We start from the raw sequence: 56,585 nt of genomic DNA, 5'->3' as shown, positions 1-56,585 counted from the left end.
CGTTCCGGGCATGCTGGCGGGAGGCATGCTCTATGAGGATCTCGTTCCCGAATATTTCGAGCGCCTGCGCGTTCTGCCGGGCGTGACGGGGCTCGCGCAGGTCAATGGCCTGCGGGGGAGCACCGAAGATCCAGCCTTGGCAATAGCCCGCGTCAGCGACGACCTCGCCTATATCGAGCACTGGTCGCTGATGCTCGACATCAAGATCATTCTCAAAACCGCGCAATGCGAGTTTCTCTCCGGCAGCGGGCTTTGACGCCTCGCCGGATCGCCTGTCACTGTCCCGAGATCGCCTTGCGCCGCTTAGACGCAAGCGCGGCACGGAACTTCGCGGTGGCGTGCCTGTTTGATGGCCAGCGGCAGTCCCTGAGGAGGACGCTATGGCCTTTTCTCTTCGCATTCCGGCTCTTGGTCTTGCGATACTGGCAATCGGCGTTGCCGCGCCGATGGGCGAGGCCGAGGCACAACATGGTCACTTTTTCCACCCCGGCGGCATGGGTGGATTTCATGGTGGCGGTTTCCACGGCGGTGGATTTCGTGGCGGCGGATTTCGTGGCGGGGGATTTCCCGGTGGCGGATTTCACGGTGGTGGGTTCCGTGCCGGCGGATTTCGCGGCGGGGGATTTCACGGCGGCGGGTTCCACGGTGCCCCGTTCGCGACCGGCAGTATCGGGCGCGTCCACGCGGCTCCAGGCTTCGGTTATCGCCCTGGCATCGGCGGTTATTATGGCCGCCCCTATCGGTGGGGTGGATATTACGGGCGCTACTACGGCTATCGCCCCTATTACGCTTATCGTTACCGCTATCCCTACGCCTACAGCTACGGCTACCCGTATTACGGCTACTATGGGTATCCCTATGATTATTACTATGACGATAGCGGCGCGATCGCGGCGGGCCTGATCGGCGGGCTGGCGCTGGGCGCCATCGCAAGCGCGAACCACCCTGCCTATTACTACCCTTACGGTTGTCACTATGAACGCCTGAGGGTCGTGAATGCCTACCACCACGTCGTGGTTCGCAGGGTCCGGGTCTGTTCCTGAGTGGAAAGGGTGCCGATTGAAGAACGGCGTGTGCGGCGACGCACGAAATCGGATTCACTTTTCCGGTTCATGCTCTAGCTGTTGATGCTGGCGGGCGGACAGGGTAGAGGCCCTTGTTCGGCAAAGCTTGGATTCTTCAATGACAACGCGCTTCCACCGTGGCGATCTGCCTGCGGACTATCAGCCCGGCCCGGCCATCGCGATCGATACCGAGACGCTCGGCCTCAATCCCCACCGGGACAGGCTGTGCGTGGTGCAGATCTCAAAGGGCGACGGCTCCGCCGATGTGGTGCAGATCCTGAAAGATGGCCCTGTCCCACACAATCTGGTGCGGGTGCTCGGGGACGAGGGCGTTCTCAAGATCTTCCACTTTGCCCGCTTCGATCTCGCAGTGCTGTTCCACGCCTTCGGCGTGATGCCGCGCCCGGCCTATTGCACCAAGATTGCCTCGCGCCTCACGCGCACCTACACGGACCGCCATGGTCTCAAGGACCTGGTGCGCGAACTGCTCGGGGTAGAGATCTCCAAGCAACAGCAATCCTCCGACTGGGGCGCGGACACGTTGAGCCAGGCGCAGCTCGATTACGCGGCGTCCGACGTGCTCTATCTCCACGCTCTCAAGGAAAAGCTCGACCGCGTGCTGGCGCGGGAGAACCGCACCGGAATCGCGCAGCATTGTTTCGATTTCCTTCCCACGCGGGCGCAGCTCGACCTGATGGGCTGGCCGGAGACGGACATTTTTTCCCATAGCTGATAGCTTGTATTTAAGCTTTTCGGCATAAATGGCCGAAGATGAGGCGAAGACACGCACCCGGCGGGCCACAACTTCGCCACGGCAACCCGGCATGGCCCCGCGCGTGAGGTAAGGAAAACTTTGGTGACGGAACTGAGAGGCATGGCGGTCGAGGGCGGTCGGGGGTCGATCCCGGCGGCGCGCTCGCGCGCCTTTCAGAAGGCACGCCGCCATTCGCGCTGGGTCCGCATTGCCAAATGGGCGATCCCCCTCGGGGCTGTCGGAGGCCTGGCGGCGGTGATCCTCGTCGTCGTGTTCGATCCGTTCCGCAACATCCAGGGCCTGAGCCTCGGCGCGCTCTCGGTTTCGGGAACGCAGGTGACAATGGAGAGCCCCCGGCTCACGGGCTACCGCAATGATACCCGCCCCTATGAGGTGACGGCCACCGCCGCGACGCAGGATGTGCGCCAGCCGCATCTCGTGGAATTGCAGAACATGCGGGCGCGCCTCGTCACCGACGACAAGGGCGGCACGACCCGGCTCGAGGCCCTGAAAGGTGTGCTCGACACGCAAAAAGAGCAGATGCAGCTCAAGACCGATATCCGCGTCTACACCGACGCGGGGCAGGAGGTGAAACTCCATTCGGCCTTTATCGACTTCAAGGCAGGCACCGTGGTATCCAACGAGCCTGTAACAGTTTCTCTCGGCAACGGCACCATCGAAGCGCAAGGCATGAGCGTGACCGACAACGGCAAGGTCATCCAGTTCACGGGACGGGTTCGCACCGTCTTCGAAAACCCGAATGCTTCAAACCCGGCTGCCGGTGCCACGGCCCCGGCCCAACCCTCCAATCCGCGTCCATAGCCATGTTCAAATATGCAAGCCTCGTTGCAGGCGCCCTTCTCGTCTCCCTTCCGGCCTCGGCGCAGACGCCCCCGGCCGCCCAGAAGGAGCGCGCCGCCGGTTTCGGCAATTTCGGTTCGAGCAAGGAGCCGATCAAGATCGACGCGGACAAGCTCGACGTGTTCGACAAGGAAGGCCGCGCGGTCTTCTCCGGCAACGTCGTCGCCGTGCAGGGCGAGAGCACCATGAATTGCTCGATCATGACGGTGCTCTACGAGCAGAAGAAGGACGACAACGGCAAGAAGCCGGCGGTGCCGAGCACCCAGGGCACCGATGACAGCTCGATCAAGAAGATCGACTGCAAGGGCCCGGTGACCATCGTCTCCAGGACGCAGGTCGCCACCGGCAACGACGCCATTTTCGACCGCGAGAACAATAAGATCTATCTCGTCGGCAATGCCGCCCTGAGCGACGGCCCCAACATCACCCGCGGCGAGCGGGTCGTTTACGACCTCAACAGCGGCATCGCCAATGTCGAGACGAAGCCCGGCGGGCGCGTGAAGGCCCTGTTCGTTCCCGGCAGCAACTCCGAGGTCGAGAAGGGCAAGGACGCCGCCAAGGACAAGGCCAAGCCGGCCTCCCGCTGACGGAGCGCCCGTTCCGCGTTTTTCAGGGACTTATTCGTGAAACCCTTTTTCAGCCGCACCTCGCAAGCCGCCAAAGCGCCGGTCAGTGCACCGGCGCTCGCCGTGTCCAAGAACTCGAGCCTCGAGGCGGCAGCCAATGCCATCGCGCGCCAGACCGCTAACCTTTCCGGCGCGGCGGCCTTCGGCGGCCCCGGCATTCTGGCAGTCAAGGGATTGCAGAAAAGCTATCGCGGCCGGACCGTGGTGCACGAGGCGGCGCTGAACGTGCGCGCCGGCGAGGCGGTCGGCCTGCTCGGCCCCAACGGCGCGGGCAAGACCACCATTTTCTACATGATTACCGGCCTCGTCTCGGCGGATCGCGGCGTCATCAGCCTCGACGGGCACGAGGTCACGACGCTTCCGATGTACCGCCGCGCGCGCCTTGGCATCGGCTACCTGCCGCAGGAAGCCTCGATCTTTCGCGGCCTCAACGTGGAAGACAACATCCGCGCGGTGCTCGAAGTGGTGGAGCCGAGCCGCAAGGAGCGCGACCGCAAGCTCGATGCGCTCCTCGACGAGTTCAACATCACGCGCCTGCGCAAGTCGCCCTCCATCGCCCTGTCAGGCGGTGAGCGGCGGCGCTGCGAGATCGCCCGCGCGCTCGCGGGCGAGCCGACCTTCATGCTGCTCGACGAGCCTTTCGCGGGCATCGACCCCATCGCGGTCGGCGACATCCAGAACCTGGTGCGCCACCTCACCCGGCGCGGCATCGGCGTTCTGATCACCGACCACAATGTGCGCGAGACACTGGGCCTTATCGACCGCGCCTACATCATCCATTCAGGCCGTGTGCTGACGGAGGGCCACCCCGACGCCATTGTGGCGAACGAGGACGTGCGCCGACTCTATCTCGGCGAGGACTTCCGCCTTTAAGCACATCGCCGCGCCGCGATTGCCAGACTAAGCCAAAAGGCGACCATGCGCCGCCCCGCCGGCTTTTGACGGCGGGGAACGCCTGTGTAAAACTCCAGGCATGCAAAAAGCATGCCGACTGGCTTTCGGGGCGCCCTGATGCCCCCGATGCAAAGATTGGAGCTACGCCAGGCCCAAAGCCTGGTCATGACGCCGCAGCTTCTGCAGGCGATCAAGCTGCTGCAGCTCTCGCACCAGGAATTGCAGGCCTATGTGGAGGCCGAGCTCGAGCGCAATCCCCTGCTCAATCAGGAGATCGCGCCCGACGCGCCCGATGGCGAGACAGGCGAAGCCGCCGCCGACGATACGGTTGCCGGAGCGGACAAGGACGCCGAGCCCGAGGCGCTCATCACGTCATTGCCATCCCGCGAAACCCCGTCCCTGCCCCGCACGGCGGGAGAGGCCGCACGGCCTGGCGAAAACGCCCTCGATTTCGCCGCAACGATTGCCGCGCAGACAACCCTGGCCGACCATCTCGAACGCCAGCTCGAACTCGCCACCAGCGATCTCCATGAGCGCGCCATCGGCCAATACCTGATCCATTCCCTCGACGAAGCCGGCTATCTGAGGGACGACCTCGCCGTCATCGCCGTGCGCCTCGGCGCTCCGCGCGAGGAGGTGGAGGCCGCGGTCGCGCTGATCCAGACCTTCGACCCGCCAGGGGTGGGCGCGCGGGACCTCGCCGAATGCCTGGCGATCCAGCTTAAAGAACTCGATCGTTACGACCCCGCCATGCAGGCCCTGCTCACGCGGCTCGACCTTGTCGCGAAGCGCGACTTTGCGGCCCTCAAGCGCCTGTGTGGGGTCGATGACGAGGACCTCGCCGAAATGCTGGCGGAGATCCGGCTTCTGGAGCCCAAGCCCGGCCATGCCTTCGCAGCCCCGTCCTCGGAATTCGCCGCGCCCGACGTGCTCATCAGGGAAGGCCCGGATGGCGCATGGGTCATCGAACTCAACCCCGACACGCTGCCTCGCATCCTTGTCGATCAATCCTACCATGCGCGCGTTTCCAAGGCGGCGCGAAGCGATGAGGAGCGGGCCTTTCTCAACGAGTGCCTGCAAAGCGCCAACTGGCTCAAGCGCAGCCTCGACCAGCGGGCGAAGACCATTCTGAAAGTGGCGAGCGAAATCGTGCGCCGGCAGGACGGGTTTTTCCGTCACGGCGTTTCGCACCTGCGGCCTTTGACCCTCAAGGCCGTGGCGGACGAAATCGGCATGCACGAATCCACCATTTCCCGCGTGACCGCGAACAAGTCCTTCAGCACCGGCAGGGGCTTGTTCGAGATGAAGTACTTCTTCTCGGTGGCCATCAACAATGCGTCCGGGGCCGAGGCCCATTCAGCCGAGGCGGTCCGCCACCGGATCAAGCAGATGATCGAGGGCGAGCCGGCGAACGATGTGCTCTCGGACGATGCAATTGCCCAAAAATTGAAGGGTGAAGGCATCGACATCGCGCGCCGCACCGTTGCGAAGTACAGGGAATCGCTGCGCATCCCCTCCTCGGCGGACCGGCGCAGGCTGAAGAAAGTTTGAGCGCGGCCTGAACGCCCTTCGCGAATCGCATGCCGCCGGAATCACCGACGAACGACAGGCATGAGCGTGCGGCAGGCTTGGCTTTCTTGTGGATGCCGCCCTGTCTTCACCACATCGGGATCAGCAAAAGTAGCAGCGCACCCCGTTCGGCCCGTCCACGGTTGAGGGCCGTTGCTCGTCCCGATCTAAATTGTCGCGTCAAGACTTGTTTTGCACCGGGGAAGAAGCATCATCTAACCATAGTCGCAGGTCGGCGGCGCACGTCGGCTGCACGGGAGGACGATGATGGCGTTGAGGGTATCCGGGAAGAGTCTCGATATCGGTGAATCCCTTCGGAATCAGATTACGGAACGAATGGCCGGCGCTCTCCAGAAATTCTACGACGGAAGCTATTCAGGGCATGTCACGGTAACCAAGGACGGGATCGGTTTTCGCACCGATGCCGTGCTTCACCTCGCCTCCGGCGCGACCATCGAAGCCACCGGCCAGGCTCAGGACGCCTATGCGAGCTTCGACCAGACGGCGGAGCGAATCGAAAAGCGCCTGAAACGCTACACGAAGCGCCTGAAGGCGCGGGCTCCCTCGGCTGCCAGCCGCGCCTCGGGCCGCGAAATCAGCTATTCCGTGTTCGAAGCGCCGACGGAGGAATCCGCCGAGGCGGAAACCTACCATCCGGCCATCATCGCCGAGCTGACGAAGCCCTTGCACCGCTTCTCGGTCAGCGATGCGGTTCTCGATCTCGATGCCACGGGGGCCACCGCCCTCGTTTTTATCCACGCTGGCACCGGCCGCGTTAACGTCGTATACCGCCGGAGCGACGGGGCGATCGGCTGGATCGACCCGCCGTCGGGGCAGGCCTGAGATCTCGTCACAGGGGGATTCGACTTGGCCCAGGACTTGCTTTTGAACAAAGCGCGGGGCCGAAACGGCTTCACCACCAATGCGGCTTTAGCGATGCCTTTGCTCGACTTTCTAGATCCCCAGGCTGTTCTTCCAGCCTTGCGGGCCACCGGTAAGAAACAGGCTTTGCAGGAGCTTTCCGCCCATGCGGCGCGGCTCACTGGCCTCGATCAAGACCTCGTTTTCGAGACGCTGCTGCAACGGGAGCGCCTCGGCTCGACCGGGATCGGCGAGGGGATCGCCATTCCCCACGGCAAGCTGCCCGGCCTCACCCGCATTTTCGGGCTCGCCGCGCGGCTGGAAAAGCCCATCGACTTCGAGGCCCTCGACGGCCAGCCCGTGGATATCCTGTTCCTGCTGCTGGCTCCCGAAGGCGCGGGCGCGGATCACCTGAAGGCGCTCGCCCGTGTCGCCCGCGTCCTGCGCGAGCCGGGAATCGTCGAGCGCGTGCGCGCCACCCGCGAGCGGGAAGCGCTTTATTCGGTGCTCACCGAACTCTCCGCGCCCCGCGCGGCGTAACCGATAAGCGTCATCCCGGACGCCGCAGGCGATCCGGGATCGGCAGAGAGCCGCTTATCGAAAAACGATCCCGGGACTCCGCTGTCGCGGCCCCGGGATGACGATCATCAGCCGTTATTTCGGCGCGATTTCCCACACCATCTGTACATTGGCGTCGTAGCGCAGGGTTGCCGGGGGGACGATCGGGATCGCCTCACCAGCCTCCTTCATCATGGGAGCGGCCCGCATCCTGAAGCTGTCCTCAGGGGCGCCATAGGGACGCGCCGCGCCATCCTCGATTTCGAGAATCTTCACCAGCGTCACGCCCGCCGCCGCCGCATAAAGCTCGGCTTTCCGCTTGGCATCGCGCACCGCCGCCTCGCGGGCCTTGTCCTCGCCCTCCTCCTGCCGGTCGAGGCCGAAGGAGACCGATTCGAAGAGCATGTCGGGGCTTGCCAGAATCTCACCCGCAAGCTTGCCGACGCCGTCGAGATCGCGGGTCGTGATGCGCAATTCGTGATTGGCGGTGAACTTCGGCACGCGGATCTCCTTACCGTCCGGCCCGACGCGGGGCGGGGTCTGGAAAACCTGGAAGTTCAGGGTGCGGATATCTTCTTTCTTCACGCCGATCGCCTGCAGGCGGGCGAGGACCTTCTCGGTCGAGGCGCGGTTGGCGTCGCTCGCCTGCCCGATGGTGTCCGCTTGCGTGGAGACGGCGACGTTCAGCCGGGCAAAGTTCGGCTTCAACTCCGCCTCGCCCGCGCCGGAAACGCTGATTGTCGAAGGCCGCGGCGGCTGTTGACCTTGAGCGAAGGCGGGAGAGGTGAGGGTCAAGGCGGCGAGAGCTGCCGCGAAGGCCATGCGCATGTTGGTTCCATCCCTTAGAGCATTTTCAAGAAAAGTGGACGCCACTTTTCGTGAAGAAAATGCGTAAATTAAAAAGGCAGAGCAAAATTCCGATTCAGCATGATCGAATTTTGCTCCAGCACGATCCGGTTGTTCCGGTCGTGCGGGTTCTCAAAATGAAAGAGCATGGCCGCGTGGTGCGGCCATGCCCTCGAAACGACAGCTCGCCTTTCGGCAAGGAGGCGTCAGCGCCCGGTCTTCACCTTGGTCCACAGCCGGGTGATCGTGCGCTGGGCACGCTCATCGTAGGCCGTATTGGTGAACAAGCGCTTGAAGGTCGCCTCATCCGGATAGATGCCGGGATCCTTGAGGATTTCCGGCTTCACGAACTGCTTCGCCGCGAGGTTGCCCGAGGCGTATGAGACAAAATTCGTGTTCATCGCGGCAATTTCGGGGCGCAGCATGAAATTGATGAACTCATGCGCCTCGGCCACGTTCTTGGCGTCCGCCGGGATGGCGAAGCTGTCGAACCACATCAGCGCGCCTTCGCGCGGGGCGATGTAGGCGATCTCGACGCCGTTCTTGGCTTCCTCGGCGCGCTTGCGGGCCTGGATGATGTCGCCGGAATAGCCCACCGCCACGCAGATATCGCCGTTGGCGAGGGCGTTGATGTATTCGGACGAGTGGTACTTCTGGATGTTGCCGCGCACCTTGAAGAGGGCCTCGCCCGCCTTCGTCAGGTCCTCGGCCTTCTTCGAATCCGGATTGAGGCCGAGATAGGCCATGACGCCGGGGAAGAGATCTTCCGGCGAATCGAGCAGGTAGATGCCGCAGGCCTTCAGCTTGGAGGCGACCTCGGGCTTGAGCACCAGGTCCCAGGTGTTGAGCGTCGCGTCGGCGCCGAGCGCTTCCTTCACCTTCTTGACGTTGATGCCGATGCCGGTGGTGCCCCACATGTAGTTGACGCCGTATTGGTTGCCCGGATCGTAGGCGGCAAGGCGCTGAGTGATGTCCGGCCACTGGTTGGCGAGGTTCGGCAGCTTCGACTTGTCGAGCTTCTGGAACACCTTCGCGCCGATCTGGCGCTGCAGGAACGGGGCCGTGGGCACCACGATGTCGTAGCCCGACTTGCCGGCAAGGAGCTTCGTCTCGACGATCTCGTTGTTGTCGTAGGTGTCGTAGACGACCTTGATGCCGGTCTGTTTCGTGAACTCGTCCAACGCTTTCGGGTCCACATAGTCGGACCAGTTATAGACATTGACGACGCGCTGCTGTTGAGCGCTGGCCGCGGTCACGAGACCGAGGCCGAGAGCGATTGCGACGAGAGGACGAATCATCGACGGCGGACCTCCGCTGGGTTGGTGTAACAATTCGGGAAGCTAGGAAATTCTCATCCCCGACACAATCGGAAAGCCTGCCTAAAAACAGGCTCCCTTGTGCATGATTCAGGCTGCTTTTTTCGCCACCTTCGCCAGCCGTTCCAGCCCGGCATCGAGGGTCGCGTCCTTCTTGGCGAAGCAGAAGCGCACCACGTTCTTCACCGCGCCTTCGGCATAGAAGGCCGAAACCGGGATCGCGGCGACGCCGTGCTCCATGACGAGGCGGCGGCAGAAGGCGACGTCGTCCGTCTCGCCCAAGGGCGCAATGTCGATGTTGAGGAAATACGTGCCCCGGCTCGGAATGACGTCGAAGCCCAGGGTTTCCAGCCCCGCCGTGAAGCGGTCGCGGCTTTTCGCAAAATCCCGCCGCATGGTCTCGAAATAGGCATCATCCTTCCCCAGCCCGTAGGCCACGGCGACCTGCAGGTTCGGGGGCGTGGTGAAGGTGAGGAACTGGTGCGATTTTCCCAGCACCTTCATGATGTGCGGAGCCGCGCACACGAAGCCGACCTTCCAGCCCGTGAGGCTGAAGATCTTGCCCGCCGACCCGATCTTCACCGCCCGCTCGCGCATGCCGGGAAGGCTGAGCACGCTTTTGTGGCGATGGCCGTCGAAGACCACATGCTCCCAGACCTCGTCCGAAATCACGATGGCGTCGAACTTTTGGGAAAAGCGGCTGAGCAGCGCCAGATCCTCATCGGAGAAGATCGTGGCCGTGGGGTTGAGCGGGTTGTTGAACACCACCGCCTTGGTTTTCGGCGAGAACGCCCTGGCGAGCGCCTCCTCCGTCAGCCGGAAATGCGGCGGCTGGAGGGTGACAAACTTCGGAATGCCGCCGGCAAGCCGCACCAGCGGCAGATAGGCATCGTACATCGGCTCGAATAGCACCACCTCGTCGCCCGGCTGGACGATGCCGAGAATCGCACCCGCCAGCGCCTCCGTCGCACCCGAAGTCACCATGACTTCGCTCGCCGGGTCGAGATCGACCCCCTGCCAATGCTTGTAATGGACGGCGATGGCCGAGCGCAGCTCCGGCAGACCCATCATCGGCGGGTACTGGTTGTAGCCGTTCAGCACAGCCTCCGCCGCCTTTGCCCGCACGTCCTGCGGCCCCGGATCGTCCGGAAAACCCTGGCCGAGATTGACCGCCCCGGTCTCCCGGGCGAGCCCCGACATCACTTCGAAGATCGTGGTGGGAAGGTTGGCGAAGATCGGATTCATGCCACGCTCCGGATTGGGATTATGGGCGGTTCGTAGCACGGAAGGCGCACGGGTCGAACACTCATCTTCATGACGCGGCCCGGCATCATTGTCTCGCCTGTTCAGGAGCACACGGTTTTGGCCTCGCTATCGGCTGAAGACGCCTTATCTTCCATCGCGGTCGGTCTTGACCGAAAGGGGTTTCGCCGATGTCTCTGGAGCTTCACTTCCACCCACTGTCCTCGTTCTGCCATAAGGTCCTGATCGCCTTTTATGAGAACGGGACGCCTTTCGAGCCTGTCGTGGTCGACCTCGGCGATGCGGATTCGCGCGCGGCTTTCGAGACACTCTGGCCGATCCGCCGCTTTCCGGTGCTGCGGGACCGCGCGACGGGGCGCACGATCCCCGAATCGAGCATCATCATCGAATATCTCGACCGGCATCATCCCGGCCCCGTGCGGTTCATCCCGCACGATGGAGAATTGGCGCTCGGCGCCCGCCACTGGGATCGCGTCTTCGATCTCTACGTGAACGTGCCCATGCAGAAAATCGTGACCGACCGGCTGCGCCCGGAGGGAAGCAACGATCCGCACGGCGTCGTTCAGGCACGGGACCTGCTCGAAACCGCCCTCGGCATCATCGACGCCCGCATGGCTGACAGGACCTGGGCGACAGGCGAGGCCTTCGGCATGGCCGATTGCGCGGCCGCGCCGGCCCTGTTTTACGCTAATAAGGTGAGCCCTCTCGCTAAGGCGCACCCGAACGCCGCGCGTTATCTGGACCGTCTGATGGAGCGGCCCTCCTTCACCCGGGTTCTGGCCGAGGCCCAGCCCTATTTCGCGCTTTTTCCCCAGGCGGAGGAGCGCGAAACGGCGGGGTGACACGCGGCGGTCTTTGTTGCTATCGCGATGAACGCAGCAAAGATTTAGAACCGATGCACTTCCTCCGGCGGCCTCTCATTCCCGGCCTTTCCATCCTCCTGGCGTTTCTGGCTGTCGCGTCGCTCGCCATCGGCCCCGCTCCGATTTCGCCCGCGCTCGTGGCGAAGGCACTCGTCAGCGACCAGGGCTCGGCGAGCATCGTCGTGCGGGAGATCCGTCTGCCGCGTACGCTGCTGGCCTTGATGATCGGCTGGGGGTTCGGCCTCACCGGCGCGGCCCTGCAGGGGCTTTTGCGCAATCCGTTGGCCGACACGACGGTGTTCGGCGCGCCGCAAGCCGCCGCCTTCGGGGCGGTTTGCGTGCTCTATTCCGGCCTCGTGGGGGCGCTCTCCTGGGCGCTTCCAGTCGCGGCCATCGCGGGGGCGCTCGTATCCATCGCCCTCGTCGTTCTCGTCGCCGGGCGAAATACCACCATCGTCGTTCTGGTGCTGACAGGCCTCGCCGTGGGGAGCCTTGCCGGGGCAGCGACCTCGCTCGCGGTGAGCCTTTCGCCCAATCCCTTCGCGGTGACGGAGATCGTCTTCTGGCTCCTCGGTTCGCTCGAGGACCGCTCGGGCGTCCATGTCATGCTGGTCTTGCCCTTCATCGCGGTCGCCAGTGCGCTTCTTCTTGCCGCCGCCTCCCCCTTGCGCGCCCTGACCCTCGGCGAGGACACAGCAAAAAGCCTTGGCGTGAACGTGCAACGCCTGCGGCTCATGATCGTTCTGGCTGCCGCCATCGGCACGGGGGCCTCGGTCGCCGTTGTCGGCTCCATCGGCTTCGTCGGGCTTGTCTCGCCGCATCTGGTGCGGCCTTTCGTGGGCTACGATCCGGCGCGGACCCTCGTTCCCTCCGGGCTTGCCGGGGCGGCCCTACTTCTTGCGGCCGATTGCGCGGTGCGGCTCATCCCCACCGGCGCGGAGGTGAAGATCGGCGTTCTCACGGCCATGCTCGGCGTGCCGTTCTTTCTCTGGGTCATCTTCAGGCGCAAGGCGGAGCTGGCGGAGACGCCCGCATGACGCACCTTGCCGCCCGCTCCCTTGCCGTTTCTTTAGGCCACAAGCCCGTGCTCGGCGGGATCGATCTCGCCTTCACGCCGGGGCGTCTGACGATGGTGATCGGCCCCAACGGGGCCGGAAAGACCACCCTCCTGCGCGCCCTCGCCGGGCTCGTTACCCCCGAAAAAGGCGCGGCGCTCCTCGACGACAGGCCCGTTGCCCGCATGAGCGGCCCCGAGCGGGCGCGCGCCATCGCTTATCTGCCGCAAGGTGGGGCCGTCGCCTGGCCCTTAAGCGTCGCGAGCGTCGTAGCGCTCGGGCGCCTGCCCCACGGGGAGGAGCCGGATTCCTTACCGCCGCTCGGGCGGGAGGCCGTCGCCGAGGCCATTGCGGCGGTCGGCCTGCAAGGCTTCGAGAACCGCCCCGCCACCGCGCTTTCGGGCGGCGAGCGGGCAAGGGTTCTTCTGGCACGGGCGCTGGCAACGAAAGCGCCGGTTCTTCTCGTGGACGAGCCCATTGCCGCCCTCGATCCGCGCCATCAGCTGCGCGTGCTCGAGGTGCTGCGCGCCTATGCGCAAGGAGGCGGCACGGTTGTCGCGATCACGCACGATCTGACGCTCGCCGCCCGCTACGCGGACGAGGTGGTGCTGATGGATCGCGGCGCAGTGCGCGCCCATGCGACACCGGAAGAAGTGCTGACCAGAGACCATATGGCCGCAAGCTTTGGCGTGGAGGCCCGTATTCTGAACGACGATGGCCGACTGGTTGTCGTGACGGAAAATCCTCTTCCTTCAGCATCTTAGCGGTCGTAGTGACGCGCGAAATCGCACCCCGCGGAGGAACTAAAGCCGACTCCGTTTACCACCCCCACCAAGGGGCTTCTATTTCTTGGAATTCAAGTTTCGATCCGGATACAGAAATAATACCCCCGTCGTTATAGCCAATTAATAGAAATCTAGGATCAAATTTATCTTTCTCAATTTCTTCTATTCTTTCAGAAAAAGAACTTTCTTCAAAGTTTTGATCAGACGTCACATAGACATATTTCTCGGGTCTATCACCATAATAATGATGTGTATTCATATAATATTTTTCTAAGAAATGTATATCTATAGATACACAAATTTTATTGTCGGAAACATCACATAAATACAATAATGACTTGTTTTTAGCCAGAAAGAGCATGATTTTATCGATATTCGTATGAAAATATCTCATCGTTTATTTTTTCCTTGAACACCGCTGCCACGAACGGGCCATGCCCAATGCCGCATCACTTTGACAACATATTTGACAAAGGACAAAGCCCGGCGGATACCCGCCCCAATACGCGGCAGGGCCCATGAACCGACAGTTTCTCAAGAAAACGCTGATCATCGCGCACGACCTCGTCATGACGGTCGCGGCCGTGCTGGCGACCTTTTACGTGCGCTTCGACGGACGCTTCCTCGAGGAGCGGCTCCAGCACCTGCCGCTGTTCCTGCCGCCCTTCCTCGTTTTCGCGGGGCTCGTCTACTGGTTCTTCCAGCTCTACCGCTCCAAGTGGCGCTTTGCGTCTCTGCCCGACCTCTTCAACATCTTCCGGGCGTCCAGCGTGCTGGCTCTCGGGCTTTTGGTGACGGACTACGTCCTCGTCTCGCCGCAGCTCTTCGGCTTCTACTTCTTCGGCAAGATCACGATCGCCCTCTATTGGCTGATCCAGATGTTCCTGCTCGGCGGCCCGCGCCTGGCGTTCCGCTATTTCAAATATGCGCGCTCGCGCAACGTGCTCGAACGCGACGCCAACGTGCCGACGCTCATTCTCGGGCGCGGCAGCGATGTGGAAGTGTTCCTGCGCGCGATCGAGACCGGCACCGTCAAGAAGATGCAGCCGAAGGGCGTCCTGTCCTATCGCGCCGATGATCTCGGACAATCGATTCGCGGCGTGCCGGTGCTCGGCATCTTCACCGATCTCGATCAGGTGGTGCAGGATCTGCAGGAACGCGGCACGCCGGTGCGCCGCCTCGTCGCGACGCCGAGCGCGCTCACGCCTGAGGCTCACCCTGAACAGCTCATCGCGCGCGCGCGTCGTCTCGGTCTGCCGCTCGTGCGCGTTACGAGCATCGGCGAGGGCATGCGCGATGCGGAACTCGCGCCGCTCGAAATCGAAGACCTGCTGCTGCGCCCGACGGTGCAGATCGACCGCGCGCGGCTCGAAAACTTCATTCGCGGCAAGCGCGTTCTCGTCACCGGCGGCGGCGGTTCCATCGGCTCGGAAATCTGCACCCGCGTCGTGGCCTTCGGCGCGAAGGATCTGATGATCCTCGAAAGCTCCGAGCCCTCGCTGCATCACATCCTCGAGAACCCGACGCTGCTCAACAGCGACACGAACGTTGACGGCGTCATTGCTGACGTGCGTGACCGCGAGCGCGTGTTGCAGGTGATGAAGGATTGGCGGCCCGACGTGGTGTTCCACGCCGCCGCCCTCAAGCACGTGCCGTATCTCGAAACCAACTGGACCGAAGGCATCAAGACCAACGTGTTCGGCACGGTGAACGTGACCGACGCCGCGGTTGAGGCAGGCGCCGACGCCATCGTCGTGATCTCCACCGACAAGGCCATCGAGCCGGTGTCCATGCTCGGCGTCACCAAGCGCCTCGCGGAAATGTACGGGCAGGCGCTCGACGCGGAATTCATGGGCCGGCGTGGCGCGACGCGCATCATCGCCGTGCGCTTCGGCAACGTGCTCGGCTCCGTCGGTTCGGTGGTGCCGAAGTTCAAGGCGCAGATCGCGCGCGGCGGCCCTGTCACCGTCACGCATCCCGACATGGTGCGCTACTTCATGACCACCCGCGAGGCGGCGGATCTCGTGCTCACCTCGGCGTCCCACGCGGACAACGAGGGTCGTGCCCTCGCCGAGAGCGCCAACAGCGACGAGCGCGCCTCCGTGTATGTTTTGAAGATGGGCCAGCCGGTCCGCATCTACGAACTTGCCGAACGTATGATCCGCCTTGCCGGTTACGAGCCGGGCGAAGACATCGACATTCAGGTTTCCGGCACCCGCCCCGGCGAGCGTCTGCACGAAATCCTCTTCGCCCGCGAAGAGCCGCGCGCCGAGATCGGCATCGACGGCGTCATGGCGGCAAAGCCGGTCTTTGCCGACCGCGCCAAGGTGCATGAATGGCTGGAGGGCCTGCGCAAGGCGCTGGTGAGCATGGACCGCGCGGCGGCCGAGCGCGTGTTCGAGGACGCAATCCCCGAATTCAAGCGCCGGACGCAGGCGATTCCTGCGCCAGCCGCGACAGCCCTTCCCGAGACGCAACAGACGGCGTCCAGCCAAAGCGCATGAGCGCCTCCGGGCTCGCGACCAGCGAGCCCGCCAGCCGCTCATAGGCCTCGCTCTTTCCCGCAATCCGCGCCGCGGCCTCCAACAGGACGGGCGGGAACGGAAGAAGCCCGGGTGCGCGGCCAAGGCCCGCGCGCAGGGCCGCAATCATTTCAGCCACCGTCACGGGTTCCGGGTCCGCCACGATGAAGGGCCGCCGGATCGGGCCTTGCGCCTTCAACACGGTTGCGACCGCGCCGGAGAGATTGTCGAGGGAGAGAAGCGAGCGGCGGCTCTTCAGGCTCGCCAGCGGCAGCGGCCATCCGGTCTGCGCGAGCGAAAGAAGCGAGGCCATGTTGCCCTTCACCCCCGGCCCGTAAACGAGCACGGGGCGCAGCGCGACCCAATCGAGCCCAAGTTCCGCCAGCCCCTTCTCTGCCGCGAGCTTCGAGCGTCCGTAAGCATCGGTCGGTTGCGGCTCCATCGCTTCGGTCAGCACCTTGTCGGACACCGGCCCGCTCTGCGCGCGGATGGAAGAGAGAAAGACGAAGCGCTTCACGCCCGCCCGCTCGGCGGCTTGCGCGAGGGCGAGCGTTCCTTGCGTGTTGATGGTGCGATAATCGTCTTCCGGGCGGCCCGACATGGCATGCGCGAGGCCCGCGGAATGGATCACCGCATCAACATCGCGCAAGGCCGCAGCCATGTTCTGCGGCGAGGCGATATCGCCGATCACAGCGCTCGACGCGCCCGCCGGCACTTCGGAAGGACGGCGCAGGAGAACGCGCACGCGATAACCGTGTCGTGACAACTCATGCAGCAGGTGCTTGCCGATAAAGCCGGTAGCGCCGGTCAACGCGATCAGGGGCGCACTCATCGGGCAATCTCCAGGCGCGGTTTCGAGAAGCGGAAGAGAAGCGCGCTCACGAGAATGACACCGGCAAGCACACAAGCGAACTGCACCATCAGGGACGGGGAGGCGATGGAAATCGCCGCAAGCCCTGCAAGCAGGATGTTGAGCGCAAACACATGCGCGCTCACCGCGAGCGCGGAGTAACCGTTATTCGTGGCCTGCTGGTAGAAATGCGAGCGATGCGCCTCCCACACCTTCTCGCCGCGCGCGAGGCGTCGGAACAGCGTGATCGTCGCGTCCATCAGATAGTAGAGCGGCAGAAGGATCGCGGCGGCGAGCGCTCCCGCATTTGCAAGTTCGAGAAGCATCCAGCCGACGAGAAGGCCGATGGGGAGCGAGCCCACATCGCCAAGAAAGAGCCGCGCTACTGGCTTGTTGAACGGCGCAAAGCCGATGAGCGCGCCGCACAAACAGGCGGCCATGATCGCCACGGGCGACGGCAAGGCTCTGATCGGGCCGAATCCCGCAAAGCCGATGAAGGCGATGAAAGCCGTGATCGGCACCATTTCGGCGACGGTGATCCAGTCGAGCCCGTCCATGAAGTTGACGAGATTGACGAACCAGAGCCCCGCGAAAAGAAGGATCGCAAACTCGATCCATGCAGGCACGGGAAGAATCGTGTTGCCCGTGAATGTGAGCGGCGCAACGACGGCAGCGACGGCAAGGCCCTGCAACAGGAAACGCGGCAGGACCGGCAAGGGACGGATGTCGTCGATGGCACCGAGAATCGCGAGAACGATCACGGAAGGAAACACGCCGAGAATCGGCAGGAGGCTTCGTCCGCTGCCCCAGTAAAACTTGAAATCGGTCCCGAAGAGCAGCAGCAGGATGACGGCGGGAAGCGCCGCGGCGGCGACTACCGCCATGCCGCCGCCCTGCGGCGTCGGCACGCGATGGCTCGAACGCGCATTGGGCCGCGCCAGCGCATAGCGCTGCAAGAGCGGCATCAGCACGACGATCAGAACCGCCGAGAAAACCGCCGACGTGGCAAGGAAGGTCAGCAGCATTTCACCACCGTGCAGCGGTCCGATAAGATCGGCTATCACATTCACGATCATCTCAAACGCCATGATACTCGCGGAACCACGCCACGAAGCGGCGGATGCCTTCCGCCAGCGGCGTGCTTGGCGAGAAGCCGACATCGCGGCGAAGATCTGACACATCCGCGCGCGTTTCCAGAACGTCGCCTGCGGGCAGCGGACACTCGACGCGCTGAGCCTTGCGGCCAAGCTCCTGCTCGATGAGCGCGATCAGGGTGTTCAGCTCTTCCGGATTGTCGTTGCCGATGTTGTAGAGGCGGTACGGCGCGGCGCTGGTGGCCGGGTCCGCGTGCTTGGCATCCCATGCGGGGTTGGCGACGGGAACGCGGTCGATGACGCGCACGATGCCTTCGACGATGTCGTCGACATACGTGAAGTCGCGCCAGACCTTGCCGGCATTGGCCACGTCGATGGTCTGCCCTTCCGCAATCGCGCGGGTGAATTTGTAGACCGCCATTTCGGGTCGCCCCCACGGCCCGTAGACCGTAAAGAAACGCAGGCCCGTGGAGGGAAGGCCGAAGAGATGGGCATAGGAATGCGCCATCATCTCGTTCGCCTTCTTCGTCGCCGCGTAAAGGCTCACGGGGTGGTCGGCGGTGTCGTGCTCGGAGAAGGGAAGCTTCTTGTTCGCGCCATAGACAGAGCTTGAGGACGCGTAAACCAGATGCTCGATCTCGTCTTGCCGGCAGGCCTCTATCACGTTCAGGAAGGCGACGACGTTCGATGTCGCGTAAGGCCGCGGATCGACGAAGCGCACGCCGGGCTGCGCCGCAAGATGCACGACGCGCCGGGGCTGGTGACGCCGGAAGAGATCCTTCGTCGCCTCCGCGTCGGCGAGGTCCATGCGTTCGGGGATGAAGGCATTATGAAGCTTCAGGCGCGCGAACCGCGCCTCTTTCAGCGCCACGTCGTAATAGGGCGTGAAACTGTCGATGCCGACGACCTGGTGGCCGTCGCGCAAAAGTCGTTCCGCCACATGGAACCCGATGAATCCGGCCGCGCCGGTCACGAGGATGGGAGCTGACATGAAAAGGCCCGCTTCGAATGAACGGCGGGCACCTTAGAGCATTTTCTGAAGAAGGGGAGGGGTTCCCGGATCAAGTCCACGCCCCTTCGTCCAGAGCATTAACAACCCCCGGCGGTTCCCGCCGGGATCGCTGTTTTCAGCTTGAAACTCGTCAGACCACGAAAAACTCGCTCGCCGTCATCTTGAGGTTCTTGGAGAGGGAGGCAATCTCCACGGCCTTGCCCTTCCCGGAACCGTCGGCGTCGTAATAGAGCACACCCTTCTTGTCGTCGTAGATGAGGTAGTCGTTCTTGTCCTGCGCCTTGGCGCCGATGATGAAGAAACCGCTCTTCAGCTTGCCCGGCTTTGTTTCAGTCCCCTTGCCGAGCTTCGTGAACACGGCATTGTCGAGCCAGACAGAATCCTCGCTCACCTTGTAGTCGGCGATCTTGTCCTTGTTGGTCTTGGTGTTGGGCTGGGTATCGAACACGAAGATGTCCTTGCCCGAACCGCCTTTCAGATAATCGTTGCCGTAGCCGCCATAGAGCTTGTCGTTGCCGCCGTTGCCGTAGAGCTTGTCCTTGCCGCTGTAGCCATAGAGCTTCTCGCCACGGGACGTGCCGTTGATCGTGTCGGCGCGGTTGGTCCACAGATCCGCATCGAGCCGCACGGAGGTAGAGGCGGTGCCGTCGCTGACCGTGATATTGAAGTAGATCGACGACAGGGAGGCCGGCACGTTCCCCGGGAGAGGCGCGGGTATAAAGATCAGTTTTTGGATCGCGGCCTGAACGAATGCCGGTGTTCCGCTGATCGTGTAGATGCCTGTCTGCGCATCATAAGTGCCGCCGCTCAGGCTCGACGCCAGAAAGTAGCCCCATTGAGGCTCGCCAATACCGACGCTCGCCGTCAGGATATCGTCGTCTTTATCCGTGACGGTCATCTGCGCGAAGGGAGCTTCTCCGTCCGAGATCGTTGCTCGGCTCAGGTTGCCGCCGATGCTGGGTGGAAGGTTTCCTCCTCCCCCACCGGGATCACTTCCAGGGCCACCGGTATCGGGCCCGTGGCGGGGGAGCCATTTCGTAAAGGTCACGAATTCCTGCTCGAACTCGTGGCCGGTTTCCCCATCGCCATCGTTCGACAGAATAACGGTGACCTGCCGTGAAAAGTCGTCCGGAAGGGTCTCGGCCGTGTTCTCATAGGTCAGCGCCCGAAGGAATGTCTGGACGACGGCAGGAGGAGCTCCCCTGAACCGGGTCGGATCGTCCGGCTCGGGAAACATGATGTGGAAATTAAAGGTGCCGGAGCCCCCTGGCATCACGATGGCGGGATAGCCGTTGATCGAGACTTTGCTTCCCACCTCGAAGCCGTTGGAGAGCGTGATCCCCCTATCCGGCAGGATCCCAAGGCGATCGTGCACCACATCTCCCGGGCCCCATACGCCGACCTGGACGTCGAGAATGCCGTAGCCGCTGAAGACCTCCGCATCGCCGCCCCAGTCGAGAGGGGTGGGCCCGCCACCTTCCACGATCCTGTGGTAGTCGCCATCGAACTTCCACGTATCGAGGGTTCTGGCCATGAAAAGGCCCTCCAGAGCTCGCGAGAGCTTGCTTTATCTCCCTTCGCGCAAAGAGTAGCCCCATAGAAACACAGGGGGCGTTCAATCACGCCGACGCCCTGCCCGTACCGGGCTTCACGGTATCCGGCTTATAATCGGAAAAAGGCGCAACCCTCAGCTTGCTGCGGCGACAGACTTCTCGCTGGCCGCAGCCGTCTTCGCATCCACGGGCGCGAAAGCGACGCTTTGCCCTTCCCGCGCCAGGAACGCGGAGGGCATGACGGCCTGCAGCTCCTTTTCGGTGGCGCGCAGGTATTCGTCGTCGTGGCCGGGATAGAGGTGGAAGATCGCAAGGTTCTTCACATCGGCGGCCCTGGCCAGCTCCACACCCTTCTCCCAGGTGGAATGGCCCCAGCCGACACAATGGGAATACTCGGCCTCCGAGAACATGCCGTCATAGATGACGAGATCGGCCCCGTGCACGAAGGCGGCGAGGGCGGGATCGGGCCAGGGGTCCGAATGCTCGATGTCGCTGATGTAGCAGATGCTGCGGCCCGCATGGTCGAAGCGATAGCCGGTCGCTCCGCCGGGATGGTTGAGGGGGTGCGTGCGCACGCTCGCCCCATCGGCGAAGGTCAGCGTCTCGCCGGCCTTGAAGCCCTGATGTTCGAGGCGGGCAGGCAATTGCTCGAGACGCACGGGAAAGAGCGGCGGCGAGAACAGGCGGTCGAGCGCTTCCTTCGCGGTCTCACCGTCGAGATGGCCGCAATAGGTGCGGATCACGCGCTCTTTGTCGAGCACGACGGGCTTGAAGAACGGAAGGCCGCCGACATGATCGAGATGGAGATGGCTGAGAAGGATGTCGATTTCCTTCGGGGCCGCCTTGCCGAGGGCATGGCCCAAAGCCGCGATGCCGGTTCCGGCATCCACGACGAAGAGGCGCTCGCCGCAGCGGATCTCGACGCAAGGAGTATGCCCGCCGAATTCCACAAAGCGCGGACCGGACGCCGCAGTCGAGCCACGGATTCCCCAAAACCGGACCTGAAGGAGGCCGGTTGCCGACGGAGTGCCCCTCATCATCATAAGAACATGGTTATTACCTGTGCCGACGCATGTGCGCCAGCACACATCGAAGCCGATTTTGGCCAAATTGTCGCTCTAATCATGCCATCGCCGGCTCCGGATGGCGAATCCGGTCTTCGAGGACGGGTTCGCCGCGCACGAAACGGACGACCGCATCGAAGGGCGGCTGGTCCATGGGTGGCGAAATCTCCGGCGTGACCACGATCAATCCCCGCCCGGAAAGCGCCCGGCGCAGATCCGCTACCATCTTGTCCGCGGCGGGCCCCGGCAGGCCGTCGAGGGCGCGGGCGACGACAAGGATGTCGGGCTCGCGGATCAAGCAGCGAACGAGATCGATGGCGGCGATTTCGGTAAGGGTCAGATCGCCGCCGCTGACGTCGATGGGGCTGTTGAGGCCGATCCGCGCCACGCCGGCATCGAGCCCGCGTTCGGTCAGAACCCGGCGGATCACCTTCTGGACGGAATCGTCCGCGCCCGCCTGATCGGAGGCGATGCGCCCGAAGAGCAGATTGTCCTGCACGCTCGCCGCCGTGCAGATGCGGTCGGCATCATAGAATTCGATGGCGGGCTGCAAGCTCGCAGGCAAGAGGCGCGCGAAATCGGCGCGGGCAGCGAGAATGCGCGCCTGCATCGCCTCGTCGAGCAGGCCGAGACGGTGCCGGCTCTCGTTGTAGCGCAAGGAAAGCCCGATCAGCCGCTCCCGGTCGGTGGCCGACGTGGCGCGGCGCTTCTCGTTGCGGCGAGCGACGAGATCCTGGAAAAAGGCGCGGTCGGCGGCGGAGAAGAAGGAGAACCGCGCGAAGAGCGGATGCCCGTCCGGAATCTCGGCGAAGATCTCGATCATGCTCGTGGCGATGGAAAGGCCCATGCGCGCCAGCGGCTTGGTGAGATCGGCGGCTTCCAGGATCGCCCGGATGAAGGGGTGCGAGGCGAGCCGGTCCTCCCGGAACGTATCGCCGACGGGCTTGCCGAACAAAAGGTTCTCCCCGACGGGAGCATGGCGGTTGTAGCGCGCGGCGTCGAAAGGATCGACGAAGCGGTCGAGGCCTTCCGTCTCGAGTGCCGCCTGCACCGCCCGGCGCGATTCCACGATGGAGGCGGCGAGCTTCGGCTCGCGCTCGGGGTTGAACGTCGAGGCAAGGCCCCGCGCATGGGTCACTCTGTCGAGACGGGTGATGGCGATGGTCTCGGCCAGGCGCGAATCGAGATCTTCCAGGGCCTCGGAACCGTAGATCAGGTTGTCCCGCAGCGTGCCCGGAAGCAGCACGGTCTCCCCCGCGAAGGCGATCCGCTGCGCGCGGGACAGGGGATCGGCCTTGACGAGATCGATGCCGCCATAAGTCAGGCGGCCCGTCGAGGGCGAAAGCTGCCCGCCGATGAGAGCGGCAAGCATGTGCGAGCCCGAATCGCCGTTGCCCACCAGCGCGACATGGGAGGGAAAGGGCAGTTCCAGGGTCACGCCGGAAATGCGCCCGCCACTGGCGGAATCATAGGCCGAGACATTCTGCGCCACGAGGTCGCCGCCCTTCGGCAGAACCTCCTTGGCGATGCGCCGATCCCGCGTCTGCAGGGCGGCAAGGTCGCGGGCGATGTCGGACAGAAGCAGGCGCGCACGCTCCAACACCCGCTGCCACTGCACCACCTCGCGCACGCCGAAGGCCGCGAGGGATGCCGCGAGCGCGCAGGCGAGAAGGGTTCCGGGCGTCAGGGAGCCGGCTCCCACCCAGGCTCCGACGCCGACGACCGCGAGGGGCGCGAGAAGCAGGACGATGGTCGTCGCCGCGTCGGTGAACGCGAAGCGGTGCTCCTCCTTCTCGACGGGAGCGTGGCCGCTCGCGAGAGCCTGGCCGATGCACCGGGTTTCATAAGGGCCGGTCGCGTGGGCGTGGATGGCAGGAAGGCGCTCGATCACGCTGGCGAAGCTCTCGGACACCGCCGCGCCCTCCCGCAGGCGGGCCTGCGCGGTTTCGAGCCGCAGGTCGAGCCGCCGCGCGCAGAGGATCGCACCGGGAATGAGCACCACGGCAAGGCAGAGGCCGAGCTTCCAGCCGGAGGCGAGCGCAAAGGCCACGGCGAGGCCGATGACGCCCCAGAGCTTGAAGGAGGAAATGAAGGCCGCGCCGAAGACGTGGCTTTCCCGCGCGAGCGCGTCGCCAACGAGCAGGGTCGCTTCCGCCGCCTCGTCGCGCGTGGAGGGCGAGGTGCGCAGAACGGCATCGAGCACGGTTTTCCGCAACCGCTTCAGAACCCTGGTGCCGATGGCGCTGATGAGCCAGGTTACCGCCGCGAGCAGGAGGCCGATAGCAACCGGAACCACGAGCGCCGCGCCGATGACGGCCTGCCGGAAGGCCGACCCATCGAGTGCGAAGCCCTCGAAAAGGACGATGGTGGATGGATGCACGCCGGCGGGCATTGCAATCGCAAGGGGCAGGAAGCGGCGCGGCGCGTCCGGGGCCTGCGCCAGCAGCACCTCGTCCACGAGGATGCGGACAAGGCTGAATTCCAGCACGAGCAAAGCCCCCGCCAGGATGAGCAGGACCATCGCGAGAAGGTTGCCGGACGGGCTGGTCTTCCAGGCAAGGCGAAGCGGATCGCGCTCCATGAGATATCCTGACGAAAGAGAGCTGCCGCGACGTTAGCCAAGCCGGGGCGGATCGGCTAGAGGCTGTTCGGTCTGAAGCACGGTCAACCTCCAGCTTTCTTTATGGCCGCATGATCTCCTGATCATGCTCTGCAAAGCCGATCCGGCGTTTCGGGATGCTTGTTGCGACACTCGTTCCATTGCGCGGAGCGAGCGTGGGCTTAGTCTTTCCCCATGACCGATTCGCCGATCCGCCTTTCGCCGCAACAACCCATCCTCGCCCCCGACGGACGCCAGTCGCCGATGGCGTCCGGTATCCAGCGCGGCGTCCGGCGGCTGTTCGCGCAGCTTGGCCATGTGACGATCCCGGAGCTGACCCTTGCGAACGGACGGCGGGCGGACGTGATGGCGCTCGCCCCCGATGGCGGGCTTGTCATCGTCGAGATCAAATCCAGCATCGCCGATTTCCGTGCCGACCGGAAATGGCCGGATTACGCGGAGTTCTGCGACCGGTTCTATTTCGCCGTTCCCGAAACGGTACCGGTGGAGATCCTGCCGGAGGATCGTGGCCTGATCGTCGCGGATTCCTTCGGCGCGGCGATCATGCGCGAGGCCGGCCATCATCCGCTCTCCGGAGCGCGGCGCAAAGCCGTGACGCTGCGCTTCGCCCGCGCCGCCGCTTCCGTGCTGCATGCGCTCGCCGACCCGGAGGCCGCCGTCCTTTAACGTGGCGCGCGTTTCGCCAAAATCCTCTGCAGCGTGCGGCGGTGCATGTTGAGACGGCGCGCCGTCTCCGACACGTTGCGACCACACAATTCATAGACGCGCTGGATATGCTCCCAGCGCACCCGATCCGCCGACATCGGATTTTCCGGCGGCACGGCCCGCTCACCGGGAGCGGCCATGAGCGCCGCGTGGATCTCGTCCGCGTCGGCGGGTTTGGCGAGATAGTCGAACGCGCCCATCTTCACCGCGGTCACGGCGGTGGCGATGTTGCCGTAGCCTGTGAGAATGACGCCGCGAGCGTCGGGGCGGCGGCTTTTCAGGCGCTCGATCACGTCGAGCCCGTTGCCATCGCCGAGCCTCATGTCGATCACCGCGAAAGCGGGTGGTTCGGCTTCAATCGCGGCGAGCCCATCCGCCACGCTTTCCGCGACACGGACCTGGTAGCCGCGCGCTTCCATCGCGCGGGCGAGCCGCGTGGAGAAGGGGCGGTCATCATCGACGATCAAGAGGCTCTTGTCGGCACGATCTTCGAACGCCACCGGTGCATCGGCCTTCAGAATATCTCCTTGCATCCCGAAGACTCCCTTACAAAGAGGCGATCAGCCTCCAAATTTCTTTTACTGGCGCATGATCCGGGCGAACAACCAGTGTCCACTTGTTCTGATCCTGCTCCAAAGCTCGGGGCCTACATATAGGAATGCTTGCCCTGCTCTGTCAGGGATTATTCCTGCGACCCCTGCGGCAATATTGCCGCACCCCTTTCAAACGTATGACGCGGCCAAACGATCCGTGCGATGGCGCCTTTTCCGGGCGGGCTCGCGTTTCCGAAAGAGAGTTGCGCGCCCGAGCGCTCGATCAGCGTCTTGGCGATGAACAGGCCGAGGCCGAGACCGGAGGCGAGTTCCTCATCGCCCTGAGCGCGGTCGGCCGCGCTGCGCGTCGTCACGTAAGGCTCGCCGAGGCGCAACAGAATATCCGGCGCATAGCCCGGCCCGTCGTCGCGGATTTCGATGAAGACCTCATCAGCATTCCAGCCGGCTTCGACGATCACCTTCTCGTGAGCGAAGTCGACGGCGTTGTCGAGAATGTTGGACAGGCCATAGACCACGCCGGGATTGCGGCGGCCGGTCGGCTCCGGCCCCTCGCCGCTTTTGACGATCTCCACTTCCTCGTCGAGCCCCCGTTGCGGCGCGACGACTTCCTCCACGAGATGGCTTAGTGAAATCGTCTCGAGGAACGCCGACGTATCCTGCCCCATCGAGGTCAGCTTGGTGAGGATGGTGCGGCACCGGTCCACCTGCTCGCGCAGGAGCTTGAGATCCTCCGCGACGGGCCCCTCTTTCGGCAGGTCGTGATCGAGTTCCTTGGCGACGAGAGCGATGGTTGCGAGCGGCGTGCCGAGTTCATGGGCAGCGGCGGCGGCAAGTCCGTCGAGCTGCGACAGGTGTTGTTCGCGCGCCAGCACGAGCTCCGTCGCCGAAAGGGCCTGCGCCAATTGCCGCGCCTCCTCGGCGACGCGCCAGGCATAAATTCCCGTGAAGGTGATGCCGAGAAGGATCGCCGTCCAGATGCCGATAACATAGGGAAAGGGCAGGTCGAGCCCCTGTCGCGGAAACCACGGAAGCGGGCGATGGAAGAGGATCAGCAGCGTCGCGCAGGCCACCGCCAAAAGGCCGAGCCCGAAGGTCCGCGCCGGCGTGAGCGCCGTCGCCGAAATCAGCACCGGGGCGAGGAACAGCACGGAGAACGGATTCTGCAATCCGCCCGTGAGATAAAGCAGCGAAGCGAGCTGTAGAATGTCGAACGCCAGCAACAATGTCGCGGCGTTGTCGCCAAGCCGGTAGCTCGCCGGAAACCTGATGCTCAGCAGCAGATTGACCAGCGCCGATGCGGCGATGGCGGTGAAGCACGGCACGAAAGGCAGCGCGAACCCGAAGCCGAACCGGACGCCCGCCACCGCGAGCGACTGCCCGATGATCGCAAGCCAGCGCAGCCTCACGAGTGTGTCGAGGCGCAATTGACGCGCGTTGCGTACGAGATCCTTCGGTTTGATTTCGACCATCGGCAAAGAGGATAGTGTTCCTCTTCTCCCTTCCAAGGAGTAAATTCTGCTCCAGAGCTTAGAGCTCATACATTAATCTTATCCGCATCGTCTTAAACAGCATTGCATTACAGGCCAGAAACTCTCATTTTACGATTCAGGGTCGAGAATATTGCCCGGCTTCGCATTTTGATTCGCGGAGAAAATTGGGTCCCGACCCTTCGGGGAAAACAATGAATCTCGCTTATTGCTGGTACGAAGCTGCCCATTGGATGCTCAGTCCCGCCCGCGTGGCGACTGACGTTGCTAAACATTTACTCGATAGTCCCAACAACCCGCTCAACAGCACGACTTATGCGCGCACCGTTTCCGCTGCGTTCGAACTCTTCGAGCGCACCACCCGGCGCTATGGCAAGCCTTCCTTCGGTCTTGGCTCGACTCTGATCGACGGCAAGACGGCGGAGGTTGCCGAGAGCATCGTGTGGGAACGGCCCTTCGCGCGGGTCATCGCCTTCGAGCGCAAGGCCAAGCTTGCCAAGCCGCAGCCGAAGCTCCTCATCGTCGCACCGATGTCCGGGCATTACGCCACGCTTCTGCGCGGCACGGTGGAAGCCTTCCTGTCGACCCACGACGTGATGGTTACCGACTGGGCCGATGCGCGCATGGTGCCGCTCAGCGAAGGCCGGTTCGATCTCGACGACTACATCGATTACTTGATCGAGATGTTCCGCGCGCTCGGGCCGGATCTCAACGTGCTCGCCGTCTGCCAACCGGCGGTGCCGGTGATCGCCGCCATCGCGCGCATGGAGGCGGAGAACGACCCGCTGATCCCGCGCTCGGCGGTGCTGATGGGCGGCCCCATCGACACGCGCCGTTCGCCCACCGCCGTCAACCAGCTCGCGGAAAAGCGCGGCATCGCGTGGTTCGAGCGCCATTGCATCACGCAGGTGCCGCCCTCCTATCCCGGCATGTGGCGATCGGTCTATCCGGGCTTCCTGCAGCTTTCCGGCTTCATGGCCATGAATCTCGACCGGCATGTGAACGCCCATTGGGACATGTTCAACCATCTGGTCGATGGCGACGGCGATTCCGCCGAGAAGCATCGGGATTTCTACGACGAATACCTCGCGGTCATGGACCTGACCGCCGAATTCTATCTCCAGACCGTCGACAAGGTTTTTGTGCGGCACGAATTGCCGAAGGGCGAAATGATGCACCGGGCGAAGCCGGTGGATCTCATGGCAATCCGCCGCTGCGCCCTGATGGCGGTCGAAGGCGAGCGGGACGACATCTCAGGCGTCGGACAGACGCTCGCGACCCTCGATCTCACGCCGAACCTCTCTTCGGACAAGAAAGTTTATCATCTCCAGCCGGGCGTCGGTCATTATGGGGTCTTCAACGGGTCCCGCTTCCGGGCGGAAATCGTTCCTCGAATTGGTGAATTCATTCAGAACCACGCGAGAACGGGGCCCGCGCGCTAGTCAAGAGCCTCGGGCGGTTCCGGAACGGTTCCCGGCAGCGGCAAACGGCTGCGCTGACATCGGGCGCGCGGCAGGGCACATTGCGGACATGAGATTCGCATTGTTCCGCCGCGTTCCCGCGGACCCTCCCTCTCTGAAAGTCTTTCACGCCGGACAGTCCTTCCAGGTGGCCCTGCGCCGTCGCCCGACCGCCAAGCGCATCACCTTGCGTGTGTCGAACGCCACCGGCGAGGTGCTGCTGACGATCCCCGAGCGCACCGATCTCGCCGTCGCCCAGCGCTTCGCCGACGGGCATGGCAGCTGGATCGCCGCGCGCTTGTCCAAGGTGCCCGCGCGGGTGCTGTTCGAGCCCGGCGCGCTGGTGCCCCTGCGCGGCGTTCCGCACCGGATCGTGCACTGGTCGAATGTCCGCGGGCGCACGCAGGCCACAGTAGACGAGAACGGCGATCCCATCCTTGCCGTCTCCGGCGATCTGCAGCACGTTCCCCGCCGCATTCAGGATTTTCTGGAAGCCGAAGCGAAGAAGGATTTCGCCGAGGCCGTGAAGCGCCATACGGCTTCGCTTGGCGTCACGGCCAAGCGCATCACCGTGCGCGACACGCAGAGCCGCTGGGGCTCCTGCTCCGCACGGGGGGCGCTCAACTTCTCCTGGCGGCTCATCATGGCCCCGCCCTTCGTGCTCGACTACCTCGCCGCCCATGAGGTGGCGCACTTGCGCGAGCTGAACCATTCCCACCGCTTCTGGTCGCTGGTGCGCGGCATCTGCCCGCGCACGGACGAAGCAGAGGAATGGCTCAAGGTCTACGGCAGCGCCCTGCACCGGATCGGCTGAGCCTGTTCGAAATCCTGTCCAAGCGTGACAGTGATCGGCTTTGGCCTTAAAGCCCGGCAGTGCTCTTCACACTCCGGTTTTCGATGCTCAAGCCCGACACCTTCGCGCTCACCGCCGTGCTGGCGTTCCTGACCGCGCTCGGTCCGCTCTCCACGGACATGTACCTGCCCTCGCTGCCCATGATAGCGGCGGCGCTGCAGGCGACGAGCGCCGAGGTGCAGCTCACGCTCTCGACCTTCCTCCTCGGCTTCGCCGTCGGGCAGTTCTTCTACGGGCCGGTGTCCGACAGAGTGGGCCGCAAGCCCGTCCTTCTGTTCGGCCTCGGCCTGTTCATCCTGGCGAGTTTTGCCTGCGCGCTCGCTCCCTCCATCGAAACGCTGATCGGCGCGCGCTTCCTGCAGGCGCTCGGCGCATCGGGGCCCATCGTGCTCGGGCGCGCCATCGTGCGCGATCTTTACGACGGCGCGCGGGCGGGCAAGGAACTCTCGCGCATGGGTACTATCATGGGAGTCGTGCCGGCTCTCGCGCCCGTGCTCGGCGGCGTGCTCGGCGTTGCGTTCGGATGGCGCGCCTCCTTCGTGCTCACCATCGTCTGCGGCCTGATGCTGGCGGCCATCGTGATCTTGCGCCTGCCGGAGACAATCCGCACGCGCTCCACGACGCCGATCTCCCTTCCCGCCATGCTGCGCGGCTTCGCGGAGTTGCTGAAGCATCGCGGCTACCGCGTCTATGTCGGCCTTGCCATGCTGACTTATGGCGGGCTCTTTGCCTTCATCTCCGGCTCGTCCTTCGTGCTGCAGGGCGTCTATGGCCTGAGCGAACTCGCCTTCGCGTTCTCCTTCGCCTTCGTGGTGATCGGCTACATTCTCGGCACCGCGCTCGCGCAGCGCCTCGTCGGACGGCGCGGTCTCGACGGCACCGTCAAACTCGGCGCGATCTGCCTTGCGGCGGGCGGCGGCCTGATGCTGGCGCTCGTCGGATTCGGCGTGCCATCCTCGCTAGCGGTGAGTGCGCCGATGGCGATCTACGGCATCGGCGTCGGCCTCACCATGCCGCAGGCGATGGCCGCCGCCATGATGCCGTTTCCGGATCGCGCGGGCGCAGCCTCGTCGCTCCTCGGCATCTGTCAGATGACCTTCGCGGCCCTCCTCGGCATCGGCCTCGGCCGCTTCCTCGACATCGGCTCGGCCCTGCCATTGCCCATCGCGATTGCGGGAACGGGCCTTGCGGCACTCACGCTGTTCGCGACGACAGGGCGGGTGCGGGGTTAGAGCCCGAACAACTTCTCAAAAAAGTTCTTCTCGCGGCTGCCGCGTTGGGTTGGGGCGATCCAGCCGCTTTCGCGTTGGGCGTTGGCGACCGCCTGTCCCGGCGCGCCCGCGACAGGAATGTCGCGTGGACCGATCCCTTCAAGGCCGGGCAGCGGCACGGGCTGCTTGTCCTTCAGCGCGAGCTTCATGAAGTTGTGCCAGACCTCTGTCGGCAGGTTGCCGCCGGTGACGCGCTTCGTCAGCGTGCCGTCGTCGTTGCCGAGCCACACGCCGGCGACGAGGCTGCCGGAGAAACCGACGAACCAGGCGTCCTTGTAATCCTGCGTCGTGCCTGTCTTGCCGGCGAGCGTCCAACCGGGGATCTGCGCTTTCTGCGCGGTGCCGATGACGAAGGTGTTGTGCATCATCTCGTTCATCATCGAAACCGCCGAAGGATCGATGACACGGCCCAAGCCGCCGCCTGCCGGACGCTGGTAGAGCACCTTGCCGTCCGTCGTCTTCACCTGGTTGATGACGTAGGGAATGACGCCATCGCCGCCATTGGCGAAGGCTGCATAGGCGCTCACCAGTTCGAGCGGCGTCACTTCCGACGTGCCGAGGGCGAGCGCTGGAACGGCCTGAAGCGGCGAGGTGATGCCGAGCCGCTGCGCCGTCTGCACCACGGCCTTCGGGCCGACTTCCAGATTGAGCTTCACCGCGATGGTGTTGAGCGAGAGCGCCAACGCATCGCGCAAAGCCATCGGCCCGCGATAGCCACGATCGTAGTTTTCCGGCGTCCAGCCCTTGTAGTTCACGGGGCTGTCGTCGCGGATCGTGTCCGGCGTCAGGCCGCGCTCGATAGCGGTGAGATAAACGAACGGCTTGAAGGACGAGCCCGGCTGGCGGTGCGCGGCGGTGGCGCGGTTGAACTGGCTTGTCTCGTAGTTGCGCCCGCCGACCAGCGCTTTCAACGCACCGTCGGGTTGCATGGCGACGAAGGCGCCCTGGCCCACGTTGAACTTCTGGCCCTTGGTATCGAGCTCCTCCACCAGAACGCGCTCTGCCGCGCCCTGCATGGCCGGCTCGATGGTGGTGGAAACCACGATGTCGGATTCGATGGTGCCGACGAAATCGTCGAGCACGTCCATCACGTAGTCGGCAGCGTAATTCGCCGAGCCCGCGCCTCTCGGGCGGACGGGTTGCGCGGGCGCGCCGAGCGCGGTCTTCGTCATGCCCGGCGTGATGAAGCCGAGTTCGTTCATCGCCGCGACGACGAGTTCCGCGCGATCCTGCGCCGCCTTCGGATTGCGGTTGGGCGCAAGGCGTGAGGGCGCCTGCACGAGGCCTGCCAGCACCGCCGCCTCGGAGAGCGACACGTTGCGCGCGGACTTGCCGTAATAGCGCTGCGCCGCCGCCTCGACGCCATAAGCGCCGGAGCCGAAATAAACGCGGTTGAGGTAGAGCTCGAGAATCTCGTTCTTGGTGTAGTTGCGCTCGAGCCAGAGCGCGAGGATCGCCTCCTGGATCTTGCGCGAGGCGGTGCGCTCCTGAGTCAGGAACAGGTTTTTCGCAAGCTGCTGGGTGAGCGTCGAGCCGCCCTGTATGCTGCCGCGGCCACGGGAGGTCACGTTGCGCACCAGCGCGCGGGCGATGCCGATGGGATCGATGCCGAAGTGATCGTAGAAGCGCCTGTCCTCGATGGCGACGAAGGCGTTCGGCAGATAGGGCGGCAATTCCTTGATCGAGACCGTGCGCCCGCCCGTCTCGCCGCGGTTGGCGAGAAGCGAGCCGTCGCTCGCCATGATGGCGATGTTCGGCGGGCGCTTCGGCACGGTGAGCTGGTCGATGGGCGGCAACTGCGCGGCGTAATAGGCAACGACCCCGCCGACCGCGATCAGGGCCCACAGGCCAAGCACGACGCCCGCATAAATGAGCTTGCCGAGAAGTGAGCGGCCGCCGCCCCGGCGCTTGGTCTTCTTTTTCTTCGAGGAACGGGAGGCGCGCCGACGCGGGGGCTTTTCAGCCCCGTCGTCATCTCTCGCGACGCGTTTGCGCGTCATGGGTGCCCCAGCCCGATCTTCGGGAGAGAGGCGGAAATCCGCATCATCCCTGTCGGCGGCGGGCGTCTCAAAGACCGGCTCGCGCCGGTTGCGTCCGTTCGCCACGTTTGTCCTCGTTATCCACGGGGCCGCAATAACGACCCTATGGTTGTGGAGCAACGTAATTGTGGCGGTTTAAGGGGCGGTTAAGCTGGGGAAGGGCGAAACCCACTGAAAGAGCCTTGCGCCCTCCCCTTCGCGGTGGGGCTACCCCAACGTGAAATTCATCGTGATCTCGGCGTTGAGCACTTTCGAGACCGGGCAGTTCTTTTCCGCCGCGCGGGCGAGTTCCTCGAACTTCGCCTTGTCGATGCCCGGCACCTTGGCCTCAAGGGTCAGGGCCGATTTCGAGATCTTGAACCCTTGTCCTTCCGGCTCCAGCGAAACGGCGGCCTCGGTGGAAAGCTCCGTCGGCGTGAACCCTGCGCCCTGAAGCTGGAAGGCCAGCGCCATCGTGAAGCAACCCGCATGGGCGGCGGCGATCAGCTCCTCCGGGTTGGTGCCCTTCTCGTTCTCGAAGCGGGTTTTGAACGAGTAAGGCGTCGCGGACAAAACACCCGAATCGGAGGTGAGGTGGCCGGTTCCCTCCTTGCCCGTGCCCTGCCAGACGGCTTTTCCCTTGCGGATCATCGATTGTCTCCTGCTGCGGTTGCGAAGCGATAATCTAGAGCCTGAGGCCGAAAGGAAAGTGGATAGCGGAAAAACTTCCGCTCTCGATGGTGCCGGCAGGTTCGCCATCCGCCATCATCAGGCATATCATCCTCATCAATGATTTTCTGAGGGATCCTTGAATGATCCGCTTTCATGCCGGGCCGCGCCCGCGCCTTCTCATCGCGACGGCGCTGGGGGTCGTCCTCTTCGGGCTGCTGCCGCATCACTGGCTCCTGAACACACGCCTTCTCGTGGCGTGGGACGCCGGGGTGCTGGTCTATCTCAGCGCGTTGTTCGTGATGTTCGCACGCTCCACGATGGAGAAGATGCGCTATCGGGCGAACCTTGAGGACGAGGGCGCGATTGTCGTGCTCATCCTGACGCTCGCCGCCGCCGTGGCGAGCCTTGGAGCCATCGCCATCGAGTTGCGCGGCATTCACGATGCCAATCAGAGCCAGCAGGTGCTTCGCCTGTCGATCGCCGCCGCCACCATTCTCTGCTCGTGGTTTCTCGTGCACACCATTTTCGCCGTTCATTACGCCCATGAATTTTACGGCGATGCGGGCGAACGCGGCGGGCTCAGGTTTCCGAGAGAGAAGAAGCCGGATTATTGGGACTTTCTCTACTTCTCCTTCAACTTCGGTGCGGCGGCGCAAACCTCGGACATCATCGTCCTTTCGCGGCGCATGCGGCGGCTGTCGCTGGGGCACACGGTGCTGGCCTTCCTGTTCAACACCACGGTGCTGGCGCTTGCCGTCAATGTCGGCGCGGGGTTGATCTGAGCGTCAGGCGTTCTCGCGTTCGCCCTCGATCACGCGGCGGACGATGGCGAAGCTGAAACCGGCGCGCGCCAGCGCCGCCATGTCCTTGTCGCGATAAGGCGCGTTCTCGCCCGGGCGATAGGGACCGAGCTTGCGGCGGCGGGCATAAGCATGCGCGGCGGCTTCATCACTGCTCTCGTCCTGTTCGAGCGCCTCCTCAACCACGGCACGGGCAACACCCTTCGCCGCGAGCTTCGCGCCGATGGCACGCGCCGAGCCGCCGCGACGGCGCAGGGTCGCGACGCGGGTCGCGGCGTAACGCGTGTCGTCGATGAGCCCGACGCGAAGGCTTTTTGCCACCACCTCGTCGATCATCTCCAGAAATTCCGATGGGTCCTCACCGCGCAGGCGGCAGCGTTTCTCGACCTTGCGCCGCAGCACCCGGCGCAGGTTTTCCGTCGAGGAGGCATAGCGTTCGAGATAGGCCATCGCCGCGCGTTGCAGATAAGCGGGCGTGACCCGGCGCGGGACCTTGCGGCCCGCCGCGCCCTGAGGCGGGAGCGGATCAGACAACGTCATGCAGTGTTATGATTCCGCTGCGGCTTCGCCGGGCTTTTCCACCTGGCCGCGCCGCTGCAATTGCAGGGTCACGAACCAGCACAAGGACGCCCACGCCGCGCCGACGCACCAGCCGGCCAGCACGTCGCTCGGCCAATGAACGCCGAGATAGACGCGGCTCACTCCGATGATGAGCGTGAGAAACACCGCAAGCCCCATGATGAAGGCCTTGAGCCTCTTGCGGGCGAACATGCGGGCGAACAGCGCGCCGAGGGTGAGATAAGCGATGGCCGAGAGCATGGCATGGCCGCTCGGGAAGCTGGCGGTGTAGACCTCCATCGCATGCGGCACGAGGTCGGGACGCGGGCGGTCGAAGCCGCTCTTGAGCAACCCTGAGAGAATCATGCCGCCATCCACGGCGATCAGCACGAGAAGCGCCGCCCCGCGCTTGCCCGCCATGAGAAGGGCAATGAAGGCGGACACCGTAACGATGCCGAGAACCGCCGTCCCACCAAGGCCGGTGATGTCGCGTGCCGCCTCCTCCAGCCAGCCGGGGCCGAGGGGATCGGCCGGGTTGTCGGGGCTGCGCAGGGCGAGAAGGAGCGCGCGGTCGAAGGTGTTGGTTTCACCTTCCATGACCTCGTTCGCCAGCATGACGAAGGCGAGGGCGAAGAGCGCCAGGCCGAGGAAGGAAACGAGCGGGCCGATTTCGTTGAGGCCGAGCCGCAGCCACACGCGCCGCGCCGGAGAGAGGAATGATGTCATGGGCGAAGAATAGAATGTGCCGCGCCTTCTGGCGAGAGCATGAGCGAAGCCTTCAAAGCCCGAGGCGCTTCACCCAGCTTTTCGGGACGGTGATTTCATCGAGCCCGAGCCATTCCGCCATGAGCCGCAATTCCTCGCTGAGCGCCGGCGCGATGTCGTCGGGGGCGGCGTGATGTTCCGGGTGGATCGAATGGACGATCAGGCGGCCCGCCGCGCGGTCGGCCTTCAGGTCGAGGCGGGCGACGATGTCCTCACCAAGAAGGAACGGCAGGCAGTAATAGCCGAATTCGCGCTTCTCGGCGGGGGTGTAGATCTCGATGCGATAGTGGAAATCGAACAGCTTTTCCGTGCGCGTGCGCTCCCAGACGATGGGATCGAAAGGCGAGACGAGGGCGCGCGCTTCCACTTTACGCGGCAGGCGGGCCTGCGGGTCGAGATAGACTGGCCCGCCCCAGCCTTCGACCGCGACGGGCACAAGATCGCCGGCTTCCACGAGTTCGGGAATGCGCGCCTTCGCATCCTCGGGCTTGATGCGGAAATAATCGCGCAGGCAGCGCTCGCTGGCGATGCCGAGGGCGCGGATGGACAGGCGCAGCAATTCGCGCTGCGCCTCCTTCTCCGGCGGGGTCGGCGTATTGAGGACGGCGGAGGGAATCACCCGCTCCGGCAGATCATAGAGCCGCTCGAACCCGCGCCGCGTCGCGGTGGTGACTTCGCCCGCCCAGAACAGCCATTCGAGAGCATGCTTGCCATCGCTCCAGCCCCACCAGGAGCCCTTCGCCTTGCCGCCTTGCGAAAGTTCACCGGCTGCGATGGGGCCGCGCGCGGCGATTTCCTGGCGCACCTCTTTGATGAAGGCCCGCTTTTCCACGCCGAACCGGGCAATGCCGCCATAAATCCCCTTGCCCGCCGCCGCCCGCGCCATGCGCCAGCGAAAGAGCGGGTGCAGATCGAGACGAATCAGCGAGGCCTCATGCCCCCAATATTCGAAAACCTTGCGCTGCTTGCCTTTTCCCCATGCGGCGTTTTCCAGAAACGCGCGGTCGTAAGCGCCGAGCCGGGAAAACAAGGGCATGTAATGGGCGCGCACCAGCACGTTCACCGAATCGATCTGCAACAGATGCGAACGGTCGAGCGCACGGGTTAAGTGCCGCGCCGCCGCGGCCTCGGGCCGGCCTTCGTGAAACCCTTGGGCGGTGAGCGCGATGCGCCGAGCCTGGGAAAGGGAGAGCTTGGTGCGGATGGCCATGACGAAAACGAATCAGGAACATCTCAGCTAAAGCCACAGGCGCGCTCTGCGCAAGGGGGCGATGCGAGCACCCGGCTTGATCCCCCGCCACGAAGAGGCGCATATCTGCCCTGCACGAATAGTTCGGGACAAAGGCGCATCCGTTTCTAAAACCACGATCCGCCGCCAAGGATCCGCTACTAAGAGACGATGGACGAAATGGACCAGCCCATGACCAGGCCCCCGAGCGGGGCCGCCGCCACTTTGAGCCAGGCCGAGATCCGCTCGATCATCCTTGGATTGATGATCTCGCTGCTGCTTGCCGCGCTCGACCAGACCATCATCGCAACCGCACTGCCGACGATGGGGCGCGACTTGGGCGATGTGGAGCATCTGCCCTGGGTGGTGACGTCCTACCTTCTCACCGCCACGGCGGTGACGCCGCTCTACGGCAAGTTCAGCGACAGCCATGGGCGGCGCATCACGCTTCTCATCGGCATCGTGGTCTTCATTCTCGGGTCCGTCGCCTGCGCGCTCGCGCCGTCCATGCTCGCTCTCGTTGCCGCGCGCGCCCTGCAGGGGCTCGGCGGCGGTGGGTTGATCGCGCTCGCCCAGACCATCGTGGCCGATCTCGTGCCGCCGAAGGAGCGCGGGCGCTACCAGATGTATTTCGCGAGCGTCTTCATGACGGCAAGCCTCGCCGGCCCCGTGCTCGGCGGTGTGTTCGCGGAGCACCTGCACTGGTCGATGATCTTCTGGATCAACCTGCCCCTCGGCCTCGTCGCCTTCGTCATCGCCTATCACGGATTGAAGAAACTGCCCCGGCATGATCGCCCTCACCGGCTCGATCTGCTCGGCGCGGGCCTGCTCGTCACGGCAACCGTCTCGCTTCTTCTCGCCTTGAGCTGGGGCGGCCTGCGGTTTGCGTGGTCCTCCGTGGAGATTCTCTCGCTCGTCGCGGCCTCCATTGTGCTCTGGCTGCTCTTCGCGCTTCGCATGAAGCATGCGCCCGAGCCTCTCATTCCCGCCGATGTGCTGAAGAACCCGGTGGTGCGGATGGGAACGCTCTCGGCTTGTTTCGGCATGGGCACCTATATCGGCCTCACCATCTACCTGCCGGTCTATTTCGAAGTGGTGCGCGGCCTCTCGGCGAGCCAATCGGGGCTTGCGCTGATTCCGCTCGGCGTAGGCACGGTCTTCGGCGCGACCCTGTCCGGCCGCACGATGGCGCGGTTCGCTCATTACAAGCGCGTCCCCATCATCGGTCTCACGATTACGCTTGTGGGAACCGCGATCCTGATCGTCTTCGGCAAGACTATTCCGATTGCCGTCATGGAAGGCGTTCTGCTTTTCCTCAGTGCCGGCGTCGGCACGCTGCTTCCCGTCACCACGGTCGCGATCCAGAACGCGGTTCTGCCGCACCAGCTCGGAACGGCGACGGGCACGGCGAACTTCTTTCGCTCTCTCGGCGGGGCGTTCATCGTCGCCCTGTTCGGCACCATCGTGCTCAGCGGCACGGGCCTCGGTGGCGCGATGAGCTTCGAGAACCTCGCGGCGGCGGCAGCTAAGAGCGGCGTCGATCTCGGCGGTGTCTTCCAGATGGTTTTCATCGCGACCGGTATCGGCTTTGCCGTCGCCCTGGCCTTCATCGCGCTGATGGAAGAGCGGCCCCTGCGCGGCAGCGCCGTCAAGGCGGCCGAGGCGGCCATCGCGGATTAGAGCATGATCAGAACAAGTGGGCACCGGTTGTTCGCCCGGATCATGCGGCAATAGATCGTGTTTCAAAGAGACACGATCACTCTCTAGTCCAGCGTCTGCCGGAAACGGGCGACAGCGAGCGTCATGGCGGCGAGGGAGAACAGGGCGAGCGCCAGCACATCGGCCTGCAGATCCGCGAACGTCGCGCCCTTGAGCATGATGCCGCGCACGATGCGCAAATAATGCGTGAGCGGCAAAAGCTCGCCCACGGCTTGCGCCCATTGCGGCATGCCCCGGAACGGGAAGAGAAAGCCCGACAGGAGCATGTTGGGCAGAAAGAAGAACATCGACATCTGCATTGCCTGAAGCTGGCTCGTGGCGATGGTGGAGAAGGTGTAGCCGACGGACAAGTTGGCCACGATGAAGAGAAGCGTGAGCGCGACCAGAAGCGCGAGACTTCCCTCGACGGGAACGCCGAAGAGAAGCCGCGCGACGATCAGGATCAACGACATCTGCAGGCCCCCGACGACCACGTAGGGCGAGATCTTGCCGAGCATGATCTCGAAAGGCCGGATCGGCATGGCGAGCAGGCTTTCCATCGTGCCGCGCTCGATCTCGCGGGTGACGGAAAGGCCGGTGAAGATCAGCATCGTCAAGGTGAGAATGGTGCCCACGAGCCCCGGCACGATGTTGAGCCGTGTCTCGATGGCGGGGTTGTAGCGCAGATGCACACGAAGATCGTAAGGCGGCTTCTTCGGCGCGAGCGCGGCGGCGGGACCGACGAGTTCGCGGGAAAAGACCGTCTGCGACAGCCCGTTGAGAGCGGCGACCGCGCCGCCGGTGGCGGTCGGATCGGTGGCGTCCGCGATGACGAGAATTTCCGGCCGCTCGCCCCGAATCAGGTCGCGCCCGAAATGCGCGGGGATCTGCACGCCGAACAGCGCCTGGCCGGAGAGAATGAAATGATCGAGTTCCGCCTCGCTCGACGCCGTCAGGCTGATGTCGAAATAATCCGTCGCGCGCATGGCGGCGAGAAACGAGCGTGCGAAGGAACTGTCGTCCTGCACCAGAACCGCCGTCGGCAGATGGCGCGGATTGGCGTTGATGGCCGTGCCGAACAGGATGAGCTGCATGAGCGGGATCAGGATCATCGTCGCGAATGTCACGCGATCGCGCCGCAGCTGAATGAACTCCTTGATGAAGGTGGCGCGCACCCGCAGGAACGAGGCGCGAAAGCCGCGCGTGCGCCGGTCGATGTCGCTCGCGCCGCTCATGCGGAATTATCCTTGATGCGGCTCATCAAGTCGATGAACACGTCTTCGAGCGTCGGCTCGCCCCGCGTCCACGTTTGCGGGCCTTTTTCGCGAAAGGGGGCAATCGCCGCCTCGAGCTTGGCAGCATCGCGACCGCTCACATGAAGCTCGACACCGAACGGCGCGACCATGTCGACGCCGTCGAGACTCTTCAACGTTTCATCGAGATCCGCGAGGTTCGGGCCCGTCACCGTGTAGGTCGACAGATGCGCGCCGGCGATGACCTCTGCCACCGTCCCCTGCGCAAGAATTTCACCATAGGCGATATAGGCGATCTCGTGACACCGCTCAGCCTCGTCCATGTAGTGGGTCGAGACGAGAACAGTCATGCCCTCGTGGGCAAGCTGATGGATCTCGTCCCAGAAATCGCGCCGCGCTTTCGGATCGACGCCAGCCGTCGGCTCGTCGAGCAACAGCAATTCCGGTTGCGGCAGAATGCACGCGCCGAGCGCAAGACGCTGTTTCCAGCCGCCGGAGAGCGCGCCAGCGAGCTGATCGGCGCGGTCGGCGAGGCCGAGGCGGTCGATGGCCTCCTGCGTGGCGCGGCGGGGATGTTCGAGATTGTAGATCCGCGCCACGAATTCCAGATTCTCGCGGATCGAGAGATCGTTGTAGAGCGAGAAGCGCTGCGTCATGTAGCCGACATGGCGCTTGATGTCCGCCGTCTGCGTGCGGATGTCGTAACCAAGGCAGGTGCCGGTGCCGCTGTCGGGGGTGAGAAGCCCGCACAACATGCGCAACGTCGTCGTCTTGCCGCTGCCGTTCGGGCCGAGAAAGCCGTAGATCAGGCCCTTGTGCACATGCATGGTGAGGTTGCGCACGACCGGCGGCCCGCCGAACGATTTCGTGAGGCCGTTAACGTCGATGACGATCTCCGGTTCGGACGTCGTCTGCGCGCTCATCATTGCACCTCCGGCGGAATAACGTTTACCGGCAGCCCGATTGGCAGCATCGCATCGCCGATGGGCGTCGCCTCAACGCGAAAGACGAGCTTCGCGCGCTCCTCAAGGCTGAAGATGACCGGCGGCGTGAATTCCACATCGCGCGAGATGAAGGTGATTTTCGCGGCAAGCCCGCTCGGGCAGCTGTCGCAGGTGACACCGAGCGTATCGCCGAGCTTGATCGTCGCAAGCTTGGGTTCCGGCACGTAGAAGCGGATGCGCCGGTTCCAGGGAGGCAGCAGCGAGAGAACCGGCTGCCCCGCATTCACCACTTCGCCGGGACGGAAGAACACATCCTGCACCTGCCCCTCCACGGACGCGGTGACCGTGAGCTTCGCGAGGTTCGTATTGGCCTCATCGAGGGAGCCTTGCGCCGCGCGGACCGCCGCTTCAGCGGCGGCGATCTCCGCAATGCGCGCCGGAATGCGCCCGGCCTGGATCTGCCGCTCCACCGCCTCCAGAGCCGCCTTGTCCCTGTCGTTGGTCGCCTTGGCCTGATCGTAGGTGGCTTGCGAGGCGATGCCCCGCGCGAGCAGGGTCCGCTGGCGTTCGAGCTCGGCGGTGGAGAGAACGAGCTGGGCCTGCGCCTGCCGCTCCTGCGCCTGCAGCACGGCGATTTCCTCCGGCCGCTGCAGGGAGGCTTGCAGATTGGCGAGGATCGACTGCGCCTGCTGCAACCGCGCGATGGCCTCGGCGCGCTGCGCCGTTTGCGTTTCCGAGGAGATCTGGAAGAGGAATTGCCCCACTTTGACCTGGGAGCCCGAATCGACGGCGAGTTTTTCGATGCGTCCCCCGAGTTCCGGGGCGGCATAGGTCAGATAGCCTTCCACGTAGCCCTGAAAAGTTTCAGGCGTGCGCTCGCTGCGCAGAGCCCACCAGGCGACGCCGCCGATGACGGCGAGGAGAGCCAACACGGCCAAAATCCGGCGAGATATCATGGGTTTTCACGACTGACCGGGCTTTCCAAGCTTATCTAGGCCACGCCAGAGCCGAATCGAGGGCGGCGCCCGGGGCTCGCCCTGCGACCCCGTAACCTTCGTTTTCGGGCGGCAAGATTGTGGAAAGGCTCAGTCACTTCTGCCCCTTCTCCGCCCTTGCCGTGCTAGGAGGGGGCTCCAGCGGAATTCAAAAACGGAGAGCGGGTCGGGAATGAAGGTCGGCATCGACATGGGGACGGTTTCTTCGGGAGGCATCTCCCCGGGGGCGGCGTCCGGCGGTTCGGCCCTTCTCGACCTTGAGGAACTCCTGGCGACACGCCTGCTCGTGCAGGGCAATTCCGGCTCCGGAAAATCGCACCTCCTGCGCCGCCTGCTCGAACAGAGCGCGCCTTATGTCCAGCAGGCGGTGATCGACCCCGAGGGCGATTTCGTCACCCTCGCCGACAAGTTCGGGCATGTGGTGGTGGATGCCGCCCGCAGCGAGGGCGATCTGCAGCGCATCGCCGCCCGCGTGCGCCAGCACCGGGTCTCAGTCGTGCTCAATCTCGAAGGGCTCGACACGGAAGCGCAGATGCGCTGCGCCGCCGCCTTCCTCGGCGGGCTCTTCGATGCCGAGCGCGATCTCTGGTATCCCATGCTCGTGGTGGTGGACGAGGCGCAGCTTTTCGCGCCCGCCGCCGCCGGTGAGGTTTCCGACGAGGCGCGCAAGGTCTCGCTCGGCGCGATGACGAACCTCATGTGCCGTGGCCGCAAGCGCGGCCTTGCGGGCATCATCGCCACCCAGCGCCTTGCGAAGCTCGCCAAGAACGTAGCGGCGGAAGCCTCGAACTTCCTGATGGGCCGCACCTTCCTCGATATCGACATGGCCCGCGCCGCCGACCTTCTGGGCATGGAGCGCCGCCAGGCCGAGATGTTCCGCGATCTCGAGCGCGGCCATTTCGTGGCGCTCGGCCCTGCCCTGTCGCGCCGCCCGATGCCGGTGCGGATCGGCAATGTCGAGACCTCTGCGCGCAGCGGTAGTTTTAAGCTTTTGCCGCTGCCCGAGCAGCAGACGGAAGAGGCGCGCGATCTCATCTTCACCGCGAGCGCGGAAGAAATCGCCCGACCCGTCGCCCCGCGCCGGGCCGCGCCGCCACCGCCGCCCGCGACAAACGATCTTCTGGCGCAGCTCGCCAAGAGCCGCCCCGCCGCCGCGCCTGAATCCTCCATCGAGTTGACGGAGGAAACGAAGGCCGAGCGCGCAGCCGCGCTCGATGCGGTGATGCGCGAAATCCTCGATGATCCGGAAGCCGCGTTCCGCACGGTCGCGGTGCTCTATCAGGATTTTCTCGTGCGTTGCCGCATCCGCCGCATCGGCGGCGAGCCGCTCAACCTGCCCGCCTTCCGCCGCCGCCTCGCGGTGGCGCGCGCCGGTGTCGACACGGCGACCGCCGAGGGCACGGAGTGGGATCGCGCCGTCGCCTTCGCGGGCGATCTCGAAGAGGACATTCAGGGCGTGTACCTGCTTCTCGCGCGGGCCGCGATGGAGCGTTCCGCCTGCCCGCCGGACGGCGAGATCGCGCGCGCCTGCGGCAGCCGTTCGCCGGGCCGCGCGCGCCGTCTCATCGCCTACATGGAAAGCCGCAACATCGTGGTGACCCGCAACGATCCGCGCGGCCTTCGCATCATCGCGTTGCCCGATCTCGGCTGGGAAACCGGCCCCGGCGATCCGAATGCGTTCGAGGAGCCGAGCGCGTCGACGTCGGGCGATCTTTTCGCGGCAGGCTAACCGCCAGGCGCCTTCAAACGCTTCGGCCGCGAACGAAGGGATCACGCGAGACGAACGCTCCTTTTCGAACGATGGTTCAGTCCGAGCAAAGGACCATGAACCATGCATGTCTCATCGACTGAAACTCTCGTCGTTTCCAAAACGTCTTCGCCAGCCTTCCTGCGAAACGCATGGCAGTGGCTGCGCCGCGCCCGGGCGATCCGGCGCACACAGCTAGCCGTCTCCGATTTGAGCGAAAGCCAGCTTCGCGACATCGGGCTTGTCGGCGACGACCCTGCCATGATCCCGGATTCCCACCAGCGCTACTGGCAGGAAGCGCTCGGATTCAGTTTGATCCGCCGCGAGTGAAGGGGTTCTTCCGCAACCGTCTCCGACACGATAAGGTTCGCCCAACAACCATAGGGAGAGACTTCAAAAATGCTGAACGATCGCTTGAGCCTCGATGAAATCGCACGCCGCGTCGATGAGCGGCGCGCGGAATATTGCGCCATGAGCGATCGGATCTGGGGTACGCCGGAACTGGCTTTCGGCGAGCATCGCTCGGTGGAAGAGCAGATCGCAATTCTCGAAGCCGAGGGTTTTCGCATCACGCGCAACGTGGGTGGCATGGCGACGGCCTTCATCGCGGAGGCAGGACAGGGCGGACCTGTCATCGGCATCCTGGGCGAGTATGACGCGCTGCCCGACCTCGCGCAGGAATCGGGCCTGACGCAACACGCGCCGACGAAGGCCGGAACCCCCGGCCACGGCTGCGGCCATAATCTTCTGGGCTCGGCCTCCGCGCTCGCAGCGGCGGCGTTGAAGAGCGCGCTCGAATCGGAAGGCATCGCCGGCACCGTGCGCTATTACGGCTGCCCGGCGGAGGAAAGCGGCTCGGGCAAGACCTTCATGGCGCGCGCGGGCGCGTTCGATGACATCGACGCCGCGTTCTGCTGGCACCCGAACGTCATCAACGAAGTCTCGACCATGAGTTCGCTGGCGACGGTGCAGGCTTACTTCCGTTTCAAGGGCCGCGCTGCGCATGCGGCGGCGTCTCCGCATCTCGGGCGCAGCGCGCTCGATGCGGTGGAACTGATGAATATCGGCGTCAACTACATGCGCGAGCACATGCCCTCCGACGCGCGCGTGCACTACGCCACCACCAACACCGGCGGCATCGCGCCCAATGTGGTGCAGGCCTATGCGGAGGTGCTCTATCTCGTGCGCTCGCCGCTTTATCCCGATGCGCAGAATCTCTTCGAACGCGTGAAGAAAATCGCGGAAGGCGCGGCGCTGATGAGCGAGACGAGCGTCGATGTGCAGATCACCGACGCGACGTTCAACGTGCTTCCCAACAAGGCGTTGCAGGAGGCGATGTACGAGAACATGAAGCGCCTCGGCCCGCCCGGCTTCGACGAGAGCGATCACGCCTTCGCGCGCAAGCTTCAGAAGGACGCGCTGACGGAGGCGGACCTGATCGAGAGCGTGAAGCCGCATGTGGCGCTGAAGATCGAGGCGCTGCACGACGGCCTTCTGCCGATGCCGGAGACCGAGGGCGTATTGATGGGCTCCACCGATGTGGGCGACGTGAGCTGGATCGTGCCGACCGCGCAATGCCATACGGCATGCTTTGCCATCGGCACCCCGTTCCACACCTGGCAGCTCGTAGCGCAGGGCAAGTTGCCCGCCGCGCACAAGGGCCTGGTTCTCGCCGCCAAGACGATGGCCGTCACCGCTGCCGACGTGCTGCGCAGCCCAGACCTCCTCGCTCGCGCCAAGGCGGAACTGAAGGAGCGCACCGGCGGCAGGGCCTATGTCTGCCCGATCCCGCCGGAGGTGACGCCGGAGCATCTCAACGCGAAGGCGGCCTGACGACGACTTCGCCGGCCGATGCGCGGAATCGGCGGTCGACATTTCTCAACATCGTCAACCGACTCCCTTATCGATTGACGATGTTGAGGATGTTGCCATCCGGGTCCTTGAACCACGCCACCTTCAGATCGCCGGCCACATGGAGGTCGCCCTCCAGCGTCATGTCAGGCATGTCATAGTGCTCGAAGGCCACGCCCTTGGCCTTGAGCGCCCGCACGACACCTTCCACATCGTCGCCGACCATCCAGGTGACAGCCGTGGCCTGATTGGTTCCGGCATATTGCGAGCGATAAACATTGATTGTGGTGTTGCCGCTCTTGAAGACGATCAATTCCTCGTCCTCAGCATCGACCTGCACGAGGCCGAGCGTGTCCTCGTAGAACTTTTTCGCCCTCGCCAGATCCTTTACCGCGAGGTTGGCGATTGCATCCCTGTCTTTCAGCATATCGTTCCTCCCTGGAGCGCGAACGGCGGGGAAGGCAGGCGTTCGGTCGCGCCCTAACCTCAATGATCCTTTCGCAGAATGGTTTCCTCTTCGGCGGGATTTCCTTCAGGTCGGGATTATTGCGTTTTCGCAAGACAAGTTCGGCAATATCGGGTGTCGCGCTTGCGCCATCGCAATCCTATCTTCCGGACAACAACCGATTGATGGAGACCATCATGCAACTCACCGGAATTCACCACCTCACCGCCGTCACGGCGGATGCGCCGGGCAACCACGCTTTCTACACGCAGGCGCTCGGCATGCGCCTCGTGAAGAAGACCGTTAATCAGGACGATGTGAGCGCCTATCACCTGTTCTACGGCGACGGCGCAGCCTCACCCGGCAGCGACGTGACCTTCTTCGACTGGCCTGTCGGCCGCGAGAAGCGCGGCACGCACAGCATCGTGCAGACGGCGCTTCGCGTCACCGGCGAAAAGACCCTGCAATGGTGGAAGGAGCGCTTCGACGCCCTGAAGATCGCCCATGAGGGCATTGTCGAGCGCGACGGACGTTTATGGCTCGCCTTCGAGGACCCGGAAGGCCAGCGCCTCGCCCTCGTGGACGATGGCGGCCTCGGCGACGGCGTGACCTGGGCAAAAAGCTCCGTACCCATCGAGCATCAGATCCGGGGCCTCGGGCCGATCACCATCAGCGTGCCGAAGCTGGAGCGCACCGCGCTCGTACTGACGCAGGGCATGGACATGCGCCATGAGCGGGAATTTGCGGAGAAGGACCGCTCCGTGCATGTGTTCGCGATGGGCGAGGGCGGGCCTTCCGCCGAGCTTCACGTCGCGGTCGAGCCGAAGCTTCCTTTCGCGCAGCCGGGCGCGGGCGGCGCGCACCATGTCGCCTTCCGCACGCCGAACGAGAAGACTTACCGCGAATGCGCGGATCGCCTGCAGGCGATCCGCGCGCCGTCGAGCGGACCCATAGACCGGTTCTACTTCAAGAGCCTCTACTTCCGTGAGCCGAACGGCATCCTGTTCGAGATCGCCACGGACGGACCAGGCTTTGCCACCGATGAGCCGATGGCCACCTTGGGCGAAAGCCTCTCCCTGCCGCCCTTCCTCGAAGGACGCCGCAAGGAAATCGAAGCGGGTCTGAAGCCGCTGTAATGCGATCAAAGCCACTCTCCCCCGCCAGCGGGGGAGAGTGCACGCTTTACGTCAAAAGACCTTCGATCAGGTCGACCACAGCAGCCGCTTCTTCCAGCGTGGCGAGACGGCTCGCGCCGCTGCCGAGAAGCTTTGCAAGTTCCTCAATCTGGCCGCCATCGGCACGCGCAGGCTCAATGTCGCCACTCTCATGACGCAAGCGATACCAGTCGCTCATCACCGCCGAGCCCTTCGAGCCTGTCACCTCGAAGCGATTGAAATCGTCGATCTCACCTTCCACAGCAGCATCGATGGTGAGAGTAGCCCGCGCAAAACGTAGCGTCGCGACAAGGCGCGTCTCGGTGCCCTGCGAGCCGCGCTCGACGCTTTTTTCAACCACCGCCCCCGGACCGAACAGGCGCAAGGCCAGAAACACGAAGTGCGAAACGACCTCGCGAGTGAAGCCGCCCTGCTGTGCGCCCGCGAGCCATCCCACCGCGCCGTACTGCCAGCCGCGCGGCCAGGTTTTGAAGCGCAGCGTCAGGCGCGCGGAGAGGTTTTCGCCCAAGGCGCCCGTTTCGACGAGTTCCTTCAGTCGCACTGCGGCAGGTGCCGTCGCGAAGGGGAAGTTGACGGCGGAAGAAACGCCCGCCGCGCGCACTGCTTCCACGCAGGCACGCGCGGAAACGGGCGCGACGGCAAGGGGCTTTTCGCAAAAGACCGCCTTTCCCGCCAATGCCACGGCGCGCACGAGTTCCTCATGGGTCGCGGGCGGCGTCGCGATGTAGATGCAGGCGATTTCGGGATTGTCGATCAAGGCTTCCACGCTCGGCGCGCGCACGACATCGACCGCGACATCCGAGGGATCGTATCCGGCAACCACATGAAAATGCGGATTGGCCCTGAACCCTTCGATCAGCCTACGGCCGATCACGCCAAGTCCCAGAACGCCAATTCCATATGCCATCACGGCCCCCTTTCAATTGGCGAGAGCCATAACCGGTCCTTCCGCCTGACGCCAGCGAACCTGGAATTTAGTTACTGATCTTCGTCCCGCCCCGAAGCGCCCGCAACGCGTTGAGGATCACGGCGACGTCGATGGCCTCCTGAATCAGCGCGCCTTGGACCGGCTGGAGAAACCCGAAGGCTGCCGCGACCATGCCGATGAAGGACAGCCCGATGCCGACATAAACGCTCTCGAGCGCGATGCGGCGGGCACGGCGGGCGATCTGGATTGCGGTGTGCACGCGGTCGAGGCGATCGACGAGGAGCACCACGTCGGCGGCCTGCGCGGAGGCCGCGGCACCCCGTGCGCCCATTGCGACGCCGAGATCGGCGGCGGCAAGCGCCGGCGCGTCGTTCACGCCGTCGCCGATCATCATCACCGGACCGTTTTCCCGCTCGTCGGTAACGACGGCGATTTTGGCGTCCGGCGTGAGTTCCGCGTGAATGGCATCGAAGGGCAGGCCCGCGGTCACAGCTTCCGCCACGTCCCGCCGGTCGCCGGTGGCGAGCACGATGCGCTCGATACCCTGCTCGCGCAGATCGCAAAGAAGATGCGCGGTTCCCGCGCGCAATTCATCCGCCAGAACAAGCGTGCCCGCGAACTTGTCGTCGATAGAGACGGCGACCGTGACGGCACCGATGGATTTTGGTCTTGCGCTCAGCGCGCGCTGAGCATCCGGCACGCGGCTCGCAACGAATTTTCGTCCGCCCAGCACGACGCGCTTGCCGTCCACCTCACCCTCGACGCCTTCACCGGGCGTCTCCACGACGGAAGTTGGCAATGCCAGGGTGAGATTGCGCTTTTGTGCTTCCAGCACGATAGCGCGGGCGATCACATGCTTCGACGCCTGATCGAGGGAGGCGGTGAGGCGCAGCAGATCGTCCTGCGACAGGCCGCTCTCGGCATGGATCGCCACGACGCGGGCTTCGCCGTGGGTGAGCGTTCCGGTCTTGTCGATAACGAGGGCACGGATGCGGGCGAGGGTTTCGAGCGCCTTGCCGCCCTTGATGAGAATGCCCGCCTTCGCCGCGCGCGAAATGCCGGAGATGATCGCCACCGGAACGGCGAGAATGAGCGGGCACGGCGTCGCGATGACGAGCACCGCGAGCGCGCGGATCGGATCGCCGGTCCAGAGCCACGCGCCGCCCGAGAGCACGATGGTGACGACGAGAAAGACCATCGCGAAACGGTCGGCGAGGCGCGACATCGGCGCCTTCACGCGCTCAGCCTCCTCCACGAGACGGATGATGCCCGCATAGGTACTCTCGGCGGCGCGATGGGTGGTGGCGAGATCGAAGGCGTCCCCCGCATTGGTCGAGCCGCTCATCACCGCTTCGCCAACGATCTGCTGCACGGGAATGGATTCGCCGGTCAGCGCCGATTGGTCGAGCACGGCGACACCTTTCGAAACTGTGCCGTCGACCGGCACGATATCGCCGCGCCGCACGAGAATGCGGTCGCCGGGAGCGATCTCATCGAGCGCCACCTCTTCGAGCTTTCCATCCCGATAGCGCATGGCTGTGCGCGGCACGCGGGAGAGAAGCGCGGTCATCTCACGGCGCGCGCGACGCTCCGCATAGGCCTCGAGATATTGCCCGCCCGCGTACATCAGTGCGACGACGACGGCGGCGAGATATTCCTGAAAGATCAGCGCGCCGGACATCGAGAGTGCGGCGACGATGTCGAGCCCCACATCGCCCCGGCGCAGACTGGCGATGATCTCGATCAGCAAAACAGCCAGAACCGGAACCGTCGCCAGCGCCCAGATCGGGCCCGCCCAACTCGCGAATCCAGAAAATCGCGCGACTAATCCGGCGACAAGCCCCAGCGCCGGAAGCGCAACCAGAACCGGACGCACGAGGCGTTGCAGATCCCGCAAGGAGCGCGGGCGTTCCACCTCGGCTGGCAGCGGGACTGTCGATGCGGGGCTTGAATTGCCGGCGTTCATTTCAAAACGTTTTCTTTGCTCACGGAATGCGACCGGAATCCTATCGGCTTCCCACGACGCAGAAAAGCACATTGGATCTAGAGGAACATGCCTGGATCTCCACGCCCTGGCACCCCCCGCGCGTTCTCCAATCAAGTTTGCGTCAGTCTGGGCCACCATGCTTGCGGACGCAGCCAAGCCCGTTACGAATGCAGTGGAACAAGCACCCGGGAAAAGCACGACATGGCGACCGTTCATTACTTCTACGACCCGCTCTGCGGATGGTGTTATGCGGCAAAGCCTCTGGTGGATGTTCTGCGAAGCGTCTCCGGCCTCGCAATCGAATTGCATGGCGGCGGCCTGTTCGCGCAACCGACACACCTGCCGCAAGCAAAGCGCGCGATGATCCGGGACGCGGATGCGCGCATTGCCGACATGAGCGGTCAGGAATTCGGCAAGGCCTATCTCGATGGATTGCTGCCGGACGACAAAACGGTTTTTCATTCCCGCCCGACCATCGCGGCGGTGCTCGCCGCACAACGCCTCGCGCCGGAACGGGCGCTCGACATGGTAAGCGCTATCCAGCTTGCCCATTATGTCGAAGGGCGGCGCGTCGTGGAGGAGCCGGTGCTTGTCTCCCTCGCTGCCGGAATCGGATTGCCCGAGGCGGCTTTCACGCAGGCGCTTCACGCCGTGCCTGTCGACGCGCATATCGACGAGACGCGCGGTCTCATGGCGCGGCTCGGGCTCGGCGGCTTTCCGAGCCTGATCCTCGAACAAGACGGCAATCTCTACGCGCTGCCGCACCAGCAGTTTTACGGCCAGCCCGATGCTTTCCGGCAGGCGCTATCCCAGCTTCTCGCCTCCGAGCGATAGAAGACGCGTCCACGATTCGATTGCGGCTCGTGATGCGTCCTGACAAGACGCGACGGTTACGCTTGTTCAGGCCGTGCCAGCATCAGCGGAAAACATGCCGGTCGCGTGCCTTACAAAAAACGGAAACGGCTCTCAGATTTTTTGCTGAAGGCAGCCCTTCAAGTTTGTGTGCGATACACCCGGTCCCATTAGATTGGAGAGGTCGCGTGGAACTCGCTGCCGTTGTCCAAAACGCTCAAGCGCTCCTTTACATGGAGCGATATGTGGATGAGGGCGCGAAGACGTATAGCCCGTTCGCAGGCCAGACTGAGGCAGCGCCCCGCTATTGTCCCGAAAGTGACGAGCCATTCTTTGAACTTGTGACCGTCAATGCTCCGCGGGACCGCGTTTCAGTTTTCCAAGCCCATCCATCCCCCGGGCTTCTGGAGCATTTCGTAAGGCAACAAGGCGTGCTCTTTCCCGTGCATCCGGAGATTTGGGCGAACGAGACAATCGAAGGCCTCGCTGAAATCAGCGGATTTCCCCGGGAGGCCCCCATCAAGGTCGCTCCCACCGCTTCGACGAGAACCGTTCTCGCTCTGGAGCATCCAAGGGAGTGCCCTGATCATTTCATCAAGCTTCACTACCCTGTTCGAATTTCCCGTTTCAACCGAGAGCTTCGACGACAGAACATCCATAACAGCGTTGCCGTGTCGCGTGATCTTGCCAACTTGCGGTTCGAGAAGTTTGCCTACCTTCCCGACGCTCTCGGCATCACGTTCGGCATTGATGAGAAATCGTGGGGCTTTCTGGTCAGGGAGGCGAGGCCTCGTCCCTTCATCGAGAACAGGTTTCTCATTCCGTGCTTTGCCCTGTATGCGGGCGATCTAAAGCACCCTGACGCTTGTCCCCTGCTTGTGCAGATGATTGCGCGGTTGGCCGTTGAACCCGCTTCGTTCGTCATTCGCGAGATCTTCACCCCCATTGTGGAATGCTGGGCCGCAGCTGCGCGCGAAAGGGGTATTCTTCTGGAGTCGCACGCCCAGAATACGCTGCTCGAGGTCGATCAGGATCTTATCCCTCGAAGAGTGGTCCATCGGGATTTCGACGTCTGGGTCGATCTTGAGGCGAGAAAGCGGGCAGGTCTGGAGATGCCATTCCTTGGACGAGGAATGGCGGCCGACACAGACGAGGCCATCAAGCAGCATTACAGCCTCGTCTATGACCTGTTCATTGGTCATCATTTCTTCGATTATGTCTTGAGGGTCCTCAAATCGCATTACACAATCGATGAAGAGATTGTTCGAGCGCAGGTTCGAAACGTTTTCCATCAATCCTTTCCGGACGCGGACCGTTTCTTTCCGGCCAGGACGATGTTCTCGTTTCGAAACGAACCGTCACCGTCCCTAAAGCCCGTGCTCGAAGACATGCAGCAGGAACCTGTCTGGCGATAGGGTCCCGAGGCATCCGCCGTTGAGGCACATGCCGCTCCCGTGGGCTGAAGCCCCCTCATCCTAAGGAGCCGCGGCAGCGGCGTCTCGAAGGATGATCCAGAGAGCACTGGAGACGCCTCGTCCTTCGAGACGGGCCTGACGGCCCTCCTCAGGATGAGGCTGTGGTGGGTGCACTCGCAAAGAAGCGCACCGAATGGCCCTTAGCACTGGGCGACGTCAGCGCGCCCAGTCAGCATCAAACGTCGAGGTTGGCGACGCTCAGCGCGTTGTCCTGGATGAATTCGCGGCGCGGTTCGACCACGTCGCCCATCAGCTTGACGAAGAGATCGTCGGCGTCCGCCACGTCCTTCACGCGCACTTGCAGGAGCGAGCGCACGTCGCGGTCGAGGGTCGTTTCCCAAAGCTGCTGCGCGGTCATTTCGCCAAGACCTTTATAGCGCTGCAGGGTGAGGCCCTTGCGGCCCGCAGCGAGAACGGCGCCGAACAGCGTGAGCGGGCCGTCGATGGGCGTTTCGTCGCCCTTGCGCACGAGGCTTGCCGGACTGCCGTAAACATCCTGCAGCGAGGCGGAACGCTCGTTGAGCTTCTTGGCTTCCTGGCTGGCGATCAGCGCATCGTCGAGAACCGAAACCTGCTTCACGCCGCGCAAGGTGCGCGAGAAGACGTAGCCGCCGTCGCGCACTTCACCGGTCCAGCCGCGTTCAATGTCTTCCGAAATCGCGTCGAGACGCTGGGCGATGTAGGCGGCGGCCTTGGGGCCCTTGTCCGCATCGTCCACGATTTCCGGCCGCAGCGCGCCCGCAATCGCCGCCTGCTCCACCGCCTTGCGGTCGTAGCGCAGATGCAGGTTGGAAAGGATGGTCCGCACGAGGCGGGATTCATCGATCAGACCTTTGAGCTGATCGCCCTGGAATTCGAGGCCGGAGGAGAGGCGCAAAGCCGCGCCGTCGATGCCGGCGTCGATGAGGAAGTCCTCGAGCGCGCGCTCGTCCTTGAGGTAGATCGACGTCTTGCCGCGCGTCGCTTTGTAGAGCGGCGGCTGCGCGATGTAGAGGTGCCCACGCTCGATCAGCTCCGGCATCTGGCGGAAGAAGAACGTGAGCAGGAGCGTGCGGATGTGCGAGCCATCCACGTCCGCGTCCGTCATGATGATAATGCGGTGGTAGCGCAGCTTGTCGACGTTGAACTCTTCACGCCCGATACCGGTGCCGAGCGCGGTGATGAGCGTGCCGATTTCCTGGCTCGACAGCATCTTGTCGAAGCGCGCGCGCTCCACATTGAGGATCTTTCCGCGCAGCGGCAGCACGGCCTGGAAGGCGCGGTCGCGGCCCTGCTTGGCGGAGCCGCCTGCGGAGTCGCCCTCCACGAGGATCAGTTCGCACTTCGACGGATCGCGCTCCTGGCAATCGGCAAGCTTGCCGGGAAGGGAGGCGATGTCGAGCGCGCCTTTACGGCGGGTGAGTTCGCGCGCCTTGCGCGCCGCCTCGCGGGCGGCGGCGGCTTCCACCACCTTGCCGACAAGGGTCCTGGCTTCGGTCGGGTGTTCCTCGAGCCAGTTGTTGAGCGCCTCATTCAGCACGTTCTCGACGACGGGCCGCACTTCGGAGGAGACGAGCTTGTCCTTGGTCTGCGAGGAGAACTTCGGGTCGGGCACCTTCACGGAGACGATGGCGGTCAGGCCCTCGCGGCAATCGTCGCCGGTGAGCGAAACCTTTTCCTTCTTCGTGAGGCCGGAGGATTCCGCATAGCCGTTGACCTGGCGGGTCAACGCCGCGCGGAAGCCCGCAAGGTGCGTTCCACCATCGCGCTGCGGGATGTTGTTGGTGAAGCAGAGCACGTTCTCGTGGTACGAGTCGTTCCACCACAGTGCGACTTCGACGCCGATGCCGTCCTTCTCGGAGCGGATCACGACCGGCGCGCCGATCAGCGGCGTCTTGGCGCGGTCGAGATAGCGCACGAAGGCCTCGACGCCGCCTTCGTACATCAATTCTTCGCGCTTATGCTCCGCGTGACGCTTGTCGGTGAGGACGATACGCACGCCCGAATTCAGGAACGCCAGTTCGCGCAGGCGGTGCTCGAGGGTGGCATAATCGAATTCCACCATCGTGAAGGTTTCCTGGCTCGGCGTGAAGGTCACTTCCGTGCCGCGCTTGCCCTGCGAGTCGCCAACGACGGCGAGCGGCGCCACCGCATCGCCGTGGCGAAACTCCATGAAGTGTTCCTTGCCGTCGCGGAAAATGCGCAGCTTCAGCGAGGTCGAAAGCGCGTTCACGACGGACACGCCGACGCCGTGCAGGCCGCCGGAAACCTTGTAGGAATTCTGGTCGAACTTACCGCCCGCGTGGAGCTGGGTCATGATGACCTCGGCGGCGGAAACGCCCTCCTCCGGGTGGATGTCGGTGGGAATGCCGCGCCCGTTGTCGGTGACCGTCACCGAACCCTCGGCATTCAGCGTCACGGTCACTTCCGTGGCATGGCCGGCCAGCGCCTCGTCGATGGCGTTGTCCACCACCTCGTAGACCATGTGATGGAGGCCCGAGCCGTCGTCCGTGTCGCCGATATACATGCCGGGGCGCTTGCGCACCGCATCGAGGCCCTTGAGGACCTTGATCGATTCCGCGCCGTAGGAATCGGCATTCTCGTTGACTGCAGGCTCGGCCATATCGGGATCCCTGGGAAGCGGCGACACGCGCTTCGAAGTTTGATTCGTCAGATCAAATATTTAGGCATTTTCGCATGGAATTTCACCCCCGCGCGTATGCGCGCGCGGGGATAGGTCGCGAAAAGGTCTGGAAAAGTCGGGGAACTGCCGCCCCGGCAGGGCGCGTCAACGCGCCGCGATCGCCGCCGCCGCGCCAGCCATGACGGTGCCGGTGGTGCGGTTGAGCGTCCTGATGGCCTTCGGGCTCGTGAAAAGCCTGCGGGCGCGGGCAGCGAGGACGATATAGGCGCCGAGCACCACCGTGAGCACGATCAGCGTCGCCGCGACGAGTTCCACATAACCCAGGACCGAGATGCGGGTGAGATCGAGAAGGGTGGGCAGAAGCGCGAGGTAGAACACCATGACCTTCGGGTTGCCCATGGTCACGGCAAGGCCGCCGAGGAAAAGCTTGGCCGGATGCTCGTGGGCCGTATTCGCCTTCACCTCATGCGCGGCGACCGGCGCGGTCCAGAGCTTCCAGGCGAGATAGAGCAGATAGCCGATGCCCGCCCATTTGATGACGAGGAAAACCTCGTGGAACGCCTGCGCCAGCGCGGCAAGGCCCACGATGGCGAAGGTCAGCCAGACCACGTCGCCGATGGCGATGCCCGCCGTGAACGCCACGGCTCCCTTCGTGCCACGCCCGAGCACGCGCGCGACGATGGCGGCGATGCCGGGTCCCGGCGAAGCGGCCGCAATGAAGAGCGCGGTGGCGAAAACGAGGAGTCCGGCGAGATCCATGACTTACAAACCGATGAGCAAGAGAAGCGGCGGCGCCATCCAGCATACGACATGAGTGGCCGCCTGCGCCACCATCGCGTGCTCGAGCACTCAATAGGCGCAAAGGGCTCAGCGGCTTGAGGTGACCTGTCCGGGCGTGACGTGGAGGAGATCCGCCCGCCCTTCGAGTTCTCCAAAGGCGTTCTCGTCCGCCCCGGTCATCCAGACCTGACCGCCGAGCGTCTCCAACGCATCGAACAGGGCCGCGCGGCGGCGCGGGTCGAGGTGGGCGGCGACCTCGTCGAGAAGGATGAAGGGCGCGATGCCGCTCATGGTGCCGACGAGCCGCGCATGGGCGAGCACGAGGCCGATGAGCAGCGCCTTCTGCTCGCCGGTGGAGGCGCTGTTGGCGGGAATGTCTTTCGGGCCGTGCCGCACGAGAAGGTCCGTCGCCTGCGGGCCGACAAGCGTGCGCCCGGCGGCGCGGTCGCGGGCGCGATAATCGCGCAAGATCGCGCGGTAGCGGTCTTCCGCATCGACGGCGGGCAGCGTCGAAACGAGCGCATCGATCTCGCCTTCGAGGCTGAGTGTCGCGAAGGGAAAGGGCGAGGCGTCGTCGCGGGTCGCTGTGATGAGTGCGGCAAGCCGCTCCGTCGTCTCGCGCCGTGCGGCGGCAACGGCGATGGCAAGTTCTGCCACCTCGCGTTCCAGCGCATCGAGCCAGATCCGGTCGTCGGGATTTTCCTCCAGCACGCGGTTGCGCGAGCGCAAGGCGCGCTCCAACGCGTTGACGCGGGCACCGTGGTCGGCATCGACCGCCAGCACGAGCCTATCGAGAAAGCGACGGCGATCGCCCGCCGGGCCGCGAAACAGCGCGTCGAGATCCGGCGTCAGCCAGACCACGCGCAGATATTCTGAGAAGGCCGTCGGCGAGCCGACGGCAACGCCGTCGATGCGGCACAGGCGCGAGGAGCGCGCGTCCTCTCCCGGCGCTTCGATGCCCGTTCCCAAGCGGTGCTCGCCGAAGGGCGTGTCGAGGGTCAGCGAAACCGCGAAGGAGCCGGGACCGGGCTTTCGCGCCATGTCGCTCAATTCGGCCCGGCGCAGACCGCGCCCGGGCATGAAGAGCGAGATCGCCTCGAGGATATTGGTCTTGCCCGCCCCGTTCTCGCCCACCAGCGCCACGAGCTGGCGCGTGAGGCCAAGATCCAGCGCCGCATAGGTGCGGAAATCCTGGAGCATCAGGCGCGCGATGCGCGAAGAGGGCGGAGCGGAGGACATGCACCGCCTTCTTCGGGGAGGCGGGCCGAAAGATCAAGCGATCCTGACAGGCTTTCCGGACGTGCTCCACCTCATCCTGAGGAGCGGCGAAGCTGCGTCTCGAAGGAGGTTCCAGCGCTGTCGCGCCTCCTCAGGGTGAGACTCCTTGAGGAGGCCCCAAAACGACATCACCGGGGCAAGCCCGGTGATGAA

51 protein-coding genes (1 of these 51 cut by a window edge) are annotated in these 56,585 nt (G+C 64.2%); 25 read left to right on the top strand and 26 right to left on the bottom strand.

Annotated features, from left to right (window positions below; translation table 11 throughout):
- The 9 genes from DQW91_RS03590 to ptsN all read left to right on the top strand — a co-directional run.
- On the top strand, positions 1-256 hold the final stretch of the coding sequence (locus DQW91_RS03590; RefSeq protein WP_245410880.1) for a sugar transferase. 386 nt of this gene lie to the left of the window's left edge; the window shows 256 of its 642 coding nt (coding positions 387-642); the start codon falls outside the window, past its left edge; its stop codon occupies positions 254-256.
- A gap of 124 nt (positions 257-380) precedes the next feature.
- Positions 381-1,043, top strand: a complete 663-nt coding sequence (locus tag DQW91_RS16850) for a hypothetical protein (protein WP_198411759.1) — start codon at positions 381-383, stop codon at positions 1,041-1,043.
- A gap of 139 nt (positions 1,044-1,182) precedes the next feature.
- Entirely contained in the window at positions 1,183-1,797 is a 615-nt protein-coding gene (locus DQW91_RS03580) for a ribonuclease D (RefSeq protein WP_112662149.1), read from the top strand.
- 123 nt (positions 1,798-1,920) lie between these two features.
- The gene (lptC, locus tag DQW91_RS03575) at positions 1,921-2,640 is read left to right on the top strand and encodes an LPS export ABC transporter periplasmic protein LptC (RefSeq protein ID WP_157961321.1); all 720 of its coding nucleotides are present in this window, start codon (positions 1,921-1,923) and stop codon (positions 2,638-2,640) included.
- A 2-nt stretch (positions 2,641-2,642) separates the two neighbouring features.
- Complete coding sequence (locus tag DQW91_RS03570) at positions 2,643-3,266, top strand: LptA/OstA family protein (protein ID WP_112662147.1); 624 nt, start codon at positions 2,643-2,645, stop codon at positions 3,264-3,266.
- Between the two features lie 102 nt (positions 3,267-3,368).
- A complete protein-coding gene (gene lptB / locus DQW91_RS03565) occupies positions 3,369-4,178 on the top strand; it encodes an LPS export ABC transporter ATP-binding protein (RefSeq protein ID WP_425373370.1) in 810 nt (269 codons plus the stop codon).
- 138 nt (positions 4,179-4,316) lie between these two features.
- Entirely contained in the window at positions 4,317-5,750 is a 1,434-nt protein-coding gene (gene rpoN / locus DQW91_RS03560) for an RNA polymerase factor sigma-54 (RefSeq protein ID WP_112662451.1), read from the top strand.
- Between the two features lie 282 nt (positions 5,751-6,032).
- Positions 6,033-6,611: a ribosome hibernation-promoting factor, HPF/YfiA family gene (hpf, locus tag DQW91_RS03555; protein ID WP_342633204.1), complete on the top strand. Its 579-nt coding sequence runs from the start codon at positions 6,033-6,035 to the stop codon at positions 6,609-6,611.
- Between the two features lie 93 nt (positions 6,612-6,704).
- Positions 6,705-7,169, top strand: coding sequence for a PTS IIA-like nitrogen regulatory protein PtsN (ptsN, locus tag DQW91_RS03550; protein WP_112662450.1), 465 nt, complete (start codon positions 6,705-6,707; stop codon positions 7,167-7,169).
- Between the two features lie 114 nt (positions 7,170-7,283).
- Here ptsN and DQW91_RS03545 read toward each other — a convergent pair whose 3' ends face one another.
- The 3 genes from DQW91_RS03545 to DQW91_RS03535 form a co-directional block, all read right to left on the bottom strand.
- Positions 7,284-8,015 carry an SIMPL domain-containing protein gene (locus tag DQW91_RS03545; RefSeq protein ID WP_112662144.1) on the bottom strand — a complete coding sequence of 244 codons (732 nt, stop codon included), beginning with the start codon at positions 8,013-8,015 and terminating at the stop codon, positions 7,284-7,286.
- 224 nt (positions 8,016-8,239) lie between these two features.
- Positions 8,240-9,331, bottom strand: coding sequence for a polyamine ABC transporter substrate-binding protein (locus tag DQW91_RS03540; protein ID WP_112662143.1), 1,092 nt, complete (start codon positions 9,329-9,331; stop codon positions 8,240-8,242).
- 108 nt (positions 9,332-9,439) lie between these two features.
- Complete coding sequence (locus tag DQW91_RS03535; protein WP_112662142.1) at positions 9,440-10,594, bottom strand: aminotransferase; 1,155 nt, start codon at positions 10,592-10,594, stop codon at positions 9,440-9,442.
- 188 nt (positions 10,595-10,782) lie between these two features.
- Between DQW91_RS03535 and DQW91_RS03530 the strand changes: the two genes are divergently transcribed.
- The 3 genes from DQW91_RS03530 to DQW91_RS03520 are packed head-to-tail and all read left to right on the top strand — an operon-like array spanning position 10,783 to position 13,294.
- Positions 10,783-11,454 carry a glutathione S-transferase family protein gene (locus tag DQW91_RS03530; RefSeq protein WP_112662141.1) on the top strand — a complete coding sequence of 224 codons (672 nt, stop codon included), beginning with the start codon at positions 10,783-10,785 and terminating at the stop codon, positions 11,452-11,454.
- 53 nt (positions 11,455-11,507) lie between these two features.
- Positions 11,508-12,512, top strand: a complete 1,005-nt coding sequence (locus DQW91_RS03525) for a FecCD family ABC transporter permease (protein WP_112662140.1) — start codon at positions 11,508-11,510, stop codon at positions 12,510-12,512.
- Positions 12,509-13,294: an ABC transporter ATP-binding protein gene (locus DQW91_RS03520; RefSeq protein WP_112662139.1), complete on the top strand. Its 786-nt coding sequence runs from the start codon at positions 12,509-12,511 to the stop codon at positions 13,292-13,294. Before DQW91_RS03525 ends, DQW91_RS03520 begins: the two co-directional genes overlap by 4 nt.
- A gap of 55 nt (positions 13,295-13,349) precedes the next feature.
- On the opposite strand, the gene DQW91_RS16530 is transcribed toward DQW91_RS03520, so the two are convergent.
- Positions 13,350-13,709, bottom strand: a complete 360-nt coding sequence (locus DQW91_RS16530) for a hypothetical protein (protein WP_157961320.1) — start codon at positions 13,707-13,709, stop codon at positions 13,350-13,352.
- A gap of 124 nt (positions 13,710-13,833) precedes the next feature.
- Between DQW91_RS16530 and DQW91_RS03515 the strand changes: the two genes are divergently transcribed.
- Entirely contained in the window at positions 13,834-15,819 is a 1,986-nt protein-coding gene (locus DQW91_RS03515; RefSeq protein WP_112662138.1) for a nucleoside-diphosphate sugar epimerase/dehydratase, read from the top strand.
- Here the strand turns inward: DQW91_RS03515 and DQW91_RS03510 are convergent.
- The 6 genes from DQW91_RS03510 to DQW91_RS03485 all read right to left on the bottom strand — a co-directional run bounded on the left by DQW91_RS03510 (position 15,734) and on the right by DQW91_RS03485 (position 23,991).
- Positions 15,734-16,669 carry an NAD-dependent epimerase/dehydratase family protein gene (locus DQW91_RS03510; protein WP_112662137.1) on the bottom strand — a complete coding sequence of 312 codons (936 nt, stop codon included), beginning with the start codon at positions 16,667-16,669 and terminating at the stop codon, positions 15,734-15,736. The two genes, DQW91_RS03515 and DQW91_RS03510, sit on opposite strands and share 86 nt — an antisense overlap.
- A complete protein-coding gene (locus DQW91_RS03505) occupies positions 16,666-17,763 on the bottom strand; it encodes an MraY family glycosyltransferase (protein WP_425373356.1) in 1,098 nt (365 codons plus the stop codon). The genes DQW91_RS03510 and DQW91_RS03505 overlap by 4 nt, the downstream gene beginning before the upstream one ends.
- A gap of 1 nt (position 17,764) precedes the next feature.
- Complete coding sequence (locus tag DQW91_RS03500) at positions 17,765-18,772, bottom strand: NAD-dependent epimerase/dehydratase family protein (protein WP_112662136.1); 1,008 nt, start codon at positions 18,770-18,772, stop codon at positions 17,765-17,767.
- 151 nt (positions 18,773-18,923) lie between these two features.
- Complete coding sequence (locus DQW91_RS03495) at positions 18,924-20,327, bottom strand: calcium-binding protein (RefSeq protein WP_112662135.1); 1,404 nt, start codon at positions 20,325-20,327, stop codon at positions 18,924-18,926.
- A gap of 153 nt (positions 20,328-20,480) precedes the next feature.
- Positions 20,481-21,389, bottom strand: a complete 909-nt coding sequence (locus DQW91_RS03490) for an MBL fold metallo-hydrolase (protein ID WP_425373369.1) — start codon at positions 21,387-21,389, stop codon at positions 20,481-20,483.
- A 79-nt stretch (positions 21,390-21,468) separates the two neighbouring features.
- Entirely contained in the window at positions 21,469-23,991 is a 2,523-nt protein-coding gene (locus DQW91_RS03485; RefSeq protein ID WP_112662134.1) for an ABC transporter ATP-binding protein, read from the bottom strand.
- Between the two features lie 213 nt (positions 23,992-24,204).
- Between DQW91_RS03485 and DQW91_RS03480 the strand changes: the two genes are divergently transcribed.
- A complete protein-coding gene (locus DQW91_RS03480; RefSeq protein ID WP_112662133.1) occupies positions 24,205-24,696 on the top strand; it encodes an MmcB family DNA repair protein in 492 nt (163 codons plus the stop codon).
- Here the strand turns inward: DQW91_RS03480 and DQW91_RS03475 are convergent.
- Together DQW91_RS03475 and DQW91_RS03470 are read right to left on the bottom strand one after the other, a co-directional pair.
- Complete coding sequence (locus DQW91_RS03475) at positions 24,693-25,268, bottom strand: ActR/PrrA/RegA family redox response regulator transcription factor (RefSeq protein WP_112662132.1); 576 nt, start codon at positions 25,266-25,268, stop codon at positions 24,693-24,695. The two genes, DQW91_RS03480 and DQW91_RS03475, sit on opposite strands and share 4 nt — an antisense overlap.
- Before the next feature lie 149 nt (positions 25,269-25,417).
- On the bottom strand, positions 25,418-26,758 hold the full coding sequence (locus DQW91_RS03470; RefSeq protein WP_112662131.1) for an ActS/PrrB/RegB family redox-sensitive histidine kinase: 1,341 nt from the start codon (positions 26,756-26,758) through the stop codon (positions 25,418-25,420).
- A 212-nt stretch (positions 26,759-26,970) separates the two neighbouring features.
- On the opposite strand from DQW91_RS03470, the gene DQW91_RS03465 reads away from it, so the two are divergent.
- From DQW91_RS03465 to DQW91_RS03455, 3 genes are all read left to right on the top strand, one after another.
- Positions 26,971-28,218, top strand: a complete 1,248-nt coding sequence (locus tag DQW91_RS03465) for a polyhydroxyalkanoate depolymerase (protein WP_112662130.1) — start codon at positions 26,971-26,973, stop codon at positions 28,216-28,218.
- Between the two features lie 88 nt (positions 28,219-28,306).
- Positions 28,307-29,050 (top strand): M48 family metallopeptidase, encoded by a 744-nt coding sequence (locus DQW91_RS03460; protein ID WP_112662129.1) that lies wholly within the window; start codon positions 28,307-28,309, stop codon positions 29,048-29,050.
- 83 nt (positions 29,051-29,133) lie between these two features.
- The gene (locus DQW91_RS03455) at positions 29,134-30,321 is read left to right on the top strand and encodes a multidrug effflux MFS transporter (protein WP_112662447.1); all 1,188 of its coding nucleotides are present in this window, start codon (positions 29,134-29,136) and stop codon (positions 30,319-30,321) included.
- Here DQW91_RS03455 and DQW91_RS03450 read toward each other — a convergent pair.
- Both DQW91_RS03450 and DQW91_RS03445 read right to left on the bottom strand, forming a co-directional pair.
- Positions 30,318-32,465 carry a transglycosylase domain-containing protein gene (locus tag DQW91_RS03450; RefSeq protein WP_112662128.1) on the bottom strand — a complete coding sequence of 716 codons (2,148 nt, stop codon included), beginning with the start codon at positions 32,463-32,465 and terminating at the stop codon, positions 30,318-30,320. The two genes, DQW91_RS03455 and DQW91_RS03450, sit on opposite strands and share 4 nt — an antisense overlap.
- A 141-nt stretch (positions 32,466-32,606) precedes the next feature.
- Positions 32,607-33,029, bottom strand: a complete 423-nt coding sequence (locus DQW91_RS03445) for an OsmC family protein (RefSeq protein ID WP_112662127.1) — start codon at positions 33,027-33,029, stop codon at positions 32,607-32,609.
- Positions 33,030-33,190: 161 nt separating this feature from the next.
- Between DQW91_RS03445 and DQW91_RS03440 the strand changes: the two genes are divergently transcribed.
- The gene (locus DQW91_RS03440; protein WP_112662126.1) at positions 33,191-33,832 is read left to right on the top strand and encodes a DUF1345 domain-containing protein; all 642 of its coding nucleotides are present in this window, start codon (positions 33,191-33,193) and stop codon (positions 33,830-33,832) included.
- Positions 33,833-33,835: 3 nt separating this feature from the next.
- On the opposite strand, the gene DQW91_RS03435 is transcribed toward DQW91_RS03440, so the two are convergent.
- From DQW91_RS03435 to DQW91_RS03425, 3 genes are read right to left on the bottom strand one after another with little or no spacing between them, the layout of a single operon-like run.
- Positions 33,836-34,390, bottom strand: coding sequence for a regulatory protein RecX (locus DQW91_RS03435; RefSeq protein WP_112662125.1), 555 nt, complete (start codon positions 34,388-34,390; stop codon positions 33,836-33,838).
- Positions 34,391-34,396: 6 nt separating this feature from the next.
- Positions 34,397-35,134 carry a phosphatase PAP2 family protein gene (locus tag DQW91_RS03430; RefSeq protein WP_112662124.1) on the bottom strand — a complete coding sequence of 246 codons (738 nt, stop codon included), beginning with the start codon at positions 35,132-35,134 and terminating at the stop codon, positions 34,397-34,399.
- A 52-nt stretch (positions 35,135-35,186) separates the two neighbouring features.
- On the bottom strand, positions 35,187-36,377 hold the full coding sequence (locus tag DQW91_RS03425) for a winged helix-turn-helix domain-containing protein (protein ID WP_198411785.1): 1,191 nt from the start codon (positions 36,375-36,377) through the stop codon (positions 35,187-35,189).
- A gap of 216 nt (positions 36,378-36,593) precedes the next feature.
- On the opposite strand from DQW91_RS03425, the gene DQW91_RS03420 reads away from it, so the two are divergent.
- Positions 36,594-38,081 (top strand): MDR family MFS transporter, encoded by a 1,488-nt coding sequence (locus tag DQW91_RS03420; RefSeq protein WP_112662446.1) that lies wholly within the window; start codon positions 36,594-36,596, stop codon positions 38,079-38,081.
- A gap of 83 nt (positions 38,082-38,164) precedes the next feature.
- Here DQW91_RS03420 and DQW91_RS03415 read toward each other — a convergent pair whose 3' ends face one another.
- Genes DQW91_RS03415 through DQW91_RS03405 form a run of 3 tightly spaced genes read right to left on the bottom strand, consistent with a single transcriptional unit; the run spans position 38,165 to position 41,228 of the window.
- Positions 38,165-39,334, bottom strand: a complete 1,170-nt coding sequence (locus DQW91_RS03415) for an ABC transporter permease (RefSeq protein ID WP_112662122.1) — start codon at positions 39,332-39,334, stop codon at positions 38,165-38,167.
- On the bottom strand, positions 39,331-40,275 hold the full coding sequence (locus DQW91_RS03410; protein ID WP_425373367.1) for an ABC transporter ATP-binding protein: 945 nt from the start codon (positions 40,273-40,275) through the stop codon (positions 39,331-39,333). The genes DQW91_RS03415 and DQW91_RS03410 overlap by 4 nt, the downstream gene beginning before the upstream one ends.
- Positions 40,275-41,228 carry an HlyD family secretion protein gene (locus DQW91_RS03405; protein ID WP_157961319.1) on the bottom strand — a complete coding sequence of 318 codons (954 nt, stop codon included), beginning with the start codon at positions 41,226-41,228 and terminating at the stop codon, positions 40,275-40,277. The genes DQW91_RS03410 and DQW91_RS03405 overlap by 1 nt, the downstream gene beginning before the upstream one ends.
- A gap of 235 nt (positions 41,229-41,463) precedes the next feature.
- On the opposite strand from DQW91_RS03405, the gene DQW91_RS03400 reads away from it, so the two are divergent.
- The 3 genes from DQW91_RS03400 to DQW91_RS03390 all read left to right on the top strand — a co-directional run bounded on the left by DQW91_RS03400 (position 41,464) and on the right by DQW91_RS03390 (position 44,871).
- Positions 41,464-43,020, top strand: coding sequence for a helicase HerA domain-containing protein (locus tag DQW91_RS03400; RefSeq protein ID WP_112662119.1), 1,557 nt, complete (start codon positions 41,464-41,466; stop codon positions 43,018-43,020).
- A gap of 102 nt (positions 43,021-43,122) precedes the next feature.
- Complete coding sequence (locus DQW91_RS03395; RefSeq protein WP_112662118.1) at positions 43,123-43,368, top strand: DUF1127 domain-containing protein; 246 nt, start codon at positions 43,123-43,125, stop codon at positions 43,366-43,368.
- 69 nt (positions 43,369-43,437) lie between these two features.
- On the top strand, positions 43,438-44,871 hold the full coding sequence (locus tag DQW91_RS03390; protein WP_112662117.1) for a M20 family metallopeptidase: 1,434 nt from the start codon (positions 43,438-43,440) through the stop codon (positions 44,869-44,871).
- 67 nt (positions 44,872-44,938) lie between these two features.
- On the opposite strand, the gene DQW91_RS03385 is transcribed toward DQW91_RS03390, so the two are convergent.
- Positions 44,939-45,316, bottom strand: a complete 378-nt coding sequence (locus tag DQW91_RS03385; protein WP_112662116.1) for a VOC family protein — start codon at positions 45,314-45,316, stop codon at positions 44,939-44,941.
- Positions 45,317-45,531: 215 nt separating this feature from the next.
- Between DQW91_RS03385 and DQW91_RS03380 the strand changes: the two genes are divergently transcribed.
- A complete protein-coding gene (locus tag DQW91_RS03380; RefSeq protein ID WP_112662445.1) occupies positions 45,532-46,470 on the top strand; it encodes a ring-cleaving dioxygenase in 939 nt (312 codons plus the stop codon).
- Between the two features lie 46 nt (positions 46,471-46,516).
- On the opposite strand, the gene DQW91_RS03375 is transcribed toward DQW91_RS03380, so the two are convergent.
- Together DQW91_RS03375 and DQW91_RS03370 are read right to left on the bottom strand one after the other, a co-directional pair.
- Positions 46,517-47,416 (bottom strand): Gfo/Idh/MocA family protein, encoded by a 900-nt coding sequence (locus DQW91_RS03375; RefSeq protein WP_112662115.1) that lies wholly within the window; start codon positions 47,414-47,416, stop codon positions 46,517-46,519.
- Positions 47,417-47,483: 67 nt separating this feature from the next.
- Positions 47,484-49,403, bottom strand: a complete 1,920-nt coding sequence (locus tag DQW91_RS03370; RefSeq protein WP_112662114.1) for a heavy metal translocating P-type ATPase — start codon at positions 49,401-49,403, stop codon at positions 47,484-47,486.
- 222 nt (positions 49,404-49,625) lie between these two features.
- Here DQW91_RS03370 and DQW91_RS03365 point away from each other — a divergent pair, with 222 nt between their 5' ends.
- Both DQW91_RS03365 and DQW91_RS03360 read left to right on the top strand, forming a co-directional pair.
- Positions 49,626-50,258, top strand: a complete 633-nt coding sequence (locus tag DQW91_RS03365; RefSeq protein ID WP_112662113.1) for a DsbA family protein — start codon at positions 49,626-49,628, stop codon at positions 50,256-50,258.
- Between the two features lie 206 nt (positions 50,259-50,464).
- Positions 50,465-51,691, top strand: coding sequence for an IucA/IucC family protein (locus tag DQW91_RS03360; protein ID WP_112662112.1), 1,227 nt, complete (start codon positions 50,465-50,467; stop codon positions 51,689-51,691).
- Between the two features lie 235 nt (positions 51,692-51,926).
- Here the strand turns inward: DQW91_RS03360 and gyrB are convergent, their stop codons facing one another.
- The 3 genes from gyrB to recF form a co-directional block, all read right to left on the bottom strand.
- Positions 51,927-54,353, bottom strand: a complete 2,427-nt coding sequence (gene gyrB, locus DQW91_RS03355; protein ID WP_112662111.1) for a DNA topoisomerase (ATP-hydrolyzing) subunit B — start codon at positions 54,351-54,353, stop codon at positions 51,927-51,929.
- Positions 54,354-54,518: 165 nt separating this feature from the next.
- Complete coding sequence (locus DQW91_RS03350) at positions 54,519-55,133, bottom strand: LysE family translocator (RefSeq protein WP_112662110.1); 615 nt, start codon at positions 55,131-55,133, stop codon at positions 54,519-54,521.
- Positions 55,134-55,241: 108 nt separating this feature from the next.
- A complete protein-coding gene (gene recF, locus DQW91_RS03345; RefSeq protein WP_112662109.1) occupies positions 55,242-56,393 on the bottom strand; it encodes a DNA replication/repair protein RecF in 1,152 nt (383 codons plus the stop codon).
- Positions 56,394-56,585: the final 192 nt, after the last annotated feature.

The organism is Microvirga flavescens (assembly GCF_003290125.1).
Taxonomy (GTDB): Bacteria; Pseudomonadota; Alphaproteobacteria; order Rhizobiales; family Beijerinckiaceae; genus Microvirga; species Microvirga flavescens.
The sequence above is the reverse complement of the archived record's forward strand: the minus strand, read 5'-3'. Positions and strand labels throughout refer to the sequence as shown.

Excerpts from the sequence above, each read along its gene's own strand:
- DQW91_RS16850 (WP_198411759.1), top strand. The coding sequence starts at position 381 with ATGGCCTTTTCTCTTCGCATTCCGGCTCTTGGTCTTGCGATACTGGCA.
- DQW91_RS03580 (WP_112662149.1), top strand. The coding sequence starts at position 1,183 with ATGACAACGCGCTTCCACCGTGGCGATCTGCCTGCGGACTATCAGCCC.
- DQW91_RS03570 (WP_112662147.1), top strand. The coding sequence starts at position 2,643 with ATGTTCAAATATGCAAGCCTCGTTGCAGGCGCCCTTCTCGTCTCCCTT.
- rpoN (WP_112662451.1), top strand. The coding sequence starts at position 4,317 with ATGCCCCCGATGCAAAGATTGGAGCTACGCCAGGCCCAAAGCCTGGTC.
- hpf (WP_342633204.1), top strand. The coding sequence starts at position 6,033 with ATGATGGCGTTGAGGGTATCCGGGAAGAGTCTCGATATCGGTGAATCC.
- ptsN (WP_112662450.1), top strand. The coding sequence starts at position 6,705 with ATGCCTTTGCTCGACTTTCTAGATCCCCAGGCTGTTCTTCCAGCCTTG.
- DQW91_RS03545 (WP_112662144.1), bottom strand. The coding sequence starts at position 8,015 with ATGCGCATGGCCTTCGCGGCAGCTCTCGCCGCCTTGACCCTCACCTCT.
- DQW91_RS03540 (WP_112662143.1), bottom strand. The coding sequence starts at position 9,331 with ATGATTCGTCCTCTCGTCGCAATCGCTCTCGGCCTCGGTCTCGTGACC.
- DQW91_RS03535 (WP_112662142.1), bottom strand. The coding sequence starts at position 10,594 with ATGAATCCGATCTTCGCCAACCTTCCCACCACGATCTTCGAAGTGATG.
- DQW91_RS03530 (WP_112662141.1), top strand. The coding sequence starts at position 10,783 with ATGTCTCTGGAGCTTCACTTCCACCCACTGTCCTCGTTCTGCCATAAG.
- DQW91_RS03525 (WP_112662140.1), top strand. The coding sequence starts at position 11,508 with ATGCACTTCCTCCGGCGGCCTCTCATTCCCGGCCTTTCCATCCTCCTG.
- DQW91_RS03520 (WP_112662139.1), top strand. The coding sequence starts at position 12,509 with ATGACGCACCTTGCCGCCCGCTCCCTTGCCGTTTCTTTAGGCCACAAG.
- DQW91_RS16530 (WP_157961320.1), bottom strand. The coding sequence starts at position 13,709 with ATGAGATATTTTCATACGAATATCGATAAAATCATGCTCTTTCTGGCT.
- DQW91_RS03515 (WP_112662138.1), top strand. The coding sequence starts at position 13,834 with ATGAACCGACAGTTTCTCAAGAAAACGCTGATCATCGCGCACGACCTC.
- DQW91_RS03510 (WP_112662137.1), bottom strand. The coding sequence starts at position 16,669 with ATGAGTGCGCCCCTGATCGCGTTGACCGGCGCTACCGGCTTTATCGGC.
- DQW91_RS03505 (WP_425373356.1), bottom strand. The coding sequence starts at position 17,763 with ATGATCGTGAATGTGATAGCCGATCTTATCGGACCGCTGCACGGTGGT.
- DQW91_RS03500 (WP_112662136.1), bottom strand. The coding sequence starts at position 18,772 with ATGTCAGCTCCCATCCTCGTGACCGGCGCGGCCGGATTCATCGGGTTC.
- DQW91_RS03495 (WP_112662135.1), bottom strand. The coding sequence starts at position 20,327 with ATGGCCAGAACCCTCGATACGTGGAAGTTCGATGGCGACTACCACAGG.
- DQW91_RS03490 (WP_425373369.1), bottom strand. The coding sequence starts at position 21,389 with ATGATGATGAGGGGCACTCCGTCGGCAACCGGCCTCCTTCAGGTCCGG.
- DQW91_RS03485 (WP_112662134.1), bottom strand. The coding sequence starts at position 23,991 with ATGGAGCGCGATCCGCTTCGCCTTGCCTGGAAGACCAGCCCGTCCGGC.
- DQW91_RS03480 (WP_112662133.1), top strand. The coding sequence starts at position 24,205 with ATGACCGATTCGCCGATCCGCCTTTCGCCGCAACAACCCATCCTCGCC.
- DQW91_RS03475 (WP_112662132.1), bottom strand. The coding sequence starts at position 25,268 with ATGCAAGGAGATATTCTGAAGGCCGATGCACCGGTGGCGTTCGAAGAT.
- DQW91_RS03470 (WP_112662131.1), bottom strand. The coding sequence starts at position 26,758 with ATGGTCGAAATCAAACCGAAGGATCTCGTACGCAACGCGCGTCAATTG.
- DQW91_RS03465 (WP_112662130.1), top strand. The coding sequence starts at position 26,971 with ATGAATCTCGCTTATTGCTGGTACGAAGCTGCCCATTGGATGCTCAGT.
- DQW91_RS03460 (WP_112662129.1), top strand. The coding sequence starts at position 28,307 with ATGAGATTCGCATTGTTCCGCCGCGTTCCCGCGGACCCTCCCTCTCTG.
- DQW91_RS03455 (WP_112662447.1), top strand. The coding sequence starts at position 29,134 with ATGCTCAAGCCCGACACCTTCGCGCTCACCGCCGTGCTGGCGTTCCTG.
- DQW91_RS03445 (WP_112662127.1), bottom strand. The coding sequence starts at position 33,029 with ATGATCCGCAAGGGAAAAGCCGTCTGGCAGGGCACGGGCAAGGAGGGA.
- DQW91_RS03440 (WP_112662126.1), top strand. The coding sequence starts at position 33,191 with ATGATCCGCTTTCATGCCGGGCCGCGCCCGCGCCTTCTCATCGCGACG.
- DQW91_RS03435 (WP_112662125.1), bottom strand. The coding sequence starts at position 34,390 with ATGACGTTGTCTGATCCGCTCCCGCCTCAGGGCGCGGCGGGCCGCAAG.
- DQW91_RS03430 (WP_112662124.1), bottom strand. The coding sequence starts at position 35,134 with ATGACATCATTCCTCTCTCCGGCGCGGCGCGTGTGGCTGCGGCTCGGC.
- DQW91_RS03420 (WP_112662446.1), top strand. The coding sequence starts at position 36,594 with ATGACCAGGCCCCCGAGCGGGGCCGCCGCCACTTTGAGCCAGGCCGAG.
- DQW91_RS03415 (WP_112662122.1), bottom strand. The coding sequence starts at position 39,334 with ATGAGCGGCGCGAGCGACATCGACCGGCGCACGCGCGGCTTTCGCGCC.
- DQW91_RS03410 (WP_425373367.1), bottom strand. The coding sequence starts at position 40,275 with ATGAGCGCGCAGACGACGTCCGAACCGGAGATCGTCATCGACGTTAAC.
- DQW91_RS03400 (WP_112662119.1), top strand. The coding sequence starts at position 41,464 with ATGAAGGTCGGCATCGACATGGGGACGGTTTCTTCGGGAGGCATCTCC.
- DQW91_RS03395 (WP_112662118.1), top strand. The coding sequence starts at position 43,123 with ATGCATGTCTCATCGACTGAAACTCTCGTCGTTTCCAAAACGTCTTCG.
- DQW91_RS03390 (WP_112662117.1), top strand. The coding sequence starts at position 43,438 with ATGCTGAACGATCGCTTGAGCCTCGATGAAATCGCACGCCGCGTCGAT.
- DQW91_RS03385 (WP_112662116.1), bottom strand. The coding sequence starts at position 45,316 with ATGCTGAAAGACAGGGATGCAATCGCCAACCTCGCGGTAAAGGATCTG.
- DQW91_RS03380 (WP_112662445.1), top strand. The coding sequence starts at position 45,532 with ATGCAACTCACCGGAATTCACCACCTCACCGCCGTCACGGCGGATGCG.
- DQW91_RS03375 (WP_112662115.1), bottom strand. The coding sequence starts at position 47,416 with ATGGCATATGGAATTGGCGTTCTGGGACTTGGCGTGATCGGCCGTAGG.
- DQW91_RS03370 (WP_112662114.1), bottom strand. The coding sequence starts at position 49,403 with ATGAACGCCGGCAATTCAAGCCCCGCATCGACAGTCCCGCTGCCAGCC.
- DQW91_RS03365 (WP_112662113.1), top strand. The coding sequence starts at position 49,626 with ATGGCGACCGTTCATTACTTCTACGACCCGCTCTGCGGATGGTGTTAT.
- gyrB (WP_112662111.1), bottom strand. The coding sequence starts at position 54,353 with ATGGCCGAGCCTGCAGTCAACGAGAATGCCGATTCCTACGGCGCGGAA.
- DQW91_RS03350 (WP_112662110.1), bottom strand. The coding sequence starts at position 55,133 with ATGGATCTCGCCGGACTCCTCGTTTTCGCCACCGCGCTCTTCATTGCG.
- recF (WP_112662109.1), bottom strand. The coding sequence starts at position 56,393 with ATGTCCTCCGCTCCGCCCTCTTCGCGCATCGCGCGCCTGATGCTCCAG.